Below are 57671 nucleotides of genomic sequence, written 5' to 3'. Positions count from 1 at the left end.
CACATCGCTGCGGAGCGGGCGGCCGATCCTGCTTACTTGTCCGGAGACGGCATCCATCCATTCGCGCCGGGTCACGGGGTGATGGCGCAGTCGCTGCTGCGCACGCTGTTCGGCGTAGCGCCGGAGCGCGCTCGGGCGTTCGTGGCCGCGATGGACGGCTCTGCGTACTTCGATCTGATCCTGCAGCGGCATCGGCTGGTCAGCGCAGCCTGGAAAGAGCACGTCGGGCACACGAACCCGAACAAAGCGGAGGGGGCGCTGCCCCTGGCTGAGGCAAAGATCGCGGCGCAAGCGCTTGAGGTGCGCATCCGGGATCTGGCCGCCGATTCTAATGCTTCGCCTACTTCGTAGCATCCCTTTTTCGTGTTAGATGGGTGCCGAAAGAGGCGTCTGTCAGCGTTACATTGGGCGATTAGCTAGCCCATGTGCTGAAAGAGGCGTCCGACAGCGTTACATTGGCGGTTAGCGAGCTGGTGTGCCGAAGGAGGCGTCCGACAGCGTTACATTGGGCGGTTAGCTAGCCTATGTGCTGAAATAGGCGTCCGACAGCGTTACATTGGGCGGTTAGCGAGCCGATGTGCCGAAGGAGGCGTCCGACAGCGTTACGGACTCGGCCTTCACCCGCGCGGACAACGTGTATTTGTCCCAACTCGTGGATCCCGCGATCGCATGGACGTTGGCCGCGGTGTTGTCGGACAGTCGTGGAAGAAGTGGGAAGATAACCCTAGGAAAATATGTACAGTCAAAACAAGTCATGCTATTATTTCTCGTGGCACTATTTTCCTAACTTATATGCCTAAGGAGAGAAACTGACTTGTTCAAGAAATGGTTCGCCTATGCTGCTTCAGCCCTACTGGCCGCCGCACTTGTCATTCCAGGATTCGCCGCCGCCGCGGACGATATTTCGTTTAAGGACGTGGGGGGGACATTCTGGGCCAAAGATGAGATTAATAGCCTCGTTCAACTGGGTGTCTTAAAGGGCTATCAGGATAATACGTTCAAGCCGCAAGCGCCCGTGACGCGCGAGGAGTTCGCGAAGATCATCACGTCGGCGTTCTATCTGGACCTTCCCGCGTCGGACGCGCCGCAGACCTTCGTCGACGTAGGCAGATCGCGCTGGTCCTTCGCTTCGGTCGAAGCGGCCAAGGACTTCCTGACGGGTTATTACCCGCCAAGCGGCAAAGCATTCTTCGATCCGACCGGCAAAGCCACGCGTGAGGACGTAGCGGTCGCACTCGTGAAGACGCTGGGCTATCAACCGGACGACTTGCAGGACGCGGATATTCTGGATCGCTTCTACGACTCGGAAGACGTCTCGCCGAATCTGGAAACTTATGTCGCCATCGCGGTAGAAAAGAAGCTGCTGACCGGCTACAACGATTACACGCTCAAGCCTGGCAACAGCGTTACGCGCGCGGAAGCCGCATCTCTGCTCTATCGGGTCATTAAAAATTCGGCGGCAGACAGCGGAAGTGCGCTGACCTTGAATGTCGACGCGCCCGAAACGGTCGCCTCCCCGACCTTCTATATCACGGGAGATGTCACCAAGGGAGCCGATGTTACCATTAACAACGAAAAGGTCGAGGTCGTCCAAGGCGCTTTCCGCGTCGGCATCCGTCTCGAGCAAGAAGGAACCTACACTTACACGATCTCTGCAAGACTGGCCGGCGGCAAGACGGAATCCGTCACGAAAAAGGTGACCTTCGAGAAGGGTGCTCCTACCCTCGAGGTCAAAGGCGTGCCGGAGTCGTCGGACAAGCAATCCATCACCGTGTCCTGGACGGTCAAAGACGCGAACGACAGCAGCCCTGACGTTTATCTGAACGGACGCCTGCAGTACGGGAACTCCGCGACCGTCACGCTGGAGGAAGGCGATAACGTCATTACGGTAAGAGCCGAGAACGCAGCCGGCAAAACGGCCGAGGTCACCAAGCATGTGGCGTTTACAAGCGGCGGCCCGGTCCTGACGGTCGCGGACCTTCCGGAGACGACCGACAAAGAGACGATCTCCGTCAGTTGGACGGCAAAGGACAAAAACGATACATCCCCTCGGGTCTACGTCAACGACCGCGAGCAGTATTACGGTTCGACGACCGTAACGTTAAAAGAAGGCGTAAACACGATTGTGGTGAAGGCTACGAACAGTCTCGGCAAGAGTACGACCGTGACGAAGACGATCACCTTCAGCGTGGGCACGTCGACGTTGACCGTCGGCGAGCTGCCGGCTACGACGGACAAAGACTCGGTTAACGTGACATGGTCCGTGAAGGACACGAACGATTCGAGCCCGCGCGTCTATCTGAACGGCAAAGAACAGTACTATTCGAACGCCAGCGTCAATCTCGAGCCGGGTCCGAATACCATCACGGTACGCGCCGTCAACAAGCTCGGCAAAGAAACAACCATGACGAAGACGATCGCGTTCGAACCGCCTGCGCCGACGGTCACGCTGCTTCACGCGCCGGAGACGACCGCTTCCAGCTCGATCTCCATCAGCTGGTCCGCGACCGACAAAAACGATTCCTCGCTTAAAATGTACGTGAACGACAAGCAGACCTACTATACGGACTACACCGCTACATTGCAGCCTGGGGAGAACAAATTCAAGATCACGGCTACGAATAAGTACGGCAAGACGACGGATGTCCTTTATACCGTCACCTACGCACCTGAAGCTTAATCAACCTTCAAGAGCTCGCGCCCCGTGCGCGGGCTCTTGCTGATTTCAGGGAGGCAGTCCCCCTCTATAATCCATCTAGTAACCGCTCTCATTTCATTGTAAAATGGGGCAACCCGCTTCTCGGCGGGTGGACTCGCACGGAAAGGGAGCGCGCGCATGGGGAAATTTCGGTTCAGCCGAAAGTACATTCCGTTTACTTATAAGACAATGCTGCCTTATTTGGTGCTGGTTTTACTGACGGATATTCTGGTGGGCTATATCTCGTACACGATGCTCGTGGAGTCCCGGACCGAGATGGCGGAGACGAACATCCGGACCGCGATGCGGCAGACGAGCAACAATATCGAATACCAGATGGACGAGATCACGCGCATGACGAACTCGCTTTTTCTCAATACGACGTTCCAGAACGCGCTGCAGTTCAAGGGCGATCTCCGGGAAAACATGCTGAAGATGAAAGACGACATCGTGCCGTACATGAAGGCGCCGCTCCAGCTGTACGGGAACAAGCTGCGACTCGTCCTCTACGCAGTGAACGAGACGATGCTGGAGATCGCGGGCGACGACATGACCCAGCCGATCGGCCGCAGCGATTATTACGTGCTGTCCGCGCAGAACGTCGCGCAGGCGGATTGGTTCAAGTCCGTCGCCCCGTCGAGCAGGGACAAGCTGTGGCTGCAGATCGACACGGATAGCGAGCTCGGGAACATCTCCTATTTTCGCAAGCTGTTCGCCGCAAACGGCGCGCAGTCGCTCATTGGCTACATTCGCGTAACGGCGAGGTTCGACGAGCTGCTCGGCAACTTCGATACGTTTCCGATCGAGCAGGGCATCGTCCTCCGGCTGAAGGATAAGGCAACGGCCGCGAATCTGTACGAGCGCGGAACGATGGCGGCGAATGCCGACGCGAGCTCCTACCTGATCATCAGCGAAGATATCCCTGATACCGACTATGCGATCGAGACCTGGGTGCCTCACCGGTACTTGAACAAAGACGCGAGCAAGATGCGAAGGGTGATCGGCGCCGTCTGCGCGTTCAGCTTTGCCGTCATGGCGTTGATCGGCTTTCTCGTCGCCCGGCTGTCCGGCAAGAAGATGAAGCGGATCGTGTCGCTCGTGCGGTCGTTCCAGGAGGGCAACTTCTACAAGCGGATCGGATTCGCCGGCAACGACGAGTTCGTCTACATCGCCGACGCTTTTAATCAGATGGCCCAGAGCATTCAGGAGCTGATCCGCGACGTCTACGAGCAGGGCATGCAGAAAAAGCAGGCGGAGCTGGACGTGCTGCAGGCGCAGATCAGTCCGCATTTCCTGTACAACACGCTCTCTACGATCGGCAGCCTGGCGAATTTGGGCGAGGCCGACAAGGTGACGAAGATGGTGCAGGAGCTTTCCAAATTTTACAGGCTGACGCTGAACGAAGGGCAAGTCTATATTTCTCTTGAAGAAGAAGTGGAGCAGGTCAAGGCGTACCTGGACATCCAGCGGGTCAAGTATGCGGACGCCTTCCAGGTCTACCTCGATATCGACCCTGACATTTTGCATGTGCCGATCATCAAGCTTATCCTGCAGCCTTTCGTGGAAAATATATTCAAGCACGCCTGGTTCGGGGAATCGATCGCGATCCGGATCACGGGCAGGCGGCTCGGCGGCGATCGGATCGAGCTGAAGGTCATCGACAACGGCATCGGCATGCGGCCGGATACGCTGAACCGGATGCGGATGAGCGACACCCGCAGCGGCGGCTATGGCCTTAAAAACGTGGAGGAACGAATCAAGATGAGGTACGGCAGCGACTTCGGCATCCGCATCGGGAGCTACTACGGCGCGGGCACGACGGTCGAGCTCACTTTACCCATGGACAACGCAGAGATTCGGGAAGACAAGGAGCGCGGTGAACAATGACGGACAACGACATTAACGTCCTGCTGGTGGACGACGAAGCGGTCGACCTGGAATGGCTGAGACGCCGGGTGGCCGGACATGAGCAGCTGGCGGGCACCAGCGTGCGTACGGCCTCGAGCGGGTTCGCCGCGCTTAGCCTGATGAAGCAGCAGCGGATCGACATCATCCTGTCCGACATCCGCATGCCGATCATGTCGGGCACCGAATTCGCGCGGCAGGCCAAGGAGATCAACCCGCAGGTGTCCATCGTGTTCATCAGCGGACACGAGGACTTTAACTACGCGAAGCAGGCGATCCAGCTGAACGCGCACGGCTATCTGCTCAAGCCGGTCGAGGACGGCGAGCTGAACGCGACCTTGACGGAGCTGTGCGGCAAGATCGAGCGGGAGAGGAGGCAGCATACGTCGCTGACCGAGACGCTGTCGCTCGTCAACCAGGAGCTGCTGCTGCGCTGGTTCAACGAGTCCACGCCGGGCGATGTCGAGGCGCACGTCCGCAGCTTCCTCGCGCCGATGCTCCTCGGCGGCACCGCGGTCGCCATCGTCGAGATCGACGACATCGCGTGGAAGACGAGTCACTCGACGGCCGAGGAGCGTCGGGCATGGCTTGCCGGCGCCGCCGGGTTCATCCGCCGGTTCACGCAGGAGCGCAACATGGGTCTCGTCATCGACGCCTACGACAGCCGCTTCGTCCTGCTGGCCGCCGTGCCCGAGCCTTCTTTCTCCGCGCTGCTCGAAGAGCTGATCCGCGCTTTTTACGCCGAGTTCGCCTTCTCCGTCACGATCGGGACAGGGATGCACACGACCGCGTTCGACCAGCTGCACGATTCCTACCGGCAGGCCCAGGCCGCGCTCAGCATCAAGTGGATCGTCGGCAAAAACCGGCTCATCAAGGACGCCTCGCAGTGGCGCCCGAAGGAGCGGATCGCCCCGAACCTCGAGGAGATCGTCGACCGGATGCTGAAGGCGATGCTCGAGTACGACCTGACTACGATCGACGATTGCCTGCTGCAGTTGTTCGACGGCGACCATCCGCTCTCGCAGAAAAACGAGATTTACGATCTCATCATCCGGATCACGTCCAAGCTTCACGCGGATCTGCGGCAGCTCAACGAGCATCTGTACGAGATTTTGAATTGGGATGCCCATCAGCCGCTCATCCTGTTTCAATTCGAGACGGTGCACGACATTTTATCGTGGCTCAGACGGCGGTTTTTCGAGCTGTCCGAGCTGCTCTACCTGAAGCGGCAGAGGCAGAAGCGCAAGCTGATCGACGACATCACGGCTTACGTGAAGGACAGGCTGGAGCAGAAAATCACGCTCAACGAAGTGGCCGCGTATTTTAACTTTACGCCGAACTACTTGGGCCAGCTGTTCAAGGCCGAGACCAACAGCCTGTTCAGCGACTTCCTGAACGACCTGCGCATGAAGCGGGTATGCGAGCTGCTGCAGGAGCCGACCAAGAAGGTGTACGAGATCGCGGAGCAGGTCGGCTATAAAAACATCATCTACTTCAACCGTCAGTTCAAGCAGCACATGGGCATGTCCCCCGGCGAATATCGCAAGAAGCACAACATCTGAATCGACGCCCCCTTCACGAGACTCCGGTTCCCGCGGGAACAGGGGCCTCCTTTTTTTCGGACGAATCGGATCCTAAACTTTTTTGCCTGGATCGTTGAATTTGTATTAGGTTTAGTTGTTCCGCTGAATTATGCCGCTTCGCCCCGCCTTCTATAATGAGAGCTACAGAGGAGAGAGGGGGAGCGGATATGCGGCTGCGCAGCTTCTGGCACGATGTGAAAAAATACAAAATGTTCTTGTTGATGCTGACCCCTGCGGTCGTCTTCTACCTTTTGTTCGCTTATATCCCGATGGCGGGCATCGTCATCGCGTTCAAGCGCTACGATTACGCCGGCGGCATTTTCGGCAGCGCGTGGAACGGATTGGACAACTTCCGCTTTTTCTTCGATTCCGGCAACGCCTGGCAGGTGACGCGCAACACGGCGCTGTACAACGTCGCGTTCATCGTCGTGAACAACGCCTTGCAGATTTTCGCCGCGATTCTGCTGTTTGAAGTCGGGGGCAAGTGGTTCCGCAAGATTATTCAGTCGTCGTTGTTCCTCCCGTACTTCATTTCTTGGGTCGTCGTCGGCGCCATCGCCTACAACCTGCTGAACTACGACATCGGTACCGTGAACGCCATGCTCCGAGGACTCGGGCTTGAGCCGGTCGACATTTACAACACGCCCGCCTACTGGCCGTTTCTGCTGGTGCTGGTGTCCGCGTGGAAGGGGCTCGGGTACGGCACGGTCATGTATCTGGCCGCCATCACGAGCATCGACACCGAGATGTACGAGGCGGCGGAGATCGACGGGGCGAACATTTTCCAGCGCATTCTGAAGGTGACGATTCCGAACCTGTATCCGACGATCATCATCTTGGTGCTGCTGGCGGTCGGCAACATTTTCCGCGGGGACTTCGGGATGTTCTACAACATGGTCGGCAACAACGGGATGCTGTTCTCCGCGACGGACGTCATCGACACCTTCGTCTTCCGGTCGCTGATCACGTCCAACGACATCGGCATGTCGGCCGCGGCCGGCGTCTTCCAATCGGTGCTCGGCTTCGCCACGATCATGGCGGTCAACTATGCGGTACGGCGGTACGACAAAGAACGCGCGCTATTCTGAGAGGAGGCTGATGACATGAGCGCAACGGAGCTGAATGCGGACAAGTCGTTCGCCAAAACCTCGGGCGTCAAAAAGACGGATCAGAAAATATTCGCCACCATCGGGTACGTATCGCTGACGATCATGGCGCTGCTCTGCCTGCTGCCGTTCCTGCTGGTCGTGTCGTCGTCGCTGACGAGCGAGAACCGGATCATTACGGCGGGTTATCAATTTATCCCAACGGATTTCTCGGTAGAGGCGTACAGCATTTTGTTCAAATACCCGACCGAGATGATCCAGGCCTACCTGGTGACGATCGGGGTGACGGTCGGCGGCACGCTGCTGGGCTTGTTCCTGACCTCGATGACGTCCTACGCGCTGTCCCGCAGGGACTTCAAGTGGCGCAACGGCTTTTCCTTCTTCTTTTTCTTCACCACCTTGTTCAGCGGCGGGCTCGTCCCGTGGTACCTGCTCATCGTAAACTACCTGCACATGAAGGATACGGTACTCGCGCTGATCGTACCGCTCGTGCTCAACGTTTTTTACATCATCGTGATGAAATCGTTCCTGGGCGGCATCCCGGAAGCGATCGTCGAGTCGGCCAAGATCGACGGCGCAGGCGACTTCCGCATCTACGCGCAGCTGATCCTGCCGCTCTCCAAGCCGGCGCTCGCGACGATCGGGCTGTTCATGGCATTGGCCTATTGGAACGATTGGTACAACGCCCTGCTCTTCGTGTCGGACGAGAAGCTCATGCCGCTGCAGTACTATTTGTACAAAATGCTGGGCAACATGGACGGCATGCGCAAGGCGATGATGGGCGCGGGGGCGGTCGTTACGACGGCCATTCCGACAGAAAGTTTGAAGATGGCGATGACGGTCGTCGCGACCGGCCCGATCTTGCTGGCGTATCCGTTCGTGCAGCGGTACTTCGTCCAGGGCCTCACGATCGGCGCGGTAAAGGGATGAATACGGGGCGACCCGGTTTATCGATAGAGCTTGATACGACTACCATTAGGGGGAAGATGGGCATGTTGAGAAAAAGCAGATGGACGATGTTCACGCTCTTGTTCGCTTTTGTAATGATCATGAGTGCATGCGGCAACAACAATAAGGATTCCGGGTCGTCCGCAAGTTCAAGCGCGGAGCCTTCGAAGAGCGCGTCGGCTACGGCCTCGGCCTCGAGCAGCAGCGCCGCCGCGCCGTCCGAAGGCGCCGTCGACACGTCCAAAGAAGCGAAGCTGAAGATGATCTTCGTCGGGCCGAAGCCGGTGGACTACGATTCGGTATTCGCCGAGATCAACAAGAAGCTTAAAGAGAAGATTAACGCCACGATCGAAGGCGAGTTCCTCGACTGGTCCGACTGGGCGCAGAAGTATCCACTGAAGCTGGCCGCGGACGAGAACTTCGACCTGATCTACTCGGCCAACTGGGCGGGCTACAACGACCAGGCGCTGAAGGGCGGCTTCCTCGAGCTCACAGACGAGATGCTCGCCAAATATATGCCGCAAACGTGGGCGAACATGTCCAAGGTCAGCTGGGACCAGGCGAAGGTCAACGGCAAGCTGTACATGGTGCCGCAGAACCGCGGGGAATCCGTCGAGAAGCTGATCCTGTACCGCGAAGACCTGCGCAAAAAGTACAACCTGCCGGAAATTAACAGTCCGGAAGCGTACGCCACTTATCTGAAGACGATCGCCGAAAAAGAAAAGGGCATCGTGCCATTCACGCCGGAGACGGGCGACTGGAAGTTCCACAACCTCGACCGCGTCCTGCTCAAGCAGCAGAACGAGTGGAACATGTTCGACCTGGATATGCCGTTCGCCTTCAAGCTGACGGACGAGAAGGGGCAAGTATTCAACGTATACAACACGCCGGAATTCAAGGCATTGGCGACGTATTACAAGGATCTCGCGGACCACAACGCCTGGTCGAAAAACGTGCTGAACAGCAAAAACGACCATCAGGCGGACTTCAAGGCGGGCAAGACGGCTTCGATCACGCATAACAACGGCACGCTCGGCGCGCTGATGGCGCTCATGCGCCAAGAAAACTCGCCGTATGAAGTCGCGCTGGCGGACATCAACCAGGGCAAGAAAAAGTCGGTGGCGATCTCGACGCAGAACGGCACGTCGGTGCACGCAACCTCCAAAAACCCGGAGCGCGCGCTGATGGCGATCGACCTGCTGCAGAATGATAAAGAGCTGCACGACCTGATCATGTACGGCATCAACGGCGTCCACTACGAGCCGGTCGGCGACGACAAGTACAAGGCGCTCGATAAAAATCCGAACTACACGGGCTTCTCCAACTGGAGCTTCAACTCGCCGCTCAACCGCGACAACGAAGCGTTCCCGCAGGAAGCGTCCGACCTGGTCAAGAGCTGGGAAGCGAACGTGTACCACTACCCGCTCGAGACGTTCGTGTTCGACAACAGCAAGGTCAAGACGGAGATCGCCAACGTCGGCAACGTCATGCTGCGCTACGGCATTCCGCTCGAGTACGGCCTAGTCAAGGACATCGACAAAGGCCTGGCGGATCTGAACAAGCAGCTGGAGGCGGCGGGCATCGCCAAGATCCAGACCGAGCTGCAATCGCAGATCGACGCGTTTTTGGCGAAGAATTAAAGGCGGCCGAGGCGAAAGCAAAACGGGATGAAGCAGAGATGTTGTCTGCTTCATCCTGTTTGCGTTTGGTGGATGTGCGCATGCGTGGTGCTCGAAGGCAGATTGTGTTTCAGAAACACCGGACCGCATGTGGCGGGCCTTTGAGTCGGATTTGTTTCTACCTAGAAACGCTTCGGCGGACTCGGCGCATCTCGGGTCGTGTTTGTTTCTGAATAGAAACGCCTGAGCATGCTCGGCGCATCTCGGGTCGTGTTTGTTTCTGAATAGAAACGCCTGAGCATGCTCGGTGCATCTCGGGTCGTGTTTGTTTCTGAATAGAAACGCCTGAGCATGCTCGGCGCATCTCGGGTCGTGTTTGTTTCTGTCTAGAAACGCCTGAGCATGCTTGGCGTATCTCCGGTTGCGTTTGTTTCTACCTAGAAACGCCTGAGCGGACTCGGCGCATCCACAGGCGACTGGTCCAAGGTGGACTACGGCGGCACGCTCCGGGCAGACGTGACCCCTCATTCCGATATACAATCGGAAGAAACGGGGGTGGGACCAACTTGAGATTAACTGCATGCACGATCGCGGACATTCGGCACCTCCTCCAGGAGTACCTTCGCGGATTGTCTTCGCCTTTCGATTCGTTTTTAGAGGGCTACATTCTTTCTTCGTCCTTTTATTTGATCCAAGACGGCTCGGAAGATGTCGGTTATTTAGCCGTACACGACAGCGAACGGCTGACGCAGTTTTATATTCGTCCTTCTTATCTGAGGCATGCGCAGAAGCTGTTCCTTGAGGCGCTTGAGCGTTATTCGGTGAAGTCTATTTTCGTCGCGACCTCGGATGAACTCTTAATGAGCCTGGCCCTCGACCAAGATTTCGCGATTCGCAAGCAAGCGTACTTTTTTCAAGACGGCCAAGCGGAGTTTACGGGTAACGGTGGAAATGGGGAAGTAATTCGTCTTGCTGTCCTAACCGACCTAAGCGAGATCGAGCGTGTATGCGGGGATTTCCTCGAAGCGTATGACCGATTGATCGAGCGGGAAGAGATCTTCGTCTATCGCGGAGGCGCCGAGCTGCTCGGCATCGGGCTGATCGAGGCGTCCAAAATGTTCGAGGGACTGGCCAGCGTAGGGATGTTCGTCAACCCGGCCTATCGCATGCAAGGCGTGGGGAAAGCTATCATTCTACATTTGCGAAAATGGTGCAAGGATCGCGGTATCGTACCTGTGGCCGGGTGTTGGTACTATAACGAGGAATCCAAGCGAACGCTGGAGAGCGGGGGCATGGTCACGAAAACGAGGCTGCTGAATATTGAAGTCACGCATAATCGGGGGACGTCCGATATCGACCAGAAATCATGATTCGATCGGGTGACCTTGTCATCCCGCCAACCAGCGCAAAACTGCGCTGGTTGGTTTTTTATCGGGACGTTCAGCGAACGGTCCCTTTCGCTTCGGCTTCGATCGTCTGCTTCATGACCTGCGACCCGCGGTCGACGCGCGCCTGAATCTCGGCAGCCAGGTCGTCCGGCAGAAAGTCCGTCGTCCATACGAGCCGGGCAATGCCGTCCTCATGCGGGAACACTTGGAACGAAGCATGGTGATGCAGCAGCGGGGTTTGGCTCTCGACGACGGCATAAGCCATGCGACGCGCCTGATCGTCGATAGACACGATGTACTCGCGCACCACGTTGCCGCCCAGCATCGTCAATGTCCGTTCATGACCGTTCATTCGCGTATCCTCGGTATACCTGGGAACAAGGCGGCGATGGACGGCTCCGACGTCACGGACGGCGTCCCATACTTGTTCGGGCGAAGCATCAATGAGGATCTCCTTGCGAATCGTTGGCAAATGATCACGCTCCTTGGCCCCCATTATATGGATGAGCGGAGTCGATGGTCAAGCGCCAAATTGATTATTTACAAACCGTCAGTCGGTTTATATAATAAAAGCAAGAATGGATGCCTGAGGGGGGTTATACGGCGATGAAGCAAGAGGAACGCAGGTTGCAAACCATACAGCGGCTGATGGAGGCGACCAAGGCCTTGATTGCGGAGAAGGGGTGCCATGCGATCACGATGCAGGACATCATGAGCAGGTCGGGCATGTCCAAGGGCGCCATCTTCCACTACGTGAAGAGCAAAAACGAAATTTTCGCATGGGTGCTGCAGGAGCGTCTGGAGGAGACCAACGCGAGCTTCATGAATGAAGTCGAGAAGGGACGCCGCACATTCGACGAGCCGATGCAGCGGATCAAGGAAAGCATCGTCGCTTATGAAAATCCGCGGGACATCACGAACAAGGTGCTGCTATACCTGCTCGGCAAAGAAGACGATCCTGCGGTCGCGGCGGCGCTGCGGCAGTATTACGAACGGTCCGTCCTGCTATCCAAAACGTGGATCGAGACGGGTCAGCGGTACGGCGTCATTCATGCGGCCGTGGACGCGGGCAAGACGGGAGACCTGTTCACGCTGATGACGCTCGGACTGCGAATCCGCTCCGGCATTCCGCAGGCGCAGGCGGTCTACAAAGCGGAGGATCTGACGACATTTATACGCGATATTCTGACGAAAGGGTGAGGTACTCATGCACGTATGGCTAGCGCTGCACTTGATCGGCGTCGTATTGATGGTCGGGAATATCGCCACGGCCGCCTTCTGGAAAGTCCGGGCGGACCTGACCGGCAATCCCGCGATCATCCACCATGCCGCCAGAAACGTCATGGCCGCCGATTACTTTTTTACCGTCCCGGGGCTTGCGTTCATTCTGATCTCAGGCATCGTCATGGCGGTGCGGTCCGGCGCTTCGCTGTCGGGTCTGAACTGGCTGACGCTGTCGCTGATTCTGCTCGCGGTCACGGGCCTAATCTGGCTGGGACTACTCATTCCGCTGCAGCGCAAGATGATTCGATCCAGCGCGAGGAGCGCTGGGACCGGCACGACCGGCGAGGACTACCGCCGCGCTTCGCGTCAGTGGGCGATTTACGGCATCGCCGCGACCTTTCTGCCGATCGTCATCCTGTACTTGATGGTCATGAAAGGATTCTAACGCGTTCGTATCGCGAAGATGATCATGATGGAGGGATAGCGATGGAACCCCTGATCGCATTGATAGTCGTTACGCTTGCCGTTCTCCTGGCGGGAGCGGCTGGCCGAGGCGTCTGCGTACCTGGCCTGTCGCGCTTCGCGCAGGCGTTTTCGCCATGTTCATCTTGACGGGCACGGTACATTTTGTATGGATGAGAGAAGAGATGGTCAGCATGGTTCCTTCCGGCATGTCCCAACCCGGCTTGATCGTCTCGATCACCGGCGTATTGGAGCTGATGGGAGCGATCGGCATGCTGTGGCGGCGTACGGCACCCTGGGCGGCCGTTGGACTATCGCTGCTGCTGATCGCTATGTTCCCGGCGAATGTTCACTACGCGCTCTCGGGTCTCGCGACGGCCCCTGAAGACGCCCTCGTCCCTCGCACCCTGATGCAGATCGTGTTCTTGTCCGCCACGCTCGCCATCGCGATCTTTTACTACCGTCATCGGCAGGATGCCGTTCAGCGACCGGCCAAGTATTGATCGAAGTCAACACATTCTGCTTAGGGCTCCGTGTCTCGGTGAAGTACTGACGTAGAGTGGTGCTTGATGTGATCTGGCACCATACCTGCAAAGCACTGCCGCAGAGCAGTACTTAATGCGCTACGGATCCATGCCCCGGCAAAGTACTGCCGTAGAGCAGCACTAGAAGCGCCATGGCACCGCTCCCCGGCCAAGTACTGCCGAGGAGCAGCGCTCGGCACACTGCGCTACCCCCATCAACCAAGGGTTGTCTCCAAAGGTCATATCCCGACCCGCAGAGACAGCCCTATTTTACTTTGACGTATGACCTTCATTTGTATACAATTGTATACATAAAGGAGCGTGTGTATATGCGTGACCACAGAGGAAGAGGCGACGGAGATCGGGAAGGCGGCCATAAGGGCCGGCACCATCACGGCGCGAAGACGTTCCGCCGCGGGCGGGCGCTCGAGTTCTGGCAGATGCTCGACGTCAAGCGCAAGACGCTGAGGCAGCAGCTCGAGGCGCCGGAATATCAAGAGATCAGAACGATCCTACTCGGCGAGCTCAAGGCGATCGAGCAGATTACCGACGAGTACGTTCGGCACTTCGAGCTGCATCTCGCCGAAGAGGAGACGGATTCGGCGGCCGGTCCGGCGGAGAGCGAAGAAGGGGGCGCATAAGGGCGTGTGGGGATTAAGAGCCTATTTTAAACCCTATTGGAAATTCCTCATCCTTGGCCCGCTGTTCATGATTTTCGAAGTGTTTTTCGATTTGCTCCAGCCCAGGCTGGCTGCGCATATCGTGAACTTCGGCATTGTAGACCGCGATCTCGGCGTGATCGAACGGACGGGATGGCTGATGGTCGGGGTGGCGCTTCTGTCGCTCATTACGGGCGTCGGGTGCAACCTTTTCGCGAGCCGCGCCTCGCAGAACTTCGGCGCCGACGTGCGTGAAGCGCTGTTTACCAAGGTGCAGGCGTTTTCGTTCGATAATATGGATGCGTTCAAGTCGGGCACGCTCATCACGCGCATGACAAGCGACGTCGTGCAGGTCCAAAACCTGCTGCAATTAGCGCTGCAAGGCATGGTTCGCGCGCCGAGCCTGCTCGTCGGGAGCGTCGTGATGGCCTTGCTCATGAATCTAAAGCTCGGACTTATCCTGTTAGGCACGCTGATCGTCCTGGTTGCGGCGCTCGTCGTGCTGATCCGCTTTTCCAATCCGCTGTTCGCCGGCGTTCAGGCGAGATTGGATGCCGTGAATACGCGCATTCAAGAAAATCTGGCCGGGATCCGGGTGGTCAAGGCGTTCGTTCGGACCGATTACGAGCTGCGGCGGTTCCGGGACGTCAACGAGGAGTATACGGCGATCTCCATTCGAGCCGCCCGCTTTATCGCGCTGAACGCGCCGATCGTGACGCTCATCATGAACGCCTGCATGGTGACCGTTCTGCTGTACGGCGGCGACCTGGTGTCGATCGGGTCCGTTCAAGCGGGAGATCTGGTGGCCTTCGTCAATTATGTCGTGCAGGTGCTGTCTTCCCTGCTCATGGTGAGCGGGCTGCTGATGAACGTATCGCAGGCGAACGTATCCGCGCGGCGCATCGGCGAGGTGCTGACGACGCAGCCGCATATCGAAGGCAAGGCGCGGGAAGAGGACGCCTCCATCCCCGCCACGCACGTAGAATTTGCAGAAGTTTCTTTTTCCTACAACGGATCGAACGACCCCAAGGATCTGGTTCTGCGCGATATCGATATCGAGGCGAGCCGCGGGGACACGATCGCCATCATCGGGGCCACCGGCGCGGGCAAGTCGACGCTCGTCCAGCTGATTCCCCGGCTGTACGACGTCACGTCGGGCGCCATCCGGATCGACGGCAAGGACATCCGCGAGCTGCCGCTGATCGGGCTTCGCCGCCGGATCGGGATCATCCTTCAGGAGTCCTTCCTGTTCACCGGGACGATTCGCGACAATATCGCCTTCGGCAAGCCCGACGCGACGCAAGCGGAAATCGAGGCGGCCGCGAAGATCGCGCAGGCGCACGACTTTATCGCCAAGCTGCCGGAAGGCTATGACACGCAGCTGGGCCAGAAGGGCGTCAATCTGTCGGGCGGGCAGAAGCAGCGGCTCTCCATCGCGAGGACGCTGCTGGTGAAGCCGCCGATCCTGATCATGGACGACAGCACGAGCGCGCTCGATCTCGGCACGGAGCGCCGGCTCCGCACGGCCCTGCAGGATGTGATGAAGGACACGATCACGTTTTTCATCGCCCAGCGGATCTCGTCCGTGATCGAGGCCCGGCGCATCATCGTACTGGACGATGGCGCGATCGTCGGCAGCGGCACGCATGCGCAGCTGATGGCCGAGTGCGAGGTCTATCGGGATATTTACAGATCTCAATTCGGCAAACGGGAGGTGTCTTGATGTCGGGCAGCAATCCCAATACGTCTAGCGCAAACAAGGCGCCGGCGAATATCGATCAGATGGGCTTCCGTTCGGGACCGGGTCCGCGGCACGGCGAAGTACCGAAGGTAAGGTCGAAGGATACCGCGGGGACGCTACGGAGAATCTGGGGCTATCTGAAGCTTCAGGGCGCGACGCTGATCTGGGTCGTCGCGTGTACCGTGTTGACGACGGTATTTTCCCTGCTCGCCCCTTATCTGATCGGCAAAATGTTCGACGATTATATCGTGAAGCGCCAATACGACGGCATGTTCCGCATGGGCATGATCCTGTTCGGCGTGTACGCGCTGGGCGCGATTTTTACCTGGATCCAGCAGTACATGGCGTCGAGCCTCTCGCAAAATACCGTACGCGATATGCGCCACGATCTGTTCGGGCAATACCAGCGCCTGCCGGTTCCGTTCTTCGACCGCAAGTCGCACGGCGAGCTGATGAGCCGGGCCGTTAACGATATCGCCAATGTGTCGAACACGCTCAACCAGACCGTCGTCCAGCTTATCGCCAGCGTCCTCATGCTCGCGGGCAGCGTCGTCATGATGCTCAGCCTTAGCGTGTGGATGACGCTCATCACGGTGCTTACGGTGCCGCTCATCGTTTTCATCACGAAGAAGGTGACGAAGTACACGCGCCGCTTTTTCACGGAGCAGCAAAAGCAGCTCGGGGAAGTGAACGGCTTCGTTCAGGAGAGCATCTCGGGCTTGAAGGTGGTGAAGACGTTCGGAAACGAAGCCCGGTCGATCGAAAGGTTCCGCGAGATCAACGAGCGGCTGCGGGCGGTCGGCGTGAAGGCGCAGAGCCTGTCCGGCTCGATGGGGCCGATGATGAACACGATGCGCAACCTGACGTTTCTCATCATCGCGGTTTTCGGCGGCATGTTCGCCTACCACGATCTCATCACGATCGGCGTCATCGTCAGCTTCCTGAATTATTCCAACCAGTTCAGCCAGCCGATCAACCAGCTCGCCAATCAGTACAATCTGTTCCAGTCGGCCGTTGCGGGCGCCGAGCGGGTGTTCGAGGTGCTGGATCTCGATCCGGAAACCGCGCAAGCGGCGACAGCCGGCACGAATCGCCCGATCCGGGGCGACGTCGTGTTCGATCATGTGAACTTCGGCTACAAGCCGGAAGCGCCGGTGCTTAAAAACCTGTCCCTGCACGCCGCGCCCGGCCAGACGATCGCGCTCGTCGGTCCGACAGGGGCGGGCAAGACGACGATCATCAACCTGCTCACGCGGTTCTACGATATCCAGTCCGGCCGCATCCTGATCGACGGGCAGGAGATCCGGGAGCTCGACAAAGAGGCGCTTCGATCGCAGATCGGGCTCGTGCTCCAGGATGCGTACGTCTTTTCCGGGACGATCCGTGAAAATATCCGCTACGGCCGCCTGGAGGCTACCGATCAAGAAGTGGAGGCGGCAGCCCGGCATGCCAATGCGGACGCGTTCATCCGCAAGCTGCCCGCCGGCTACGACACCTATCTGAACGCCGAAGGCGGCAATCTGAGCCAAGGGCAGCGTCAGCTGCTGACGATCGCCCGCGCCGTGCTGGCCAATCCCGCGATCCTGATCCTGGACGAGGCGACGAGCAACGTAGACACGCGGACGGAACTCCACATCCAAGAAGCGATGAAGCTGCTGATGCAGGGGAGAACGAGCTTCGTGATCGCCCACCGGCTCAGCACGATTCAGGAGGCGGATGCGATCCTGGTCATCCAGGGCGGCGAGATCGCCGAGCGGGGCACGCATGAGGAGCTGCTGCAGCAGAAAGGGTTCTACGCGGACATGTACGACAATCAGTTCGCGAGCACGCAAGTAAGTTGATCGTATGAAAAAAAGCCGGGCAGCAGCGCTCTCTGTAGAGGAGCTGGCCCAGCTTTTGCTGTGCGTAGGTACTGCGTCTCGCTCAAGCCCCGCCCGTTCCGGCGAAGCCGCTCAACTTTCCGATGGCGGCCTGCGCTTCCGCGACCGTTCGTTTGACGATGTCGGCAGCCGCTTGTTCCGTTGCCAGCCGAAGGCCTTGGCCCGCCCAAAGGGACATAAGAGACGGATCGTCCGCTTGAGCGGCCGCCTGGCGAATGTCTTTCGTCAACGCGTTTTGAATCGGATAGTCGGGGATGGTCCCCGGATAGGCACGCATATCGCGCATAAAATCCGTGCGAATGCCGCGCGCCGCTTTGCCCGAATACGCGACCGTAACCGCCGTGGCATCTTCGGCGGACGACAGGACCAGCCGCTTGTGCGCTGCGTGGGCGCCGCTTTCCGGGCTCGCCAGAAACGCGGTGCCCATCTGCACGGCCGACGCCCCGAGCGCGAGGCAGGCCGCAAGCCCGCGTCCGTCCATGATGCCGCCCGATGCGATGACCGGCACCGATACCCGATCTGCGAGCTGAGGCACGAGCGCCAGGGTCCCGATCAGCGCGTCCGCTGCTTCGCTAAGGAAGGTGCCGCGATGCCCGCCGGCCTCGCTGCCTTGGGCCACGATCGCGTCCGCCCCGGCCGCTTCAAGGCGAATGCCTTCTTCGACGGTCGTCGCCGTGCCGACGATGGCGATCCCTCGCTGCCTCATCGCTTGCATCGCTTCCGGCGATGGGATGCCAAAGGTGAAGCTGAATACCGGCACTTCCTCCTCCAGCAGGACCTGCACCTGATCCTCGAACGACGGGGCAAACGATGAAAAAGCGGGATCCGACGCGATGCGCAGCTTGGCCCGGTAGGCATTCAAATGCGCGTTCATGCCGGCGATCTCGTCATCCGTCGCCTTTACCCCCGTCCGCTCGGGAACGAACAGATTCACGGCGAAAGGGCGATCCGTCCGCCGCCTGACCTCCCGGATCGCGTCCGTAATCTGCGCCGGCGACCAGTAGCCCGCGCCCAAGCTGCCCAGTCCGCCGGCATTGGACACCGCGGCGGCCAATTCGGACGTGGCGGGTCCGCCCGCCATCGGCGCTTGCACGATCGGATAGGCGATGCCGAGTTTGCGCGTGAACGAGGTCTCCATTCTCATATCCCCCTCCGTAGTTCGTTCCCTAGTGCAAGCATTAAAACAAAAAAAACCGGCATCCGCCGGTATATGTACATATTCGATTGCATCGCAAGCGGAGCCGTGGTATGATAAGAAACCACTGACTTTTTTGAAGTAAACTCACAGATATTGCATGTTACCTTCATAATAATCATACCACGTGGGTTTATGGATTGTCAAACGTTCTTTTTCTACCCATCGACGGAAGGGAGCGAGATCGGCTATATGATCAACGAACAGGATTGGAAGCAAGAGCAGGAGCGTCTGGACGAGGTGACGGAAAAGCTGCGGGCGAGGATCGCCGAGCTGGAGCCCGAAGCGGACGGCTTGCGGAACCAGGCGGGAGACCTTCGCAAACGGTTCTGGGAAGAAGTGACGGTGAACACGGCCACCAACGAGGACTTCGAGGAAACCTTCTACAGCATCAAGCAGCAGGAAGCGCTGTTGTCGGAGCGGGAGCGCAGTTATCGTCTGCGCTTGCAGCAGTGGAAAGGGTTGAACCGGCTGCTGCCTTCGCCTTATTTCGGCCGTATCGACTTCAGCGAGGACGGGCTGGGCTTTAGCGAGCAAGTGTACATCGGCGTATCGTCCTTCGTCGAATCGAACGGCATGAATTTTCTAATTTACGATTGGCGCACGCCGATCGCCAGCATGTATTACGACCATTCCCCGGGACCTGCTTTCTATGATACGCCGGGCGGACGCGTGACGGGAACGATGGATCTGAAGCGGCAATACCAGATCCGGGACGGCAAGTTGCTGAACGTGTTCGATACGAGCTTGACGATCGGCGACGAATTGCTGCAGCAGGTGCTGGGCCATGGCGCGGACGCGCAGATGAAGACGATCGTGGCGACGATCCAGAAGGAGCAGAACGCCATCATTCGCGACGACAAGAGCCGGATGCTCATCGTGCAGGGCGCGGCGGGCAGCGGCAAGACGTCGGCGGCGCTGCAGCGGGTCGCGTACCTGCTCTACAGTCATCGCGAGCGGCTCAAGGCCGACCAGATCGTTCTTTTCTCGCCCAATCCGATGTTCAACAGCTACGTGTCCACCGTGCTTCCCGAGCTTGGCGAAGAGAACATGCAGCAGACGACGTTCCAGGAATACCTGGAGATCGGGCTCGGCGCAGGGCTGCGTCCGGAGGATCCGTTCGACCAGATCGAATACGTGCTGTCCGATTCGTCTACCCGCGCGTACGAAGCCCGGCTGGAGGGGATCGCCTACAAGGCGTCCGCTGCGTTTCTTCATGCGCTTCGGGGTTATGCGAACTGGCTGGGGCGGGAAGGCATGCGGTTTGTCGGCATCCGGTTCCGCGATCGCGATCTGATCGCCGCGGAACGCATGGAGGCGCAGTTCTACGGCTACGATCCCGTCATTGGCGTGGCGAACCGCATCGCCTTGCTGCAGGAGTGGCTGCTGAAAGAGCTCGCCGTGCTCGAGCGCGAGGAGCGGGAGGCGCCGTGGGTGGAGGAGGAGCTCGGATACCTCGACAAGGAAGACTATGCCGCCGTGCACGGCGAGCTGCACAAGGAGCGGGGGGTATTCGACTTCGCCGAGCAGTACGAGGAGGCCCGCGAGTTTCTGCAGGGGAAGCGCCGGCGGGACGAGAGCGACTTCGACTATGCGGAGAGAGAGGAAGAACTGCTGCGTATTCGCTTCCTAAAAGAGCAGTTCAAACCGCTGCGGCGAATCGTCAAACGGATGCGGTTCATCGATACGACAGGGCTGTATGCCCAGCTGTTCGGCGGCAGAGAGGCTTATCTCGCCATGACGGGCCAGACGGAGGCGCCGGCGTTGTGGGACGACATCTGCGAGCAGACTCAGGAGAAGCTGGGCAAGCTCGAGCTTTTCTACGAGGATGCGACGCCGTACTTGTATTTGAAGGAGCTCGTCGAGGGCGTTCGGACGAACACGGAGATCCGGCATGTTTTCGTCGACGAGGGGCAGGACTACTCGGTGTTTCAATATGAATTTTTGAAACGGTTGTTTCCGCGGGCCCGGATGACGGTGCTCGGCGACTTCGGGCAGGCGATCTTCACGCAGGCGACCGAGCTGCATGGCGCGGATTCTCCGCTGATCAAGTTATACGGCGAGTCGGACACCAGCCTCATCCGGCTGGTCCGCAGCTACCGGTCGACGCGCGAGATCGTGGCGTTCGCGCGGGAGCTGCTGCCGGACGGCCGGGAGATCGTGCCCTTCGAGCGAAGCGGGCCGAAGCCGCTGCTCGTTCAAACTGCAAGCCGCGAGCAATCCGCGGCGCGGATGGCGGCGGACGTCGCGGCGCTGCAGGCCGAGGGCTTCGGCTCCATCGCCGTCATCGCGAAGACGGCGGCCGAGAGCGCAGAAGCCTGCGAGGCGCTGCGCGCGCTGGGCTGCCCTTCGCTGCGGCTCGTCACCAAGGAGACGCCGACCTTCGAGAAGGGGACGCTGATCCTGCCCGCGTACCTCGCGAAGGGCGTCGAATTCGACGCCGTGTTGATCTACGACGCGTCCGCGGGAACCTACGGCCGAGAGAGCGAGCGCAAGCTGTTCTACACGGCATGCACGCGCGCCATGCATCGGCTGCTGCTCTACGCGGCTGGGGAGTGGACGCCGTTTGTGCAGGCGCTGGATGCCTCGCTGTTTGATACGGCGTCGGAAGAAGCATAAATCAAGACTAGCGGGGGGGCGGCATCTAACCGCCCCTTCTTGCGATTCGGGAGCGAGCAGAAGGGAGAACGATCGCCGCGGTTACACGTGTATCCTGCAAATGTGCACGATACAGCGGCGGAGGACGCGTTCGCGTAAGACTATCCTGCAAAAATGCAGCATACACGGCCCATTTCTGTGGATATGAACATTTTCCGGTATGTATCGTGCAGTTTTGCGCGATAGCCTCTCTCTATGCGCATGCCCGTTCTCTATCCTGTATTTTTGCAGGATGCAGGTCGCGCGCCTGGCGCGAAAGATCGCTTGCCGTTCTGTTTCAGGAAGGAATTGTTCGAAATATACAGCGATGTACAATTCCTACCGTATTCGCCCGCCGGACGTGGTGCTACCGTAAAGATGCACCACCTATCCGAGCGGGCGCGCCCGCTCTAACCCAAAGGAGCGAATTGATATGAAGCAAGCAGGATGGCAGCCGCGCAAGGCGCTCACGACCCTGGCCGTTCTGGGCATGCTGCTCGCCGGCGCGAGCGCCGCGTCGGCGGCTACCGTGAGCGAGAGCGAGAGCAACAACACGGCGGCCACGGCGGATGCGATCAGCATCGGCGACACTGCGGTCGGACAATTGAACGGACCGGGCGGCGGGGCAGACACCGATTACTTCGCGTTCTCGGCTTCGTCCGGCGGCACCGGGACCGTGACGTTCTCGTCCGACGGAGGGACGAGCGAGGCCGTCAGCCAGTTCATCTCGATCATCGACGCGACGACTAGCACGACGCTCGCCACCGGCAGCATCACGCCGGCGAGCCCGACGCGGACGATCTCCTTCAGCAAGACGGCGGGCCATACGTATCACGTCGTGCTCATCAAGCCGACGGGCTCGGCAGCGCTGTACGGCTACCACCTCGCGATCTCCTGATCGCCAGGCAGCCGCATCCAACCAAATGACGGTGCCGGGACAACTCCCGGGCCGTCTTTTTTTTTGCGCGCGAATGCCGATCGGCTGCATGCATTTCCCCTTCCCGATGCGTCAATAGCGTATAAGCGAACGAGTCAGCGCAAAATAATTTTAAAAAAATCCGCCCGTCATGAAAAAAATCCGCCCGCTCGGTTGTATTCAAAGGGAAAGGAGGTGCTGAGGTGTACAATTCATTTGAGCTCAATGAATCTGTGCGACGGGCATTGGATCGCTATTCGCAAAGTCTGATCAAAATCGCCTTCGCCTACTTGAAAAATATGGCCGATGCGGAAGAGGTGGCGCAAGACGTATTCCTCGCCTATCTGCAGAAGCGCCCGGTATTCGAAAATAACGAACACGAAAAAGCGTGGCTCATCCGCACGACGATCAATAAAAGCAAAAACATGCTCAAAGCCGGCTGGTTCAGAAGCCGCAATCCGGTTCCCGAAAACCTGAGCTACCTCCCGCGGGAAGAGAACGAGGTTCTGCAGGCCGTGCTCGCGCTGGACAAGAAGTACCGGATCCCGATTCACCTGCACTATTACGAAGGCTACTCGATCCAGGAGATCGCGGACATTTTGCAGGCCAAGCCCGCTACGGTCGGGACGTGGCTCGCCAGAGGACGGATGCTGTTAAAAGAGAAGATCGGAGGCGCAGAGGATGAAGCGTTCAGTATATAAATCCGCGATGTCTCATTTGAAAACGAGAGAGGACTTTAACGAGGCCACGTATCAAAAGTTAATGCGCGAAATGGAAAAATCGGAGCAGAACGGCCCGGTCGATCAAACACAATATAAGGAGATGGCTAAAATGGAAAAGGCAAAGAAGAAGACGTTGACGGGTTGGACGGTCGGGGTAGCGGCGTGCGCGGTACTCGCGGTAGGTATCTTCGCGATTAACCAGAACGGTGCGACGAAGGATTCGGTCGCTTCCCCGACAGTCTCTCCGTCGGCGACGGCTCAGCCTTCGCAGGTCGTATCCGAGAAGCCTCCGATTATGGGCAAGGTACGGGTCAACATCGACGGCGTCATCACCGAGGTGAGCGCGGACGGCAAGAGCTTCAAGGTCGGCGACCTGTGGGTAGAAATCACGGACCAGACGAAGCTGGGCAGCAATGAACCGACGGCGACCGCGCCTTCCGAAGAGCTGCTGCAGAAGGAGTTCAAGGTCGGCAATATCGTGTCCGGCTTCACCTCCCAGGATGTCGCTTCCGGTCGCGTGACCGCGGACGTCATCTACAACAACATGGCACCGGCAAAGGAGGAAGCGCCGATCAAAGGCAAAGCGATGGTCAACATCGACGGCGTCATCTCCGAAGTGAGCGCGGACGGCAAGAGCTTCAAGGTCGGCGATCTCTGGGTGACCGTCACGCCGGACACCGCCATGGGCATCGACGGCCCGACGGCCGCAGAACCGTCCGACGAGCTGCTGCAGAAGGAATTCAAGGTCGGCAACATCGTGTCGGGCTACACGAGCGAGGACGTCGGCACGGGCAAAGTGAACGCGACGCGCATTTACAACAACATGGCGCCGCAACAGTAAAAATGGACTGAACGATCAGGCGACGCGGCTTAATCCCACGCGAACCAAAAAGGCTTCCGCCGCAAGGCGGAAGCTTTTTGGCATGCATGCATACATGCGCTCGCAATACGCGGGCCATTGACTTTTATTGTGATTTTCAGAGATAATAGGCTATGCTAGTATTTAAGGAGGCCGCCAAGGGATGGATCTCAACGATGGCGCCATAGGCTACTTGTTGTCGAGAGCCTATTTTCTTCATAAAAAGAAAGCGACGCAACTGCTCGAAGCGTTCGGCATCACCCCGGAGCAATACGGCATCCTGCACCAGCTGAACAAGCAGGAGGGGATCACGCAGAAGGCGCTAGCCGAGCTTCATGGCAAAGACCAGACGAGCATCGGCAAGACGCTCGAACGACTAGAGAACAAAAAGCTCGTCATCCGGAAAACCGATCAGGTGGACCGAAGAGCGATCTTGCTGTACCTGTCGTCCGAAGGCAAAGCGCTGTACGAAGAAACGTTTCCCGTCATGCAAGGCTTGAACGGCGATCTGGTGGATCGCATCACGCCGGAGGGGAACGACCAACTCACCGCGCTGCTCCGCAAGCTCAATCAAGCTTTAAACAGCTGACACCGCCAGCTGCATTTTTTTTCGCAAATACATGCATGGCCTATTATCGGCCAGGCTACTAAACTGGAGGAGTACCCGAATGAACGCCGTTATCGCCGCATTTAGAGGCTTTTTTAAATTATTGCCGACCAAGGTCGGACTGACCTTTGCTTTTGTCCTGCCGCTGTTGTTCTCGGTCGTGTGGATGACGGGATATAATGGCGCGACGGAGCGGCTCGGCCAGCTTAAAGTGGGGATCGTCAACGAGGAGGGCGAGGCCGGGGCGGCGATCGAGCAAGCGGTCCGGAATGCGATGCCTTTCGAAATCGCAAGCTACGGCTCGCTTCAAGAGGCGCAGCGGCAGCTGAACGACGGGGACGCGGACATGATCGTGTCGATCCCCGCAACCTTCTCCGCGGACGCGCAATCGGGCCAGGGCGAGTTGACGTTTTATCTGAACAAGACGAGCGCGGAGACCGCGAATGCGATTCTGTCCGCATCGGCTGAGCGAATCTCGTCGAGTTTGGGCCAAAGCCAGTACGGCGACTCGCCTCGCGAACGTATCGCGGCCAACGTAGTCACTTTGAACGACAAATCTAATTTTGCGACGAGCATGCTGCCTATGATCCTGGGATTCATCACCTACGTCGCCGTCATGACGATGAACATCCAGTTCAACATCGCTTCGATGATGCTGGGGCGCTGTCATGGGAAATGGCAAATCTTCTGGGCTAGGCAGCTCATCTATGTACTGGTGGCCGCGCTCGCTTCGCTGCTGACGTCCGGCGTCGCCATGCTGTTCGTGGATCCGGTCGCTTCGTTCGGGCAAATGTGGGGCTTCCATGCGCTTGTCTATGCCGCGGCGATCTGCCTGACGCAGATGACCTTCGCGCTGTTCGGCGGTTTGGCGGCGCTCGTAAATACCGGGCTGATCCCGTTCCAGCTCATGACCGCGGGCAATATCGTTCCCGCAGCCATGCTGGCGCCGGCGTACCGCCATTTGGGCGGATTTCTGCCGGCGTCCAATGGCGTGCAGGGCTTCTTCCGCTTGATCTATAGCGGAGCCTCCGTGGGTCCGATGGCGATCCATTTGATGCTCATTGCCGTCGTGGCCTGGGGCATCACGGTCTCTCGTCTCGCCCTGACCAAACCGAAGCCGCAGCCGGTTGCGCAGCCTGCGCCATCGCACTGAGAGCCTTCAGACGGGTCGGCGGATTAAAAGCCGGGACAAGCGCATGAAGAAGGCAGTCCGCGAGGACTGCCTTCTTCACGATTAGACGGTGTAAACCGCGGCGCTGAGGTTGATCGGTCCAATGACCGTGGCGGTTAAGCCGGCGGTCAACTTCTCGATGGACAGCGTGTAAGCGTGGTGTCCGGGCGTCGCATTGTCGAAGGCTTGGAGCGTGACGACGGCATACTTCTCAAATCCGGACTCGATGCCTTGGCGCGAGTAGTAGATCTCCTGCCCGTCGCGGAAGAGACGGAACAATACGCTACCGGTACCGCTATCGCCGCGAAGGCCGACAGAAGCCACCAGTTGAACCGTGTTCGGGATGGAGGGGACCGTAGCGATGACGGTTGCGAGGCCGACCCCTTGAGGCGTCTGCGGGACGGGGATTTGCACGCCGTCCGCGATAGGCGTGACCGACGTAGCGTTGTAACTGACGACTGACATTGTTGTTCACCCCCTGTGTTAGAGATACAATAAGATATGACAGGCTGTCGGTCTTGGAATGGACAAACTGATCGCTATAAAAGCACCATTTTTCGGATCGCGGAGAATAACGGCCTAGAACGGCGTGCGGCAGGCAAGCGGGAGGTTGGTATGGAATGACGCAAGAGGCATGGGCATGTCGCCCGGTGCAGGCGGAAGATTCGGCTGGCGTAGCCGGACTCGCCTCGGAGATCTGGCACGAATATTACGGGGCTCTGCTGTCCGATGAACAGATTGTCTATATGGTGGAGAAGTTCCAGTCGCCAAGCGCCATCGCGGATCAGATCGCGAAGCAGGGCTACGAATATTATCTGATGCAGGCTGGCGGGGACAACGTCGGTTACTTGGCCGTCAAGGCAGAGGGCGGGAAGCTGTTCCTGAGCAAGCTGTACGTCCTGAAGGCGCAGCGAGGACACGGCTACGCGAGCCGCGCTATGGCTTTTCTGACGCGTCTGTGCCGTGAGCGCGGCCTTGGCGCCATCTGGCTGACCGTCAACCGGCACAACGACGCCTCGATCGCGGTGTACGAAAAGAAAGGCTTCAGAAAAATACGCGAGCAGGTAGCGGATATCGGGCACGGCTACGTGATGGACGACTTTGTCATGGAGAAAGAAATCCGCGAGACGGACGGCTGATGCCGATTCGCGAGCGCTTCCCGGCCCGTCCCGGTCTTGGGGCGGGCTTTTTGCTGAACGCTTCGCAGCTGATGGTCCCGGGGCGATGATGGCGCTATCATCCCGAATCCCCCTCCTTTTAGCCTAGCTATCGGTATACAAATAGGTACTTCGGCCCCGCCAACAAATTGGAAAATTCCACTATAATGAAAGAAACATATTTCGACACGAATCAACATTTATTTAGAAAAGGTGAATTCATCGATGTTTTCTCCCTTCCTTAAAAAGAAGAACGGCGCGGAGCAGCAGTCTTCGCGCGAAGAGATAGGCTTGAGGAAGGATGCGCAGGAGACGCAGGCCGAGGGAACGGCCTCTGCGGCGGGAACCGAGGAGAGCGAAGTGGCGCCGGACGCCGTTCTAGTCCCTAAGAGCCATATGGACAAGAAGTCGCTCGATCTGATTTTCGCCGTCGAACAGATGATCAAGGAAAAGCAGCATGTCGAGATGAGCCACCGGGACTTGCAGGATCGGCTCGGCCATGCCAACGGTCAGACCGACCGGCTGAACCGGGATCTTAGAAATCTGGGCAAGGTCATCGAGGAGCGCGAGAAAAGCATCCAGGAGCTCGAGCAGCGATTGGTCGACAAGAACCTGAAGGTCGATCAGATGATGGAGGATTACCGGGAGCTTCAGGCCGCGCTTACCGGCGAGATCGAGGAGCTCAAGGGCATGATCGAGCTCGAACGCCAGAACTATGCGGGCTTGCTCCAGAAGTACAACGGCACCTCCGCGGAGAAAAACAAAAAGATCGGCGAGCTTGAGGAAAAAAACGAGCGGCTCGAGTCGGAGCTCGCTCAGATGAAGCAGAAGTTCGACGCCCTGCGTCAGGAGAAAACGCATCTGCTGACGATCGTGAATGACTTCACCAGCCGGCTCTCCTCTCCGTTCGCCTCGAACGCGGGGCAGCCGGACGGCGTCTCCGCCGACTAAGGCTGCAGAATCGGGATCGGGAACAGAAGGGCGAAGACGGCATGGAAACCTACAGCATTCAGGTGATGGAGCTGCTGTCGCTCGGGCAGACCGAGGACGGCAGGAACCGGATCGAAGTTGCCGTGTCCCGGGAGGACAGGCAGTATACATACGCGATCGATATCGACGAGCTTACTTATTCGGAGCTGGAAGCCTTGCGGCCGCTCGACGGCGGCAGGGCGAGGCTCTCGCCTTACCCCAAGTGGGATCCGTACCGGCAGACTTATTATAGCGCTTTGACCCGGATGACGAGCGTGTTTCGGGAGACGCTGTATTTCGCGTGCAGCGAAGCGTACCTGGAGCAGATCCGCCGAATCCGGCAGGGCGAGCTTCCGCTCCTCGCGCCCGGCGGGGCAGGGCCGGAGAGCAGGCGAGAGCGGCCTGCCCGGAGCCGGGGGCCGCTGCTGCGCATGCTTGCGCCATACGGTCCGAGGCTGTCGGCGCTGCTCGTCCTGCTGCTGTGCGTGGCGGCGGCCGTTCTCTACGTCTCGGCCGGCGGCAGGGCGGATGCGCTGCCCGGCGGAGAGGTGCACGACGCGGAGGCGAAGACGGTCGGCGTTGCGGAGCCGAGCGCCCCGATCGAGCCGGCCGCCGTGCGGGACAACGTCAAGGAAGCGGCTGTCCATGCGGACGTTCATGCGGGCTTACATGAGGAAGCCGCCGCGGATCCCGTCGTGCAGACGGCGCGGGCGCAAGCCTCGCTTCAGCAGGACGCCAGGGCGACAGGCTACGTCGTCGTCGACATCGAAGCGAAAAAGAAATTTTTCGGACTGCCCAAAGACGAGGTCGCCTTGACCTTCGATGACGGACCTTCCCCGCTCACGAAGAAGATCGTGGATATTTTAACCGAACACAAGATCGCGGCGACGTTCCTGTTCGTCGGGAAAAACGCGGAGCGTCATCCGGAAGGCGTGGTCTACGCGTACGAGCACGGCATGTCGATCGGGAATCACTCTTGGGATCACAGCGTGCTGACCAAATCCTCGGCGAAGGATCAGGGCAAAAATCTGTCCATGACGAGCAGCCTGCTGGATTCCTTGACCCACGACAAGGTGACCCTATTCAGGCCGCCGTACGGCGCCGTCAACGACGCGCTCGTCTCCGCCGCCGCGAAGCAGCGGATGAAGACGCTTCTGTGGAACCGGGACCCGGAGGACTGGAACGCCAAAAGCGCCGAGGATATCATCCGGTACTTCCGAGAGGTCGAGGCGGCCGGCGGCGTGTACGTGATGCACGAGGACCAACACACGGTTGAAGCCTTGCCTGCCATCATCAAGTATCTAAAAGAGAAGGAACTAAAGTTCGTTATTTTTAAATAAGGGCTCGGTTGAAAAGAACGGCTTCCTCGCGGAAGCCGTTCTTTGACGCTCGGCCGCCGCTACCGGAGCGTGATCGTTCCGGTCCGCTGCGGATTCGGGAAGGCCCGCCGGACGACGATTTCCGCGATCGCCGCGAGGATCAGGATCGTGGCATAGACGCTGACGGCATACGCCGTCTCATAGGGCACGCCGAGCGTACGAGTCAGCGCCGTCTCGATCAGTTGGATGGACAGATTCGTAAAGCAGAACGCGTAACTGCGAACCATCCACCGGCGATGCCGGTCGATCTGCCGGCGTCGGATCATGACCAGCGCGGTGAGCGTCGCGGCGAACCAGACCATGTTCAGCAGGTTGAACGCCATCGACACCGCGCGGCCGCCTGTCGCATAGGGCGCCATGTAGCCCGAGGTCACGACGACGGCCAGCACGCTGACGAGATAGACGTACCCGACGACCCGATGCCGGCGCCTGCGCTCGCCGGTCGGTCGGCTCGCGAAGTTCAGCGCGCCCGTCAGCAGCGCCAGGCAAGCGAACGCGATATGGACATCCAATACGCGCAGCCATGCCGCCAGCCGAAGCGGACGCGCGAGATCGGTCTTATGGCCGAGGAAGGCGGCGGCCTGCGGATCCAAGACGAACCGGTTCAGTATCGTCCAGACGACAAAGCCGATCGCCGCGATGATGACGGCGCGCAGCGAGGCCTTAGCGTTCATCGTTGCGTCTGCGGAAGCCGCGTCCTTCGCGCAGCCGCGCGAATCTGAAAGCGACGAAGACGAGCAGGGAGGCTCCGAGCCAAAGATTGGCCGAGAGCAGAAGTTGACTGTGGAATGACATGCCGAACCGCTCCTTTAATGGATATTAGCGAACCTTGCTTTTAAGCATAAACGGATCTTGTCTCGAAGGGGTGGATCCAACCGTCACGGAACCGTCAACGAACCATCACAAACCGTCTGCACGCGGGACGTAAAGCGGATCTAAAGTGCTATACTTACAATAATGAAGAGAAGGCCATAGGCTTCGGCAAGCGAAAAACGGGGGTATCGATCATGCGGCAACGGACGATTCTGGCCGTGGACGACGACGAGAGCATCGTGGAGCTGATGCGGGACTTTCTGGAGAACGATGGATTCCGCGTGCTCACGGCGCGCCACGCCGAGGAGGCGATGGCGCGATTCCAGGCGTCCGACGTGCATCTCATCCTGCTGGACATCATGATGCCGGGACAGGACGGCTTCGAATTTTGCCGCAGAATTCGCGCGGTCAGCGGCGTGCCGATCCTGTTCCTCAGCGCGCGGGACGACGACATGCACAAGATCCGGGGGCTCGGTATCGGCGGCGACGACTATATCGTCAAGACGGCATCCCCTAGCGAGATCGTGGCGCGAGTGAAGGCAGCCCTTCGGCGGGCGGAAGCCCCTCCGATGCACGCCGCGCCGCGGATGCTCGACTTCGGCCGTCTGCGGATGGATCCGGCAAGCCGCGACGTGAAGGTCGACGGCGCCAGCGTGCAGCTGACGCCGAGGGAGTACGACCTGCTCCGGCTGTTGTGCGAGCATCCCGGCCAAGTCATCACCTACGAGCAGCTGCTCCAGCGGTTTTGGGAGGGCATCGGCGACAAGCATACCGTCCGCGTCCATATTGCCCGTCTGCGGGAAAAGATCGAGCTCGATCCGGACCAGCCCGGCTATGTGGCGAACGTATGGGGCGTCGGCTATCGATTCGAGGGCAAGCCACGATGAGGCGCGTGCGTATTCGAAGCTTTCTGGCGCTCTCGCTGTTGGCGGTCCTGACCCTCTCCTGGACGATTTACGTGATCGCCGCGATCGGCGATGCCGGAGCGCTTCATCTCGGAGAGGGGCGGCCGAGCCGAGCCGGCGTCTGGATCGCCGCGCTGGCCGGAGCGCTGCTGGCCGCCGTATTCCTGGGATACGGCCTGCGCCGGTGGATCGCGAGGCCGCTCGAAGCGATGGGGCGGAGCGCCCGGGAGATTGCCGGCGGCGATCTAGACGTCGCCCTGCCCGACTCCCGCATCCGCGAGATCGCGGAGGTGCGGGACGGGTTCGAGGCGATGCTCGCCGGACTCCGGCAATCCCTGGCGGAACGGGAAGCGCTGGAGGAGGAACGGCGGTTTTTCATCGGGGCGATCGCCCACGACTTGCGGACGCCCTTGTTCGCGCTGCGAGGGTATCTAGAAGGGCTCGAGCAAGGGATCGCCGCCTCGCCGGAGCAGGCGAAGAAATACGTTGCCGTATGTCAGGACAAGGCCGGCCAGCTGGATCGCCTGGTATCGGACTTGTTCGCGTTCGTGAAGACGGAGTATCCCCGGACGGCCCGGGCGGGAGAGACGCTGGATCTGGCGGAAGAGGTCCGTCGCGCCGTCGAAGGCGCGCGCGGAGCCGCGCAGGCCAAGGAAATATCGATCGTGGCGGCGCCTCCGGGCGATGAGCCGAACCTCATAAGCGGCGATGCCCACCAGCTCTCGCGCGCCTTCGGCAACATATTAGAAAACGCGGTGAGGCATACTCCGCCAAGAGGCAGCATCGTCGTGCGATGCAGGCCGGAGGGCGACCGCGTCATCGTGATCGTCCGGGACTCGGGTCCGGGATTCGACCCCGAGGACCTTCCCCGGATCTTCGAGCCCCTGTATCGGGGCGAGTCGTCGCGCAGCCGGGACACGGGCGGAGCCGGTCTCGGCCTGGCCATCGCGCGGCGCGTCTTCCGGGCGCATGGCGGCGACCTGACCGCGGCCAACCGGCCGGAGGGCGGAGCGGAGCTGCGCGGCTGGATTCCCGGCTCGCGTGTTTAGGTCGTATGGGACGTTTAAGTCGTCTAGGTCGTGTAGGTCGTGTAGGTCATGTAGGTCATGTAGGTCGTGTAGGTCGTGTAGGTCATGTAGGTCATGTAGGTCGTCTAGGCGTCTAGTGCTATCTTGCAAAAGTGCATCATCCAAGGCTGGTCTGGCGTTATTTTGCGATCTATCGCGCAAAAGTGCACGGTAGCTCATCTCTTTAAGCGAGAACCGGGGTGTTTCGGGTAAAAATCCTGCACTTTTGCATGATAGGCGGAACGACGAACGGGTGCGGCTCTCGATCGTGTACTTTTGCGCGATAGCCCTTGTATGCCTCATCGCTCGATTGAGAACGGTCGGTAAAAATAATTCTTTACTGATCGTTCTCAATATGATAATCTGTATTCAGCGGCAAGAACGAGGAACGACAAGGCATCGTCTTTTGAGAACGATCGTTCCCGTAAAATGAAATCGGCGAAGGAGCTGGACGGTATGCGTTATTTTGAATCGAAGCATGGCAAGGTCTCTTGGGACGACGAACTGCGGAGCGTCATCATCGAGTGGAAGGGATTCGCTTACGGCGAGGAATTCCAGACGATTCTGCTCAAGGGCGCCGACCTGCTGAAGCTGCGGTATGGCAGCAAGGTGTTGATGGATACGCGCGAAGGCTCGGCGATCAAGGCCGAGGACAAGGCGTGGATCGCCGAGTTTTTTATCCGGCGCGCGTACGAGAGCGGCCTTCGCCATCTGGCGATGCTCGAACCCCGCAACCTGATCGCCAAGATGAGCGTCAACCGCACGGTGGACGGCCTGGGCACGCTGCCTTACCGCCAAGAGAGCTTCGAGGATCGGGGCGAAGCCGTGGCATGGCTGTCCGCGCAGGGGCGGGATTTGCGGGCGATCGGCTGACTATCGGACGCCTGAACCGACATTTCGGCGCGTTCATTCTATACCGGTCGTTCTCATAATGATATGATGGGGGCGGGAGGGAGTAACCATGGCCAGAAGCAAAGAGTTCGAAGAAGCCGCCGTCCTGGAAAAAGCGATGAAGCTATTCTGGGAGCAAGGCTACGAGAAGACGTCGCTGAACGATCTCGTCGAGCATATGGGCATCCACCGCAGAAGCCTTTACGATACGTTTACCGACAAGCACACCTTATTCCTCAAGGCGTTGGAGCGGTTCGAGGACCGGATCAGCGGGAGACTGACGGCCGGCGTCAAGCAGTCCCGGTCGGCCGGAGAAGCGCTGCGGTTCGTCTTCGCCTATATCATCCACGGCGAGGAGGACGCGCCAGCCGGCTGCATGCTGGTGAATTCGGCCGCCGAACTGGCGCTGCGGGACGCGGAGGTGGACGCCAAGGCCCGCGAAGCGTTCGCGAACACGGAGCGGCTGCTGGCGGAGATCGTCGCATGGGGGCAGGAAAGCGGGGAATTCGCCAAGCAATACGGCGCCGCGGAGTTGGCCGAATATTTGCAAAACGCGTTGACCGGACTTCGCGTCATGACGCGGACGACGGTCGCGAAGGAGAAGCTCGAACGAACCGCCGAACTGACGATGCGTATTTTGGAGCCTTGAGCGCATCGCCTTTTTTTCAGCATTTGAGAATGATCATTCCCAATGCTTTGATTACAAGGAGCATGACTATGAAAACGTTGAGTGTCGTCGCGCACCCGGATCTGTCGCAGTCCAGAATCAACCGAGCCTGGACCGAACGCTTGAAGCGGCTGCCCGATACGACCGTGCACGAACTGTATCGGACTTATCCCGACAAACCGGTCGAGGTGCTCGCGAACTACGTCGGCGCGCATTACTTGCCGCCCTTTGCGATTCATAACGCAAGGCATGTGACCGACGGACAGCTGGCGGAGAGCCTGTCCGCTTACGTCAATCACCTGGCGACGGTACGTCATGTTCACGCAGCGGATCTCGTCGCAAGCAACGGATAACGAAGCAACGGAACGAACAACGAAGCAACGGAACGAACAACGAAGCAACGGAACGAACGAGGCAACGACCTTTAACGAGGCACCCGAATAAAAGAGAAATCAAACCTAAACGAGGAGGCATTCGATCATGACAATCAACGACAAAATCGCATTAATAACCGGTGCAAGCGGCGGAATCGGACTGGAGGTGGCCCGGCAGTTGGGCCGCCAGGGCATCACCGTGCTGGTGTCGGCGCGCACGATCGGCGCCGCGGAGAAGGCTGCGTCCGAGCTCCGGCAAGAAGGCATTCAGGCGGAGGGCGTCGAGCTCGAGGTGACCAATGCCGCGCATATCTCGGAGCTGGCCTCGTACATCGCGGATGCATACGGCCGATTGGACATTCTGGTCAACAATGCGGGCATCTGGGCGGAAAACGGGGAATATGCGGGCGACGCGTTCAGGGATACGTTCGAGGTGAACACGTTCGCGCCGTTCCTCATCACGGAGACGCTCATGCCGCTGCTGCTGAAGAGCGACGCGGGCCGCATCGTGAATCAGAGCAGCGCGCTCGGCTCGATTCATTTTATCCTGAACAACGAGCTCGCGCAGCGGATCGCCACCCCGGCCTACGCGGCCTCCAAGGCGGCGCTCAACATGCTGACTGCCTACTGGGCGCAGCGGTCGAAGGGTACGAACCTGAAGGTCAACTCGGTCCACCCGGGCCTGGTCAAGACGCGCATGGGCGGCGAAAAGGCGGAGCTGTCGGCGGAAGAGGGCGCGATCACGGCCGTTCGCCTGGCGACGCTGCCCGCGGACGGGCCGACCGGCGGCTTCTACTACATGGACAGCGAGCTTCCTTGGTAACGGAAAACAAAAAACGGCGCTGCAGGTCCTCTCGGACCCGCAGCGCCGTTTCGTTATCCGGTCTTTACGGATTGTCGTAGATCACGACGGATTGGGATACCGGCTCCCACTTGACGGTCGAGTCCAGCGCTTCGCTGACGAAACGCACGGGAACGACGGTGCTGCCTTTCACGACGGTCGCGGTTACGTCCAGTTTAACGGTTTTTCCGTTTACGTACGCCGTCTTGCTGTTCAAGACGAGCTTGACGGATATGCCGTCGCGGGTCACGGTGACCGTGCGGTCGGCGGGGTTATACACGACTTCTGCCTGCAGCGCCTCGGCAATGGCCCGGAAAGGTACTAGCGTACTGCCGTCGCGGATGATCGGCGCTACCGCGGGAATCGTCTCGTCCCCGTTGACGAACAGGTTCACGCCGGTTTTACCCGACTTTTTGTACAGCTTGCCGAGCTTCTGGTAGCCGGCCAGGTTTTTGGCATTGGCTTTGATGGCTTCCTTTTGCACGTACACGGCGTCGACGACGCTGCCCTTTTGATCGAGCAAGTCGGCGATCGCGGACAGGGCCTTGTCTTGTTCTTGAATGGCCTCCAGATCCGCCTTCTGCTGATCCGTTAGCTTCATCTCGTACTTCGTGAGCAGGAGGTTGGCCAGAACGGCGCCGGCGGGCTTGTCCTTGACGTTCTCGATGGCATGGAGCAGGCCTTTGTAGCCGTTCGGTCCTCCGTATGTAGCGGACGTGACGCTTTCCGAATGGCCGTATGTAGCGGATGAAGCGCTTTCCTTTTTATCGTTGCCATTGGATCCGTTCTTCTTCTCTTCGAACTGCGTCTTGACGACGTCCGCGTTGCCGCCTTTGTTGCCGTGCTGCTCGGCCGACTTGGCGAATGCCGCCGTTCCGGACATCAAGCTTGCGGCTAGGACGCAGGAGAGGATCGCCGTCCATTTCAATTTCATCATTTCCGTTAAGCCTCCTTGAAGTATGTACTTGGTTGATCGACGCGGGCTATAACAAGAAGTGAATTGCAAACCCCGCCTTGCGGGCTATGATAACACATGCGCAAAACAAAAATAAATGGGCGGTTTGTCGGATATTGTCGCACGACTAGATAGGTCTTGACAGGCGTCTTATAAAAAATGCCGATCGCAGCATCGGCAGAATCTATAACCGGACGGATTGACGTTTCCAGAAAACGGATGCTAGTATAAATAAATAAAACCAAACAAGTAGGTTTTATAGGAATAACGACGATCGTTCTACCAGATCACTGGAGACCAAGTCCTGCCTAAGGACTGCGGTCTCCTTTTCTTTTGGGACAGGGCGAGATCAGCAGGACGGGAGCGATGGAATATGTCTGAGCCGTGGGAGCGGAGTGGGGAGGAAGGGGGGCGGTTTCCCGGAAAAACCTATGCCGAAGTCGTGCTGGAGCCCGCTTACGAGCAGGCCAAGCGCGAGCTCTTGGACCCGAATGATTGCCGTCAACAAGGCCCATTTTATTATGCTGTGCGAGCAGCGTCTTTTACCGAAGCACGAGGCGGATCTCATCGCCCGGGCGCTGCGGAAGCTGGATCCGGGCGAGCTGCGGGAACGACGCTACACCGGCGAGTTCGAGGATTTGTTCTTCGAGCTGGAGCACGAGCTGCTGCTGGCCGGCGGCGAGGCGACGGGCAATCTGCATCTGGCCCGCAGCCGCAACGATATGGGCATCGCCATCTATCGGATCGTGCTCCGAGGCAAGCTCCTCGGCGCGATTCAGGCCGCTCTCGCGCTGCAGGACCGGCTGATCGCCTTCGCCCGCGGCCATACGGAGACGCTCATGATCGGCTATACGCATACGCAGCAGGCGCAGCCGACGACGGTGGCGCACTATATCGCGGCGGTGTCCGACTCGCTGACCCGCGATATCCGTCGGCTGCGGGCCGCGTACGACAACTGCAACCGCAGCAGCCTGGGGGCGGCCGCGCTCACGACGTCCGGCTATGCGATCAGCAGGGAGCGGACAGCCGAGCTGCTGGGCTTCGAAGGGATCGTGGAAAATGCCTACGACGCGGTCAGCGGCGCGGATTACGTCGGCGAGATCGCGACTGCCGCCGCGCTCGCCGCCGTCGATCTCGGCAGGTTCACGCAGGAGCTGCTGCTGTGGGGCACCCAGGAGTTTTCGGCCGCCCGCGTGTCCGATCCCTATGTTCAGATCAGCTCGATCATGCCGCAGAAGCGCAATCCGGTGTCGGTCGAGCATCTGCGCTCGCTGCTGTCCGCTTGCGCCGGGGACGCCCATACGGTGCTCGCGATGATGCACAACACGCCGTTCGGGGATATCGTCGACACCGAGGACGATCTGCAGCCCTACGCCTGGCGAAGCCTGAAGACGCTGTCTTCGGCGTATCGGCTGCTGGCGCGCATCGTGGAGACGCTGGAGATCCAAGCGGACGTCTTGCGGCAGCGAGCCGAGGCGAGCTTTGCGACGGTGACCGAGCTGGCGGACACGCTCGTGCGCAAGGAAGGTCTTGCCTTCCGCACCGCGCATGCCGTCGTGGCCTCGCTAGTGCGGACGGCGACCGGCGCCGGGTTGACCGTCAAGGCGTTGACGGTCGACATGCTGAACGAAGCGGCGCAGGAAGTCGTCGGGCGGGCGCTGTCGATCTCCGAAGCCGAGCTCGTGCAGGCGCTGGATCCGGCGCACTTCGTGGCGGTCCGCCGGCTGCGGGGCGGCACGAATCCGCGGGAGGTGGAGCGGGCGCTCGCCGCGCAGGAGACGGTACGGCAGGCCTCGCTCGATTGGGCGCAGCGGACGCGCGCGGCGATCGAGGCCAGGCTGGGCGAGCTCGACGCGCTGCTGGACATCCGCATTCGACCGGCGGCCGCCGATCGAACGAATGAAGGAGGAACAGCCAGTGTTTAGAGCCGGCTTTCAAGTATTCGATATTCACGGGCATCTGCCCTACAACTATCCGATCTCGCAGAGTCGGCACGAAAAGATCGTACGTTACGGCAGCGAGCGGGCCGAGCGAATGCGTCTCACTTGGGATCTGCCGGCTTCCGAGCCCGATCCCGATCAGGCGCAGCGTCCGCTGATCGCGCGCTGGAAGGACGAACTGGACCGCTACGGAATCGGCGGACTCAACTTCCTGACCGGCTGGACGAACGACGAGCTTGCCGCGCAAATCGCCACCGCCCCGGACCGGTTCACCGGTTTCGCGTCACATCCGATCGAGCGGCCGGACGCCGCGCGGGAGCTGAAACGCGCGGTAGACGAGCTCGGCCTCAAAGGCTACAAGCTGTTCGGGCCGCTCACGCCGATTCCGTTCGACGACGCATCGCTTGAGCCTGTGTGGAATTTCGCGGCGGAACGCGGCCTGCCGGTGCTCATTCACTTCGGGCTGCTCGGCCACGCGGGAGGCATCGTCCATCATCCGAACATTAATCCGCTGGCCATATTTAACGTCGCCCGCCGCTATCCGGACATTCCTTTCATCATCCCGCACTTCGGGTGCGGCTACTTCCAGGAGCTGCTGCATCTGTGCTGGAGCTGTCCGAACGTATACGTCGACACGTCGGGCTCTAATCAGTGGGTGCGCTGGATGCCCTACGAGCTCACGCTGGAGACGCTGTTCCGCAAGACATACGAGCTGATCGGACCGGAGCGCATCATCTTCGGAACCGACTCGCTCGGATTTCCCAGAGGCTACAACTACCGGTATTTGCAGGACCAGACCCGCGTGACGCGCGACCTACGCTTCTCGGACGACGAGATCGAGGCGATCTTCGGCAACAACGCGAGGAAGCTGCTGAACCTGGCGCCTTCCGTTCCACGATCCGAACTAAAGGAGATTAACCGATGACGACAAAGACGACTTATAAGAAACCTTTATCCGCACTGGCGATCCTGACCCTGCTGTTGACGGCCTGCGGCGGCAACAACGGGAACACTGCCGAAGGGGCCGCGGCTTCGCCTGCGAGCGTGACGGAATCCGCATCCGCTTCCGCGCCGGCGTCGGGCTCCGCATCGCCTGCAGTCGCCGGCGACAGCAGCCAGGAGAAAGTGACGATCGAATACTGGCAGTACGAGTATCCGGCCAAGGTGACGCTCATCGACGAACTGATCAAGCAGTTCCAGGAGCAAAATCCGAATATCACGGTCAAGCAGACCAATTTCCCGTACGACCAGTACAATGAGAAGGTCGCGACGCTCGTGCCGGCCGGCAAAGGACCGGACGTCATCAACCTCTATTACGGCTGGCTGCCTAAATACGTATCCTCCGGCTTCCTCCAGCCGCTGCCCGAGTCGGCCTTCCCGGCCGCCCGGATCGAGAGCGACTACTACCCGCTCGTGAGCGCGGCCAAGATTGACGGCTCGTACTGGGCGATCCCCACGGCGGTCCGCACGCTCGCCTTGTTCTATAACAAGGACCTGTTCGCGAAGGCGAACATCGCGCAGCCGCCGGCCACGTGGGAGGAACTCGTCCAGGACGCGAAGAAGCTGACGGAGAAGGACGGCAAAGGGCAATTCGTCGTCGAGGGCTTCGCCTGGGAGCCGGGCGCGCAGCTGCACCACTGGTACCGCGACGGCCTGCTGCCGCAGGCGGGCGGCCAGGATCTCAGCGACGACCGGCGCCGCATTCTGTGGGCGGATACGCCGGCCGGGCTGGAAGCCTTCCAGTACCTGATCGACTTCGCGGTCAAGCACAAGGTCGGCACGACGGGCGTATTCACCGACGACGCCACCGCCTTCAAGACCGGGCACGCCGCGATCAACATCGACGGCTCGTTCCGCCTCGGCTCCTTGAAGACGGACGCGCCGGACCTTCAGTACGGCATCGCGCCGCTGCCTGCCTACAAGAGCAAGTCGGCGCCGTCCTCGTTCTGGGCGAACGCGATCCCGAAAAACGTATCCGGCGCGAAGCTCGAAGCCGCGACCAAGTTCCTGCAATTCCTGACGAGCAAGGAGGTTCAGGAGAAGTGGGTAGAACAGGTCGGCGAGCTCCCGGCGCAGCGTGCGGTAGCCACGCAGGATAAATACTTGAACGACGAGAAGCTCGGGCCGTTCATTAGCCAGCTGGACAACAGCAAGGCCCACTTCTTCATCGACGAGACCGGAGAGCGCACGCTCTTCGTCGACGCGACGAACGAGGTGCTGCTGAACCACGTGCCGGTCGAGCAGGCGTTCAAGGAGCTCGTCGCCAAGACGCAGAAGCTGTACGACGACTATTGGGCCAAGGCGGACAAGAAGTAAGTTCGCCCGCGGCATCGGACGGATCGGGGCGCCGGCGGATCGGCCAGGGCCCCGATCGTGCGAGGAAGGAGGGAAGCCCCGATGATATCGAGCGCGATCCAGCGCAGCGCCAAGGCGGGACGCAGGCTGCTTGCGATCCGGTTCACCTATCGGACCCAGCGCATTCTTTTTATTTATTTGATGCTCGGCATACCGCTGCTTTATTTCCTGGGAACGAGGCTCGTTCCGATCGTTTATTCCTTCAACATCAGCGTCCGGGAGTGGGACGTCCTGTCCCCGGAGAAGCCGTACGTCGGCTTTGCGAACTTTGCCGCGCTGTTCGCGGACGAGACGTTCCGCCGTTCGCTGGCGAATACGTTCCTGTTCGTCGCGGTGGGCATTCCGGGACAGCTCGCGGCGGGGCTTGCCGTCGCGCTGCTGCTGCAGAGCGCGACGCGGCTGCGGGGATTTTTCCGTACCGTGTATTTTATCCCTTACGTGACCAGCATCGTCGCGATCAGCTGGGTGTTCCGCTGGATGCTCATGCCGAACGGATGGGTCAACGCGCAGCTGCTGAACCTCGGCATTCCGGCTCAGCTGTTCCTGCAGTCGCCGCGCCAAGCTCCGTTCGTCGTAGCCCTGGCGATGATCTGGCAAAGCGTCGGCTTCCAAATGCTCGTTTTCGTCACCGGGCTGGAGGGCATTCCCCGTACGTATTATGAAGCCGCGCAGATCGACGGCGCGAACGCGTGGCGGCGGTTCCGCCATATCACGATCCCGCTGTTGAATCCGGTCATCCTGTTCTCGGCCGTCATCGCGGGCATCTCCTATTTGCAGGCGTTCGGCCATATCGTCAGCATGACGCAGGACGGCGGTCCGCTCAATTCGACGCGTACGCTCGTCTATCATATATACAAGCTGGCGTTCAAGAGCTTCGACATGGGCAGCGCGTCGGCGGCGACGGTCGTGCTGTTCGTCATTCTGCTGGCGTTTACGCTGCTGCAGCTGAAGGTGCTGGACCGGAAGGTCGACTATTGAGGGGGGCAAATCCATTGCAGACGAGAGTCGATAGGGGGCGGACCCGGCCGATCGCGCGAGACGCGCTGGCGGTCATCCGGTATGCGCTGCTGTTCGCGGGCGTCGCCGTCACGATGTTCCCGTTTCTGTGGATGGCGGCGTCCTCGCTCAAGCAGCCGCAGCATTTGTTCGACATGGGGCTTATTCCGTCGCCGGCGACCTGGGGCAATTATGCCGATCTGTTCGACAAGGCGCCGTTCGGCCGCTGGATCGCGAATACGGCCGTCGTCGCCGTCGTCACGACGGTGTCGGTGCTGATCTTCGATACCGCGGTCGGGTACGTGCTGGCCAAGTTCCAGTTCGCCGGGCAAAAAATCATTTTTCTGTTCATTATCAGCACGCTGATGGTTCCGACGGAGATGCTGATCATTCCATGGTATTTGCTGGCGTCCGATCTGCATCTGACCGATACGTACGTCGGGCTACTGCTGCCGGGCCTGATCTCGGCGTTCGGCATTTTCCTCATGCGCCAGTTCATGTCTTCGCTGCCTTCGGAGCTGCTGGACGCCGCGCGCATCGACGGGTTGAACGAATGGCGCGTGTTCGCCTCGATCGCAGTGCCGCTCGTGAAGCCGGCGATGGTCACGCTCGCGATTCTCAGCTTCATCTCGAGCTGGAACCAATTTATCTGGCCGTTCATCGTGCTGCAGACGGAAGGCAATTATACGCTGCCTGTCGGCATGGTCTACTTCTCCAGCGAATTGAAGGACAACAGCGGCTGGATTCTGATCATGACTGGCGCGACCGTGTCCGTACTGCCGCTCATCGTGCTGTTCTTGATTTTCCAGAAGCGCATCATTCAGGGCATCGCGCTTAGCGGGATGAAGTGACCTGCGCCTGACGCAACGAGCTGCCAATCGCTTCTTCAATTAATAAGCCGCCAATCTCCAGGATTGGCGGCTTATGTCTGTTTTCGTTATTTATACTGGCCCTGCATCGCCGGCTGTGCCTGCTGCTCCGATGCCGGCATTTCCGTGTAAGATTTTTGACACATCATATTGGAAATGCGGGGGATGTAAACCATCTCTCCGGCTTGAAGCTGGCTAGGATTGGACAGTTGCGGGTTGGCTTCTTCCAAAATCGCATGAGGGATATTGTACTTGTGGCCTACCGAAGCTAACGTATCGCCATGCTGGGCTTGATGCTGCGCGAACAGCATGTCGTCCGATTGTCCGTCCCTGAAGAAGGGAAAGAAAAACGGAGAAAAGAAGAAAAACGGAAACAAGGCGCGGCCGGGGAAGAAAGGGTGGGGGAAGGGGCGAAAGAAAGGACGACGACCGAACCCGCCGCCAAAACCTCCACCAACGCCGCCGAAACCTCCGCCAACACCGCCACCAACACCGCCGCCGGGGAAAAATCCACGATTCATTAAAAACCCTCCGTTGAAAGTAGTCATTTGTCTATATAGAGTATCGCGTTGGGCGCAAAAGGTGACAGCGTTGGCTAGAAAATGATTCGGTCATGGCCGAATCCGGCCCGCAGCGGAGCTTACGGTCGCGAAAAGCGGATATAGACCGAACGGGACCCGAGAGGTAAACTGTTCTCAAGTTGCATGGCTTGTGCGCCAATTCGAACCCGAGGTGATACGTTTGGAATGGAAAGTGATGACGTTTAATCTGCGAACGAACGTCCCGTCGGACGGGGACAATGCCTGGCCGCGGCGCCCGAAAGCCGTCGCTAAGGCGATATTGCGCCACGATCCGGACGTCGTGTGCGTGCAGGAGGCGCTCTATGCGATGCTGCTGGACCTGGCGCCGTTGCTGCCGGACTATGCATGGGTAGGAGAAGGCCGGCGCGGCGGGCAAGCGGACGAGTTCTGCGCGGTCTGGTACAAGAACAGCAAGGCGAGCGTCGCGGAATACGGCAGTTTCGGACTGTCGGAGACGCCCGAACGGCTCGGAGAGCTGGGCTGGGGCGCGGACTATCCGCGGATGTGCACGTGGGTCAGGCTGAACGGCACTGCGGATGGAGGCGGGGACGGAGGCGGGTTGACGGTGTTCAACACGCATCTCGACCATGTCAGCGAGCCGGCGCAGGTGAACGGGATGCGGCTGATCATGGGTCGGATCGGAGAGCTGCGGGCGCGGACGGGGGCGTCCGTCGTACTGACGGGCGACTTCAATGTCGGTCCGGCGCATGCGGCCGTGCGCGGGCTGGAGCAGGCGGGTTACGTGAACGGTTATTCGGCACTGCCTGGAGGGGCCGCGAAGGCGGGCGCGACGTTCCATGACTTCAGGGGCGGTGAGGCCGGGGAGCCGATTGACTATATCTTCGCCTCGCCCGGCGTCGCCGTGCAACGAATCGAGGTGGACCGGGGCAAGTACGAGGGGCGGTATCCTTCGGACCACTATCCCGTGTGCGCGGTACTGACTACGAAGCCCGATCGCGCAAAAACGGGATGAAGCAGGTGGGTTCCTGCCTCATCCCGTTTGGCGTATTGGTCAATGCCGGTTCGCATGCCGCTAAAGATGGCTGGTGCACATTTTATGTGCACCATGGCGTAGATTGGGCAGAGCGCCGACGAACTTGCCGCGTTGGTGCACAAAATATGTGCACCATGGCGTAGATTGGGCAGAGCGCCGACGAACTTGCCGCGTTGGTGCACAAAATATGTGCACCAACGCGTAGGCCAGGCAGTGCAGCGGCGCTCTTGCCGCGTTCTATTTTAGCGGTACCCAGGCCGCTTAAATCTCCTTGTCTCCGGGAGCGTCCGCGTGATTCGAACGGTCATGCGGAACGGTGATGGGGACGGAGACGGCCGTCTGGTTGCCCGCTGCGTCGGTCGCGGTATAGGTGACGGTGTACGTACGTCCCTGCCCGCTGCCCGATCGCTCGGCGCGTAAGTCGAACGTGTGCGCTTCCGTGCCGATAGCGGCTTGAATGTCGTCATCGCCGCCGTCCTGCTCGCTGCTCGCGATGGACGTCAGCTCAGTGAATGCGATGCCCGAGCCGCTATCGTTCGCCTGCAGCGCGGCGTTCACGGTCACCATCTTGTGATTCGCCGGCCACAGCGTCGTCTTGTCGAGCTGCACGTCGAGCGTAGGCGGCGTCTTGTCGATCTTCACGATCGCGGTACGCTCGGACTCGACGTTGCCCGCTCGGTCCGCGCTCCAATAAACGATCGAATGCACGCCCTCTTCGGTCAGGGTGACCGCGGAGCCGGTCCGAACGTCGCCCCCGTTCACCTTGTAGTACGTCGCGCTGACGCCCGATCCGTCATCGCTCGCGTTCAGCGTGACCGTCGTGTCTTGATTGGTCCAGTCGACCGGCGCTTCGGCGATGGTCAGGGGCGACGTCGTTTCAGGCTTGATGCTGAAGTCGTCGATCCAGTACTCCATGCCCGCGGAGCCGAAGTTTTTGATGCGGAAGCCTGCGGAGCGCAGGTAGTTCAAGCCCGCGTAAGTTCCCCCGAGATCTCGAATGTCCCGGGCGTCGACCTCGATCGTATGCCACTCTCCGTCGTCGATGAGGGTGTAAGCGGCAGTCGGCTGATTCGCGGAAGCGGTCGCCGCGATCGGATACATCTGATTGTCCTGCTCGTCCCGGCCGAGCGGGTAAGCTTCGAGCGCGAGCAGCAGCGGCGTACCCGGGTTCACCTTGTACTTGGCGCTGACGATCGGGAATTGGTCGATGTTCCAGTCCGTCGGATAATAGGCGTACCGAAGCTGCTTGGTCTCGTCGTTACCGCTGTTGTACGGCACGTGGATGACGCCGTTCGTCCCTTCGAACTGGCGCGTGGCGCTCGGTACTTCGTTGCCGCGCTTGCTATAGCGGAACACTTGCGCATACAGGCGATCGTCCGCGTCGAACGAGTGGTACACCATCGGCTGGCTCAGATAATTCGCGGCATTGACGATCACGTACGTCACGCCGGAGACCGTCTTGCCGGTCGCATCGGTCGCCGTGGCGTACACCGTATATTGCCCCGGCTGCGAATAGGCGTGGCTCGGCGCCGCGCCCGTGCCCGTCGAGCCGTCCCCGAAGCGCCAGGCGTAGGAGACGGGCGTGAAGCTGCCGAATACGTCGGCATCGAACGGAACCGAGGTGCCGACGGTGGACTTGAACGTGGCGGTCGTGACTTGCAGGGACGCGGGCGCCGTCGAACCCGTCTCCGCGAGGCCCAGATCCGGCGCGCTGCCGGCATAGGCGATGTTGACCGAAGCGCCGTTCGACCAGGTGAGCGGCGTATCCAGCGTGAGCGTGCCGCCGGTCACGACGCCGGTGGCCGGATCGGCCGTGTACGCGATGTTCGCGATGCGGGCGCGATTGGAAGCGGAACCGACGGAGATGACATCGCCCGTCTCGCCTGCAATGCCCCAGCCGTCGTAGAAGTAGTTCGGGTTGACGACGTTCAGCGTCGTGCTCGCGGTACCGGCGGCCGAGGCCGTCGTCAGATTCGTGCCGGCGTCGACCATCGGACTGCCGAGCTGGAGGGTGAAGTCGTAATCGCCCGGGTCCTTGAACATCGGATTCACGTTCGTGTTGTCGTCGAACTGCGGCACCTGGGAGCCTGAGGCGTCCGACATCGCCTCGACCTCCGCCAGCGTCCACAGCTTATAATCGTTGTCGCTGAATACAAAGTTGTTGTTGGTGCCGAGGATGTAAGGCGTCACGCCCGTACCGTTCCAGAAGTTGTTGTCGATAAACGCGAACGTCTGGGTGCCGTCGGGATTGTTCTTCCGCTCGAAGTATCTCAAATTGCGGTTCGATGCGTTCTGATCGTTGTTATAGAAAATGTTGTTTTTGAAGAAGTTGTTTTTGATCTTGTACACGCCGTTGCCGCCGAACAGGTACGCGAATACTTCGTTCTCGGCGAATACGTTGTTGTAAAAAACGGAGTTCGCGAAGTACAGATCGGTCGATCCGTCATTATAAGGGGCGCTGCTCAACGTGCCCCCGCTGTAGTTGCGGATGAAGCGGTTGTTGCGGAAAATGAGCCGGTCGGCGTGGATGGAATCCCGCGACGATGCGTTGCCCGAGCCGTAGCGCTGCTCGGAGAACACATTGCCTTCGAACAGGATCCGGCTGTTCGGGAACACTTCGAAGTTGCGGCTCCACTGGCTGTTGAACACGTTGCTCCGCACGACGACGTCGTTCACGCTGTTATAGGCGCCGGCATAACCGAACACGACGACAGTATGCCTGGCTTTGCTGAAGTCGTTGCCCTGGATGAGCAGCTTGGAGCTATTGGCGAAGGAGATCAGATCGTCTCCGTCGTACGCCTCGGTCATCGTATTGTTCAGCAGCTTCAACTGCTCGGTATAGTTGACGGAGAAGGGCGCGCGCGGCCCCCAGCCGCCCGTGGCATAGCTGAACACGTTGTCCGAGATCGTGATGTTGGTGTTCTTCGTCCCGGTCGCGGTGCCGTTGCTGCTGTCGAGGAGCAGCCATTTCCCGTAATTCAGATTGCCCTTCACCTTGAAGCCGCTGATCGTCAGGTACGATTTTCCTTTGATCTTAATGACCATGTGATTGTCCATCGGATTCGTCGTCACCGTGTAGGTCAGCGTCGCTTGACCCGGATTCAGCGCCTTGTAGGTGATCGGATTGCCCGCCGTGCCGCTGTTCAGCGGGACGAGCTGTTCGGTATAGACGCCGTTCATGAACAGTACGGTGTCGCCTGCCGTCACCGTGGCGGCCGCCTTGGTCAACGTCCATGGCGAGCCGGTCGTGAGGCCGGTGTTGGTCGCGCTGCCGGTCGGACTGACGTAGTAGGTCGTACCCGTGGCCTGGGCGATGCCTGCGGGGAGTGCCGGCCAGAGTCCCAACAACGAGGCGATCATGCTGAATGCGGTCAAGAACGCGAGGATGCTTTTCTTTTTCACTGCAACTTCATCTCCTTTTTTAAATGGGATAGCTGCTCGTGCTTGGCGGGGCATCATACAGCGGGAATCGGTTGGCGGGCATCACTCCCTTCAAGCTGGAACTGGCCGAGCTCTTTTTATGAAAACGTTTACATACATGGGCGCGACTGCAGGAAGGGGCATGCGGCCATGACGGCCTATGCCCGTTCCATCGCGTTCATGATTTACGAGGCGTTTCCGAACCCTTTCGCCGGGGGAATCCGTATCTCCGCGGTGGTGCCTTCGCCCGGCCGGCTCTCGTAGCGCAGGCCGTACGGCGAGCCGAAGGACAATTTCAACCGCTCATGAATATTGTAGACGCCGAAGCCATGGTACTCGTCCCGCGAGGGCCGCTCAAGCATGCCGGACAATGCCGCCTCGCTCATGCCGACGCCGTCGTCCCGCACCAGGAGCACGATGTCGCCGTCTTCGAGCTTCCCGCTCACGGTCACCGTCCCGCGCTTGTCCGGCTTCATCTGAATGCCGTGCATGATGCTGTTTTCGACCAGCGGCTGCAGGGTGATCTTCGGGATCTCGCAGGCCAGGATGCCGGGATCGACGTCCACGACCAATCGGATGCTGTCCTCGAACCGGTGATTCTGAATATCGACGTACGTTCGCAGATGCTGCAGCTCGTCTTCGATCGAGACGATGTCGCGGCCCTTCCTGAGACTCAGCTTGTAGAAGCTCGAGAGGGAGCCGATGAGCGATTCGATATCCGGGCAATCGTGCTTGATGGCCATCCAATTGATCAGATCGAGCGTGTTGTACAAAAAGTGGGGATTGATCTGCGACTGCAGCGCCTTGAGCTCCGCTTGGACCAGCTTCAGTTCCGTATTTTTCATCGCTTGCCCGGTCTTGAACTGGTCCTCGATCAGCACTTCGATTTTTTTGATCATGAAATTATAGGAATCCGCCAGCTCGCCGATCTCGTCCCTGCCGAAATTCTGGTGGATGACGGACAGATGGCCGCTTTGCACCTGCCGCATCTTGAAGATGAGGCGGTAGATCCGCCGCGTGCTGGAGATCGAGCTGATATAGGCAAGCCCGTAGGCCGCGACGGTCATGGCGATCATGACGAGAATGAGCACGTTCCGCTGATGCGCGCTGGCGGCCAGGATGTCCTCGAGCGGGATGACGCTCACCATCCGCCAGTCGGAGCCTGCGATCGTCCGGTATCCGACGATTGCCTCCTTGCCGTTCACCTTCGCGCGCTGCCATGGCTCCGCCGGATCGTCCGCGATGCGCCAGCGCGCCGTCTGCGCCGCGTCCGCGGACGACTGAACGATCTCGCCGTCGGCGTCCGCGAGATAGACGACGCCGGAATTCGTGATACGGGCGGCCTGTTCTAGCATCGACCGAACGTCGCTTTGCAGGATGTCCACGCTGAGCACGCCCATGTTTCTCGCGTAGTCGTTCGGATTTTTGACCAGGCGCAGGGTGGACAAGACCGGGTGCTGCGAGATCGCGCCCGTCGTCTCGGTATATTGCGTCTTCGTCGGCGTCAGCAGCAATTTGCCGTTGCTGCTCAGCAGCCGCCCGTACCAGGACGCGTCGCGGACGCCGCTCAGGCCGTAAATCGACTGGCCGTCGCCTGCGAATACGAGCTCGTCCGGCACGAACAGGCGAATGAGGAAAATATCCTGGTTGCGCAGCAGGTATCGGAACATCCGCAGCAGATACGCGCCGTCTTTGACCTGCGCCGGAATGGCGTAGGAGGCGGCGTCCATCCGGCCGAAGATCCGGCTCGCTTCTTCGTCGAGAATGATATAGTCGGAGATCAGCGACGCGCTGCGGATCCTGGACTCGAGGGAGGAAGCCGCCTGCTCGAACGACTGGCTGGCCGAATAAACCGTGTTTTTCTGAATCGTCTGGGCGGCCTGCCTATAGGAGAGCAGCGTGAAGGCGCCCAACGGCAAGATCATCAGAAAAAAGAAAATCAAGATGAGCTTGTGCTGGATCTTGAGATCCTGCACGTACGACCACAGCTTGCGCACCGGCGCGCCGAGCATCGTCATTGCCTTTCCTTGAATTCGGAGGGATTCAGTCCCGTCATCTTCTTGAACAGCTTGGTGAAGTGGTTGGCGCTCTGATAGCCGACCCGGCTCGAGACGTCGGACAGCTTCACCCGGCCGTCCTTCAGGTATTCCTTGGCCTTCTCGATCCGAACCTCCGTGATATGCCGATTGATCGTTTTGCCCGTTTTTTCTTTGAAAATCCGGCACAGATAGGTCGGCGTAAGGTACAGATGCTCGGCCATCCGGTTAATCGACAGACCGTCCTCGTGATAATGCTCCCGGATATACTGCATGATGGCGTACACGTGCTGTCCGTTGTTGTTTTTCGCTTGAACGCGGCTCAACGCGGCCTCGATCCTGCGCAGCAGCTCGGATCGGATGGCGGCCAGGTCGGGCAGCCGGAAAAAGGCATCTCGCGCGTAAGCAAGTTCATTCGGCTCGGCTAAGGGGACGCTGTGCTTCGCGGCAAAGGCGTCCAGTTCCAGGAGCATGCCGTAGAAGAACGTCCTGACCCGGCCGACAGGCAGATCGGGACGCAGCCGGATCTCGTCGTGAAGGCGGACGAGATGGCGCAGCGCTTGATCCGTATCGAACGCATGCAGGCTGGATATAAAGGGCAGGAGGCGCGAGTCGTCCAGCGGATAGGGCGGCGTGTCCGCGGCCGGCTCCTCGTAGATCGCGACCTGGTTCGGGCCGGTGAAAAACCGCCGCTGAAGCGCCGATTCGGCATGTTCGTAGGAGGCTCGAACCTCCGAAATGCGGTCCGTCGATCCGCCGACGCCCATGAACAAGTCGACTTCCGCGCCGATCGCTGCTTCGATCATGGCCTTTAGCCTGCCCAGCGCCGCGGGCGGGAGGCTGCGGCTCGTGATGCCGATGCCGCAGAAGTGAATGACGACGTGCCGGTTGTCGATGAACCCGACGATGTGACGGTAGAGCGGACTGCCGAACGCCTCATCGATCGCGCGGCGGATCGGCTCTCTGTAATTGCGGTCGATACCATGGCGGTCGATGTCCGCCGCCCCGTCCGTCTGGATGTCGATTCGAAGGATGCTCGCGACGTAGCGGCCACCGGGCTGCGGCTCCCCGAACGCATACTTGATCTGCTGCGCGAGGCCGGCCGGATCGGTATGCTCCCGGATCAAATCCAGCGCAAGCTTCTCCCGGATGATCGCGTCGCTCTCCGCCGCCGTGATCCGCTCGAGGGCGAGGGCGTCCACGGTCTCGCGAACGGCGCGTATCAACTCCGGGCGATTGATCGGCTTCTCCAGATAGTGGACGGCGCGCAGCCGGATCGCCGACTTCAGGTACTCCTTGTCCGCGTAGCCGCTCAAGAAGATGATCTTGCAGTCCGGCAGTACGAGCCGGAGCCGGGTGGCGAACTCGATGCCGTTCATGCCGGGCATCCGAATATCGGACAGCAAGATGTCGGGCCGCATCCGCGCGGCCGCCGCGAGCGCCTCCGGTCCCGATCCCGCGCTCTCCACCTCGTCGATGCCGAGGCTGTTCCACGGAATGTATTGGACCAGGCCCTCTCTCGTCGATTTTTCGTCGTCTACGATAATCAGCTTCGCCATATTCTCGATTCTCCCGGGGCCAGACTGTGAACCGTTCCTGCGATGATGCGCCTTTTGGAAAATCATAGCATAGGTGCCTAAAAGGGCTCCAGCAGCAAATTGACCGCTAAAGCCCTCCGGGCAGACGGGAAATCCAAATTTATTTGGCCTTCATATACGCGTCGATTTGCGCCTGCGCGGCCTCTTTGTAGCGTTCGATACCGGCCTTCTTCATTTGATCCTTGTACTCCTGGATGCCGGCGTCCACGTCGTTCGTGAAGCCCATGTACAGCGGTCCGGCATATTGGGTGAACAGGTTGCTCAAGTTGGTGGTGACGTCGCTGATCTCCTTGGCGTCGATCGAGAAATCGACCAGCGGGTTCGGCTCATACCGCGATTTAGCATCCGCGAGCAGCTCGGCATAGTTCGGGAAGGAGCCGTCGAATACCTTCGTGTACGTCTCGTTCGTCCAGCCCCACGTGCCGGCCGCGTTCGGCGGGTACTTGCTGTCCGCGGGGAAGACGATGTCGCCTTTATCGTTAATCGTGTAGTGCGTGCCTTTGAAACCATACTGCGTCAGCATGTTGTAATCTTCGTTATACCGCAGCAGATCAAGCAGCATGAGCGCGCGCTCGGCGTTCTCGGACTTCGCGCCGATCGCCATGCCGCCGGCCATGTAGGAGTAACGGTCGATCGAGCCTTGGAAGGCGGGATAGATCCGCAGATCCCACTCCGGGTGCGATTTGTTCAATTCGTTATAGATATTGTTCGCGCCAGGTATGCTGGTGATCAGCGCCGCGTTTTTGCCGTTTTTAAAGGAGTCGTTCAGGGTGACCGTGTTCGACAGCGCGTTTTTGGACCAGTAGCCGGCGTCCTTCCATTGCTTCATCTTCTTGATGAATGCCGTCGTCTCGGGCAGATCGAACGTGTACACCAGCTGGAGAGAAGGATCGTCCTTCTTGAGGGCGATCGGGCTCGTGCAGTTCGGCGTGCCCGGCGCCATCAGGTTGTTGTTGCCGAAGTACAGGGCGCAGAGCGTCCAGGCGTCGTTCTTGCCCATGTTGTAAGGGATCATGCTTTTCTCGTTCTTGGCGACCGCGTCCAGATAGACGCCGAAGTCGTCGATCGTCTTGATGTCCGGCACGTTGTACTTTTTCATCAGGTCGCCGCGGACGACGTAGGTGCTGTAGTTGAAGCTTGCCGACAAGGTCGGGATCGCGAACATCTTGCCGCCGACGTAGCCGCCGGCCAGCTTATCCTTGTCCTCCTTCGCGGTCATCGGGGCGTACGCGCTCAGCATCTCCGGCGTGATCTCCTTGAAGGCGCCTCTTCTGGCGTTGTCCGCATAGTTCATGTAGTTGGCGGCGAAGATCAGATCGAATTTCTCGCCGGAGGACAGCATCAGGTTGTAAGCGTCGTTGGACAGGAACGTGATCTTGACCGTGGCGTTGATGTCGCGCTCGGTCATCTTGTTCAGTTCCTCGTGGATCAGCTTGGCGTCGGGCGCGCCGTCCGACGGCAGGTACATGCTGAGCTCGACCTTCTTGGAGATGTCCGGTCCGGATGGCGCCGCGGCCGACGGCGAAGCGCTTTGCGTCCCCGAAGCCTCGGCGGACGGGCTCGCCGAAGCAGAAGCGCTGGGGCTCGCGTTCGAGCCGCTCCCCGCGTCGTTCGAGCAGCCGGTGAAGATCATCATGGCGGCGAGCAGCGAGGATAAGATGAAGCCTGATTTGAATCGTTTTCTTTGCATGTCGTGTCCCCCTCGAATATATGGTGAACTGGAAAGTTCCAGCTTTACCCTTTAACCGCGCCTACGGTCATGCCCTTGACGAAGTATTTCTGAACGAACGGATACACCAGAATGATCGGCCCCGTGACGACGACGGTCATGGCGAGCTTGAACGTCTCCGTCGGCAGCTGGGCGACCGGCATTCCGGTCTTCTGCGCGACGATCTGGGCAGCTTGCATCGAATTGAACACCTTGTAGAGATGGTATTGGAGCGGCATCAGGTTCGGCTTGGTGATGAACAGCATCGCCTGATACCAGTCATTCCAATAGGTTAAGGCGATGAACAGGCCGATCGTGGACAGCGCGGGCAGCGAGATGGGCAGATAGAGCCTCAGGAAGATGGTGAAGTCGCCGGCGCCGTCGATCTTGGCGGATTCGCCGAGACTCTCGGGTATGGTCGTAAAAAACGTCCGCATGATGATGATATGGAACACGGCGAACAGGTGGGGGAGCAGCAGCGCCAGGAAACTGTTTTTCATCCCCAGATTGATCATCACGAGATACCATGGCACGAGTCCCCCGCTGAACAGCGTCGTGAAGAAAAAGAAGAAGGAAAACTTGTTGCGGTATTTGAAATCCTTGCGGTGCAGCACGTAGGACGTCATCGCGGTGAGGAACAGGCCAAGCGCGGTGCCCGATACGACGAGCAGGACCGTCACTGTATAGGCGCCCGTGATGACCTCCGGCGTACGGAAGATCAGCTTGTAGGCTTCAAGCGAGTACATCTTCGGGATCAGCCGGTACCCGTACTCGAAGAGCGACGAATCCTTCGTGACCGATCCCGACACGGTGAGCAGGAACGGGACCAGGCACAGGATGGAGATGAGCCCCACGAAGATATAGCCGATGATGTTGAAGGCGAGCGTATCGGCCTTTCTGATTCGGTTTTCCGCCATGAGACCACTCCTAGAATAGCGCATAATCGGGATTGACCTTCTTGATGATGTAGTTCAGCGAGATGATGATGACGAAGCCCACCGCCGATTGGTACAAGCCAGCCGCGGCCGGCAGCCCCAGATCGAGCCCCTGTTGGTACAGCGCGCGGAACACGAACGTGTCGATGACGTCGGTCTTGTTGAACAGGAGCCCGTTGTTCCCGACGAGCTGGTAGAACATGTCCAGATTGCCTCGCAGGATGCCGCCGACCTGGAGCAGGACCATGATGACGATCGTGATCTTAAGCAGCGGAAGCGTGATATAGCGGATGCGCTGGAAAATATTCGCCCCGTCCAGCTCTGCCGACTCGTACAGCTCGGGGTTGATGCCCATGATCGCGGCCAGGTAGACGATGCTGCCGTAGCCGATGAGCTTCCACAGGTAAAAGCCGACGATGATGAAAAACCAGGCGGAGGGATTGCCGTAGACGTCGACCGGATCCATCCCGAGCGACTTGAGCAGCGTATTGAGGCTGCCGAACTCGTAGTTGAAAATGCCGTACACGAACGAGCCGACGACGACCCATGAGATGAAGTACGGCAGGAGCATCGAGGACTGCATGACTTTTTTGAGCCATTTGCCCTTGAGCTCGGAGAAGATGATCGCGACGCCGACCTGGAACGCCATGCCGACCAGGATGAAGGCCAGGTTGTAAAGGATCGTGTTACTGGTCAGAAGCCACGCCTGGCCGGACCGGAAGAAGAAGGAGAAGTTTCTTAGACCGACCCAGGGGCTGTGGAAGATGCCCTTGTCGAACTCGAAGTACTTGAAGGCGACGATGACGCCGCCCATCGGCACGTAGTTGAACAAGATAAAGTAGACGACCGCGGGGGACAACATGAGAAACAGCATTTTGTTTTTTTTGAGCTCCGCGATGAAGCCTTGCGATTTGTGCATGCGCTTACCCCGTTTGCTGTTGAAATGTTCAGGCTTTAGGTTTGCGTTTGGCTTTAGGCTAACTATATCAGCGCTTTCATTTTGCCGTAAGCGCGCAATCCTGCACTGATGAGCGATATTTTCTACTGTTGGGCCGCTTCGGGCTACAGGCTGCGGACTTCGGACTTCGGGGTTCGGACGTCGGGCTTCGGGCTAGATCGTTAAGTCGCCGTACGTGCCCGGGCGCCGCTCCCGGCGGAACAGCGAGCGGGCTTCGCCGTCGGCGTCGCCGACCGATAGCCAGTTCTTGTAGTAAGGCTTGCCCAGGTCGATCTCTGCGATCGCGACGCCGTGTGCCTCCTCGGATAGCTCCGCGATCACGTGGCCCCGGGGGTCGACGATCCGGCTGGGCATCTCCTCCCACATGCCGGCGACCACGACATGAACGCCGTTGTCGACCGCTCTCGCGAGCGACTGGATGCGCGCGTTGCCCTGCGTCGGCACGAAGAGCACCTCCGCGCCCTTGAGCGAGAGCAGTCGCGCGGGCTCGGGAAAGTAGCTGTCCCAGCAGATCAGGATGCCGATCCGGCCGAAGTCGGCGTCGAACACCGGGTATTCGCTGCCCGGCGTCACGCCCATCTCGGCTTCGAAGAGCGGCAGATGCGTTTTGCGGTATTTTCCCGCGATGCTGCCGTCCCGGTCGATCAGGACGGCGGCGTTGTAGAGCATGTCTCCGTCGGTCTCAAAGAGGCTCGCGATGACGTAATACCTGTGCTTCCGCGCATGGCTTGCCAGGAAATTCGTGAAGGCCCCGGGAATCGGCTCGCCGAATCGGCCGTAGCCCCGCCCGCCGACGCCTTGTTCGTAGACGCCCTCGCTCAGACATACGATATCCGCCTGCTGCGCGCCGGCTTGGTCCAGCACGTCGCTCATATCCTTCAAATTGTCCGCGCGGCTGCCGGCGAACTTGTTGATCAGCGTCGTGGCGACGCGAACCGTTCTGATAGGCGGCTGCGCGGTCTCTGCGGCCTCCGCGACCGATGGCCTTCGCCAGGCGACTTCGCCGCCGGCCGACCATCTGAACGCGAGCTCCAATTCGACGGACGCGGCGCCTGCGGGCGCCGTCATCGTTCTTCGGAGGCCGATCCAGCCGCCCTCGAGCGGCTCGCGGGTTTGATCCACGTAGTCGCGAGTAAGCAGCTTACCCTCCGCGTCGGACCAGGTGAGCAGCGCGTACACGTCCGCGCGAGTCGCATCTATGCCGATCGGGAGATAATCGGCGCCGACGTCGTAGGTCTTTCCCCCTGCGATGTCCGCCGCCTTGCATGTCCATTTTCCGTAGGCGTTCGGCGAGCCCGTCGCCCGAATGATCAAGACGGGCTCGCCGTCCCGCCCGGCTTTGCCGAATTCCGGCGCCAGCGCTTCGTGCGGCGTCCAGGTCCGCCAATCCTCCGCATCCGTCGGCGGCATTCGATTCGTCATCGTGATTCCCCTCTTTCCGTCGTTTCCGTTCGCGTTAATCGGCATTATAGCACCGGCTAAGCGGCAAGGACGACGGCGGAAAGCTATCGTTTTCGGCGGTATCCTGCACGGTTAAACACGCGACTACCCCGCCGCTCGCATAGTTATGCCTTTGCAGGCAACAATAACCAGAGCGAGCCTGGGCGCTGGCGTTTGTAGCCGCGGCTGCGATTGTCGTCGGCGGCGAGTATGCGCGGTCCCGCAGTCGGCGAATCGGATCGGAGGTCGAACAAGCATGTCGGAGGAGTCCCTGCTCGGCGAAATGGAGGATGTCCATCGGAAGCTGACTGAGCTCAGACAAGAATATTGGCTGAACTACGATCTTTTTTCACCTCAATGGTGGTTGATGCTGGCGGCTCTCATCCTGCCATGGATCGTCTGGTGGAAGCTCGTCGATAAAGCGAGACTGAAGGATATTTTGTTATTCGGCGTCTCGATCGGGTACCTCGTTTTCTTGTTGGATCATATCGGCTACGAGCTGAATTTATGGATATATCCGCATAAGCTATTTCGATTCATTCCCGAGCTGTCGGCGGTCGACTTCGCGATGTTGCCCGTCCTGCATATGCTGGTCTACCAATACTTCACCAAATGGCGTTCGTTTTTGATCGCGGAAACGATCATGGGAGCGGTGTTTGCGTTCGTTCTGGAGCCCCTTAGCGTATGGATCGATCTGTACGAGATGCTCAATTGGCGCCACGTCTACTCGTTCCCGATCTATGTCGTCAAATCCGCGCTGGTCAAATTCGCGCTGGAGGGACTGCTCCGCAGGGAGGCCCGATCGTCTGCAAACTCCCGAAGAACGGCGAGCTAACGCATCAACCGCGAGTAAAAGGCGTGAGCGGCCGCGTAATACCCATGCGGCATCGCATGTCCCATAAACGGATGGACCTCGATCGATTTGTTCGCGGAGGCGATCCGGTTGTAGGCGGCAAAGATCGTCTCGGGCAGGCAGGTCGTGTCTTTCAGCCCGACCGTGACGTGTACGGGCAGCGTGATGCGATGCGCCAGATTCAAGATGTCGAAGTAGCCGAGCGTTCGGAGCACGTCATCCAGGCGGTCCGGGAATCGTGCCGCGAAGTCCGCCGCCTCCGAGATCGAGCCGATCGACTGCATCATGCCGAGATCCATATGGCATAGGTTCGGTACGTGCGCGATCGCCGCCCGCAGCCCGGGAGCGAAGGCGGCCGCGAGCAGCGCCAGTCCGCCGCCCTGGCTGCCGCCGAAGGCGAATACCAGCGCGGGGTCGATGTCGGGGAGGGCCATCGCGCACCGAACGGCTCGCAAGGCGTCGATCGCGATCGCCCGGAAGTAAGAGCGCTCCGGATCGAGGATGCCCTGCGTAATCCATCCTTTGGCCATGCCGTGCGACTGGGGCAGCCCGTTGCCCGTATCGCCGCCTTGGCCGCGCACGTCGTGGGCGAGCACGGCATAGCCCATGAGCAGCCAAGCCGCATGTTCCTCGGGCAAGCCCTTGGAGAGGGAGTAACCGTGAAAGACGACGACGCAGGGCGCAGGCCGTCGCAGCGGTTCCGGCGGCAGCAGGAGCCAGGCGTGGACAGGCGTGTCGGCCGCTCCGGAATAGATTACTTTGAACACTTTGGCTCGCTGAAAAGGGGAGTCGGCGGGCTCGATGTCGGTATAGGGGGCCGATGCTTCGGCCTCCCGGCATGCGCGCGCCCAGAAGGGATCAAGATCGTTCGGCGCCGTCAGCGTAGGCGCGTATTGCCGCAGCGCTTCGATTCGCGCTTGGATGGCGTTCATGGCAGGCATCGCTCCTTTTGCGGCGGGGCATGGCATTCATCCCTCAAGCCTAAGGGATACGCCGGCGGCCGAACAGTCGCAATGCTGCACATGTTGCGCGGGATCTTAGCCTGTTGGGGAGAGGGGCGTCCACTTAAACGCCGGAGCCGCGCGGTCGCGCCGAAGTACTGCTCTACGACAGTACTTGAACGCCG

General features: G+C 59.7%; 50 protein-coding genes and 1 pseudogene (1 of these 51 only partly in view). 36 read left to right on the top strand and 15 right to left on the bottom strand.

The window, feature by feature from the left end; genetic code table 11:
* From BM235_RS23470 to BM235_RS23435, 8 genes are all read left to right on the top strand, one after another.
* On the top strand, positions 1 to 351 hold the 3' end of the coding sequence (locus BM235_RS23470; protein WP_090116688.1) for an SGNH/GDSL hydrolase family protein. Its footprint begins 600 nt before the window's first position; 351 of the gene's 951 nt are visible here — the last part of the coding sequence; its start codon lies beyond the left edge, outside the window; it ends in the stop codon at positions 349 to 351.
* A 463-nt stretch (positions 352 to 814) separates the two neighbouring features.
* The gene (locus BM235_RS23465) at positions 815 to 2680 is read left to right on the top strand and encodes an S-layer homology domain-containing protein (RefSeq protein ID WP_090116687.1); all 1866 of its coding nucleotides are present in this window, start codon (positions 815 to 817) and stop codon (positions 2678 to 2680) included.
* A gap of 156 nt (positions 2681 to 2836) precedes the next feature.
* Positions 2837 to 4585, top strand: coding sequence for a sensor histidine kinase (locus BM235_RS23460; protein ID WP_090116686.1), 1749 nt, complete (start codon positions 2837 to 2839; stop codon positions 4583 to 4585).
* Positions 4582 to 6165 (top strand): response regulator, encoded by a 1584-nt coding sequence (locus tag BM235_RS23455; protein ID WP_090116685.1) that lies wholly within the window; start codon positions 4582 to 4584, stop codon positions 6163 to 6165. Before BM235_RS23460 ends, BM235_RS23455 begins: the two co-directional genes overlap by 4 nt.
* A 188-nt stretch (positions 6166 to 6353) precedes the next feature.
* Complete coding sequence (locus tag BM235_RS23450; RefSeq protein WP_090116684.1) at positions 6354 to 7274, top strand: ABC transporter permease; 921 nt, start codon at positions 6354 to 6356, stop codon at positions 7272 to 7274.
* Positions 7275 to 7289: 15 nt separating this feature from the next.
* Positions 7290 to 8222, top strand: a complete 933-nt coding sequence (locus tag BM235_RS23445; protein WP_090116683.1) for a carbohydrate ABC transporter permease — start codon at positions 7290 to 7292, stop codon at positions 8220 to 8222.
* A gap of 62 nt (positions 8223 to 8284) precedes the next feature.
* On the top strand, positions 8285 to 9880 hold the full coding sequence (locus BM235_RS23440) for an ABC transporter substrate-binding protein (protein WP_255374551.1): 1596 nt from the start codon (positions 8285 to 8287) through the stop codon (positions 9878 to 9880).
* A gap of 545 nt (positions 9881 to 10425) precedes the next feature.
* Positions 10426 to 11229 (top strand): GNAT family N-acetyltransferase, encoded by an 804-nt coding sequence (locus tag BM235_RS23435; RefSeq protein WP_090116682.1) that lies wholly within the window; start codon positions 10426 to 10428, stop codon positions 11227 to 11229.
* 70 nt (positions 11230 to 11299) lie between these two features.
* On the opposite strand, the gene BM235_RS23430 is transcribed toward BM235_RS23435, so the two are convergent.
* Positions 11300 to 11719, bottom strand: coding sequence for an SRPBCC family protein (locus BM235_RS23430; protein WP_090116681.1), 420 nt, complete (start codon positions 11717 to 11719; stop codon positions 11300 to 11302).
* Between the two features lie 134 nt (positions 11720 to 11853).
* On the opposite strand from BM235_RS23430, the gene BM235_RS23425 reads away from it, so the two are divergent.
* The 6 genes from BM235_RS23425 (at position 11854) to BM235_RS23400 (ending at position 17698) form a co-directional block, all read left to right on the top strand.
* Positions 11854 to 12447 carry a TetR/AcrR family transcriptional regulator gene (locus BM235_RS23425; protein ID WP_090116680.1) on the top strand — a complete coding sequence of 198 codons (594 nt, stop codon included), beginning with the start codon at positions 11854 to 11856 and terminating at the stop codon, positions 12445 to 12447.
* Positions 12448 to 12454: 7 nt separating this feature from the next.
* Positions 12455 to 12916 (top strand): DUF2269 family protein, encoded by a 462-nt coding sequence (locus BM235_RS23420; RefSeq protein ID WP_090116679.1) that lies wholly within the window; start codon positions 12455 to 12457, stop codon positions 12914 to 12916.
* A gap of 154 nt (positions 12917 to 13070) precedes the next feature.
* A complete protein-coding gene (locus BM235_RS23415) occupies positions 13071 to 13436 on the top strand; it encodes a DoxX family protein (RefSeq protein ID WP_255374550.1) in 366 nt (121 codons plus the stop codon).
* Between the two features lie 350 nt (positions 13437 to 13786).
* Complete coding sequence (locus BM235_RS23410) at positions 13787 to 14098, top strand: hypothetical protein (protein WP_090116678.1); 312 nt, start codon at positions 13787 to 13789, stop codon at positions 14096 to 14098.
* Positions 14099 to 14102: 4 nt separating this feature from the next.
* Positions 14103 to 15839 carry an ABC transporter ATP-binding protein gene (locus BM235_RS23405; RefSeq protein WP_090116677.1) on the top strand — a complete coding sequence of 579 codons (1737 nt, stop codon included), beginning with the start codon at positions 14103 to 14105 and terminating at the stop codon, positions 15837 to 15839.
* Entirely contained in the window at positions 15839 to 17698 is a 1860-nt protein-coding gene (locus BM235_RS23400) for an ABC transporter ATP-binding protein (protein ID WP_090116676.1), read from the top strand. The genes BM235_RS23405 and BM235_RS23400 overlap by 1 nt, the downstream gene beginning before the upstream one ends.
* An 82-nt stretch (positions 17699 to 17780) precedes the next feature.
* Here BM235_RS23400 and BM235_RS23395 read toward each other — a convergent pair whose 3' ends face one another.
* Positions 17781 to 18881, bottom strand: a complete 1101-nt coding sequence (locus tag BM235_RS23395) for an NAD(P)H-dependent flavin oxidoreductase (RefSeq protein ID WP_255374549.1) — start codon at positions 18879 to 18881, stop codon at positions 17781 to 17783.
* Between the two features lie 243 nt (positions 18882 to 19124).
* On the opposite strand from BM235_RS23395, the gene helD reads away from it, so the two are divergent.
* From helD to BM235_RS23365, 6 genes are all read left to right on the top strand, one after another.
* Positions 19125 to 21551, top strand: a complete 2427-nt coding sequence (gene helD / locus BM235_RS23390) for an RNA polymerase recycling motor HelD (RefSeq protein WP_090116674.1) — start codon at positions 19125 to 19127, stop codon at positions 21549 to 21551.
* Between the two features lie 451 nt (positions 21552 to 22002).
* Complete coding sequence (locus tag BM235_RS23385) at positions 22003 to 22467, top strand: hypothetical protein (RefSeq protein WP_090116673.1); 465 nt, start codon at positions 22003 to 22005, stop codon at positions 22465 to 22467.
* Positions 22468 to 22688: 221 nt separating this feature from the next.
* Positions 22689 to 23186, top strand: coding sequence for an RNA polymerase sigma factor (locus tag BM235_RS23380; RefSeq protein ID WP_090116672.1), 498 nt, complete (start codon positions 22689 to 22691; stop codon positions 23184 to 23186).
* 130 nt (positions 23187 to 23316) lie between these two features.
* Positions 23317 to 24048, top strand: a complete 732-nt coding sequence (locus BM235_RS23375; RefSeq protein ID WP_143106724.1) for a DUF5666 domain-containing protein — start codon at positions 23317 to 23319, stop codon at positions 24046 to 24048.
* Between the two features lie 181 nt (positions 24049 to 24229).
* A complete protein-coding gene (locus BM235_RS23370; RefSeq protein ID WP_090116670.1) occupies positions 24230 to 24655 on the top strand; it encodes a MarR family winged helix-turn-helix transcriptional regulator in 426 nt (141 codons plus the stop codon).
* A 79-nt stretch (positions 24656 to 24734) separates the two neighbouring features.
* Positions 24735 to 25826 (top strand): YhgE/Pip domain-containing protein, encoded by a 1092-nt coding sequence (locus tag BM235_RS23365; RefSeq protein WP_090116669.1) that lies wholly within the window; start codon positions 24735 to 24737, stop codon positions 25824 to 25826.
* 81 nt (positions 25827 to 25907) lie between these two features.
* Here the strand turns inward: BM235_RS23365 and BM235_RS23360 are convergent, their stop codons facing one another.
* Positions 25908 to 26309 (bottom strand): hypothetical protein, encoded by a 402-nt coding sequence (locus tag BM235_RS23360; protein WP_090116668.1) that lies wholly within the window; start codon positions 26307 to 26309, stop codon positions 25908 to 25910.
* A gap of 155 nt (positions 26310 to 26464) precedes the next feature.
* On the opposite strand from BM235_RS23360, the gene BM235_RS23355 reads away from it, so the two are divergent.
* The 3 genes from BM235_RS23355 (at position 26465) to BM235_RS23345 (ending at position 29310) form a co-directional block, all read left to right on the top strand.
* Complete coding sequence (locus BM235_RS23355) at positions 26465 to 26983, top strand: GNAT family N-acetyltransferase (RefSeq protein WP_090116667.1); 519 nt, start codon at positions 26465 to 26467, stop codon at positions 26981 to 26983.
* 243 nt (positions 26984 to 27226) lie between these two features.
* Positions 27227 to 27952 (top strand): hypothetical protein, encoded by a 726-nt coding sequence (locus BM235_RS23350; RefSeq protein WP_090116666.1) that lies wholly within the window; start codon positions 27227 to 27229, stop codon positions 27950 to 27952.
* Positions 27953 to 27993: 41 nt separating this feature from the next.
* Positions 27994 to 29310: a polysaccharide deacetylase family protein gene (locus tag BM235_RS23345; protein WP_090116665.1), complete on the top strand. Its 1317-nt coding sequence runs from the start codon at positions 27994 to 27996 to the stop codon at positions 29308 to 29310.
* A gap of 59 nt (positions 29311 to 29369) precedes the next feature.
* Here the strand turns inward: BM235_RS23345 and BM235_RS23340 are convergent, their stop codons facing one another.
* The gene (locus BM235_RS23340; protein WP_090116664.1) at positions 29370 to 30023 is read right to left on the bottom strand and encodes a DUF2306 domain-containing protein; all 654 of its coding nucleotides are present in this window, start codon (positions 30021 to 30023) and stop codon (positions 29370 to 29372) included.
* Positions 30013 to 30144 carry a hypothetical protein gene (locus tag BM235_RS32695; RefSeq protein WP_255374547.1) on the bottom strand — a complete coding sequence of 44 codons (132 nt, stop codon included), beginning with the start codon at positions 30142 to 30144 and terminating at the stop codon, positions 30013 to 30015. The genes BM235_RS23340 and BM235_RS32695 overlap by 11 nt, the downstream gene beginning before the upstream one ends.
* A gap of 212 nt (positions 30145 to 30356) precedes the next feature.
* Between BM235_RS32695 and BM235_RS23335 the strand changes: the two genes are divergently transcribed.
* From BM235_RS23335 to BM235_RS23310, 6 genes are all read left to right on the top strand, one after another.
* Entirely contained in the window at positions 30357 to 31049 is a 693-nt protein-coding gene (locus BM235_RS23335; RefSeq protein ID WP_090116663.1) for a response regulator transcription factor, read from the top strand.
* On the top strand, positions 31046 to 32116 hold the full coding sequence (locus BM235_RS23330) for a sensor histidine kinase (RefSeq protein ID WP_090116662.1): 1071 nt from the start codon (positions 31046 to 31048) through the stop codon (positions 32114 to 32116). Before BM235_RS23335 ends, BM235_RS23330 begins: the two co-directional genes overlap by 4 nt.
* A gap of 474 nt (positions 32117 to 32590) precedes the next feature.
* Positions 32591 to 33007 (top strand): hypothetical protein, encoded by a 417-nt coding sequence (locus BM235_RS23325; RefSeq protein ID WP_143106723.1) that lies wholly within the window; start codon positions 32591 to 32593, stop codon positions 33005 to 33007.
* An 88-nt stretch (positions 33008 to 33095) separates the two neighbouring features.
* Positions 33096 to 33674, top strand: coding sequence for a TetR/AcrR family transcriptional regulator (locus BM235_RS23320; protein WP_090116660.1), 579 nt, complete (start codon positions 33096 to 33098; stop codon positions 33672 to 33674).
* 68 nt (positions 33675 to 33742) lie between these two features.
* Positions 33743 to 34045, top strand: coding sequence for an NAD(P)H-dependent oxidoreductase (locus tag BM235_RS23315; RefSeq protein WP_090116659.1), 303 nt, complete (start codon positions 33743 to 33745; stop codon positions 34043 to 34045).
* A 133-nt stretch (positions 34046 to 34178) separates the two neighbouring features.
* A complete protein-coding gene (locus tag BM235_RS23310) occupies positions 34179 to 34889 on the top strand; it encodes an SDR family oxidoreductase (protein ID WP_090116876.1) in 711 nt (236 codons plus the stop codon).
* 64 nt (positions 34890 to 34953) lie between these two features.
* Here BM235_RS23310 and BM235_RS23305 read toward each other — a convergent pair whose 3' ends face one another.
* Positions 34954 to 35844, bottom strand: a complete 891-nt coding sequence (locus BM235_RS23305) for a copper amine oxidase N-terminal domain-containing protein (protein WP_090116658.1) — start codon at positions 35842 to 35844, stop codon at positions 34954 to 34956.
* Between the two features lie 391 nt (positions 35845 to 36235).
* Between BM235_RS23305 and argH the strand changes: the two are divergent.
* The 5 genes and pseudogenes from argH to BM235_RS23280 all read left to right on the top strand — a co-directional run bounded on the left by argH (position 36236) and on the right by BM235_RS23280 (position 42004).
* A pseudogene (argH, locus tag BM235_RS23300) lies at positions 36236 to 37787 on the top strand (argininosuccinate lyase).
* On the top strand, positions 37780 to 38727 hold the full coding sequence (locus BM235_RS23295; protein WP_090116657.1) for an amidohydrolase family protein: 948 nt from the start codon (positions 37780 to 37782) through the stop codon (positions 38725 to 38727). Before argH ends, BM235_RS23295 begins: the two are co-directional and overlap by 8 nt.
* The gene (locus tag BM235_RS23290; protein WP_177244275.1) at positions 38724 to 40118 is read left to right on the top strand and encodes an extracellular solute-binding protein; all 1395 of its coding nucleotides are present in this window, start codon (positions 38724 to 38726) and stop codon (positions 40116 to 40118) included. The genes BM235_RS23295 and BM235_RS23290 overlap by 4 nt, the downstream gene beginning before the upstream one ends.
* A gap of 81 nt (positions 40119 to 40199) precedes the next feature.
* On the top strand, positions 40200 to 41135 hold the full coding sequence (locus BM235_RS23285) for a carbohydrate ABC transporter permease (protein WP_090116656.1): 936 nt from the start codon (positions 40200 to 40202) through the stop codon (positions 41133 to 41135).
* Positions 41136 to 41149: 14 nt separating this feature from the next.
* Entirely contained in the window at positions 41150 to 42004 is an 855-nt protein-coding gene (locus tag BM235_RS23280; RefSeq protein WP_255374545.1) for a carbohydrate ABC transporter permease, read from the top strand.
* An 86-nt stretch (positions 42005 to 42090) separates the two neighbouring features.
* Here BM235_RS23280 and BM235_RS23275 read toward each other — a convergent pair whose 3' ends face one another.
* Entirely contained in the window at positions 42091 to 42543 is a 453-nt protein-coding gene (locus tag BM235_RS23275) for a LysM peptidoglycan-binding domain-containing protein (protein WP_090116655.1), read from the bottom strand.
* 220 nt (positions 42544 to 42763) lie between these two features.
* Between BM235_RS23275 and BM235_RS23270 the strand changes: the two genes are divergently transcribed.
* Positions 42764 to 43576, top strand: a complete 813-nt coding sequence (locus tag BM235_RS23270) for an endonuclease/exonuclease/phosphatase family protein (protein WP_090116654.1) — start codon at positions 42764 to 42766, stop codon at positions 43574 to 43576.
* Positions 43577 to 43858: 282 nt separating this feature from the next.
* On the opposite strand, the gene BM235_RS23265 is transcribed toward BM235_RS23270, so the two are convergent.
* The 7 genes from BM235_RS23265 to BM235_RS23235 all read right to left on the bottom strand — a co-directional run bounded on the left by BM235_RS23265 (position 43859) and on the right by BM235_RS23235 (position 55674).
* A complete protein-coding gene (locus tag BM235_RS23265; RefSeq protein WP_158544072.1) occupies positions 43859 to 46999 on the bottom strand; it encodes an OmpL47-type beta-barrel domain-containing protein in 3141 nt (1046 codons plus the stop codon).
* A 203-nt stretch (positions 47000 to 47202) separates the two neighbouring features.
* Positions 47203 to 49035, bottom strand: coding sequence for a cache domain-containing sensor histidine kinase (locus BM235_RS23260; protein WP_090116652.1), 1833 nt, complete (start codon positions 49033 to 49035; stop codon positions 47203 to 47205).
* The gene (locus BM235_RS23255; protein WP_158544075.1) at positions 49032 to 50612 is read right to left on the bottom strand and encodes a response regulator; all 1581 of its coding nucleotides are present in this window, start codon (positions 50610 to 50612) and stop codon (positions 49032 to 49034) included. The genes BM235_RS23260 and BM235_RS23255 overlap by 4 nt, the downstream gene beginning before the upstream one ends.
* 139 nt (positions 50613 to 50751) lie before the next feature.
* Positions 50752 to 52341, bottom strand: a complete 1590-nt coding sequence (locus BM235_RS23250) for a DUF3502 domain-containing protein (RefSeq protein ID WP_090116650.1) — start codon at positions 52339 to 52341, stop codon at positions 50752 to 50754.
* Between the two features lie 44 nt (positions 52342 to 52385).
* On the bottom strand, positions 52386 to 53276 hold the full coding sequence (locus BM235_RS23245; RefSeq protein ID WP_090116649.1) for a carbohydrate ABC transporter permease: 891 nt from the start codon (positions 53274 to 53276) through the stop codon (positions 52386 to 52388).
* Between the two features lie 10 nt (positions 53277 to 53286).
* Positions 53287 to 54213 (bottom strand): ABC transporter permease, encoded by a 927-nt coding sequence (locus BM235_RS23240; RefSeq protein WP_090116648.1) that lies wholly within the window; start codon positions 54211 to 54213, stop codon positions 53287 to 53289.
* Between the two features lie 192 nt (positions 54214 to 54405).
* Positions 54406 to 55674, bottom strand: a complete 1269-nt coding sequence (locus tag BM235_RS23235; RefSeq protein ID WP_158544077.1) for a carbon-nitrogen hydrolase family protein — start codon at positions 55672 to 55674, stop codon at positions 54406 to 54408.
* Between the two features lie 274 nt (positions 55675 to 55948).
* Between BM235_RS23235 and BM235_RS23230 the strand changes: the two genes are divergently transcribed.
* Positions 55949 to 56527 (top strand): CBO0543 family protein, encoded by a 579-nt coding sequence (locus BM235_RS23230; RefSeq protein ID WP_090116646.1) that lies wholly within the window; start codon positions 55949 to 55951, stop codon positions 56525 to 56527.
* On the opposite strand, the gene BM235_RS23225 is transcribed toward BM235_RS23230, so the two are convergent.
* A complete protein-coding gene (locus BM235_RS23225) occupies positions 56524 to 57477 on the bottom strand; it encodes an acetylxylan esterase (RefSeq protein WP_090116645.1) in 954 nt (317 codons plus the stop codon). The genes BM235_RS23230 and BM235_RS23225 overlap by 4 nt on opposite strands.
* Positions 57478 to 57671 lie beyond the last annotated feature (194 nt).

Origin of the sequence: Cohnella sp. OV330 (assembly GCF_900112065.1) — a bacterium.
In the GTDB taxonomy this organism is placed as follows: domain Bacteria; phylum Bacillota; class Bacilli; order Paenibacillales; family Paenibacillaceae; genus Cohnella.
Note: the sequence above shows the minus strand (reverse complement) of the source record. Positions and strands in the feature narration are given on the sequence as shown.

What these genes read in the sequence shown, in the direction of transcription:
- BM235_RS23415 (WP_255374550.1), top strand. Translation starts at nt 13,071, where the DNA reads ATGTTCATCTTGACGGGCACGGTACATTTTGTATGGATGAGAGAAGAG.
- BM235_RS23455 (WP_090116685.1), top strand. Translation starts at nt 4,582, where the DNA reads ATGACGGACAACGACATTAACGTCCTGCTGGTGGACGACGAAGCGGTC.
- BM235_RS23395 (WP_255374549.1), bottom strand. Translation starts at nt 18,881, where the DNA reads ATGAGAATGGAGACCTCGTTCACGCGCAAACTCGGCATCGCCTATCCG.
- BM235_RS23305 (WP_090116658.1), bottom strand. Translation starts at nt 35,844, where the DNA reads ATGATGAAATTGAAATGGACGGCGATCCTCTCCTGCGTCCTAGCCGCA.
- BM235_RS23360 (WP_090116668.1), bottom strand. Translation starts at nt 26,309, where the DNA reads ATGTCAGTCGTCAGTTACAACGCTACGTCGGTCACGCCTATCGCGGAC.
- BM235_RS23385 (WP_090116673.1), top strand. Translation starts at nt 22,003, where the DNA reads ATGAAGCAAGCAGGATGGCAGCCGCGCAAGGCGCTCACGACCCTGGCC.
- BM235_RS23235 (WP_158544077.1), bottom strand. Translation starts at nt 55,674, where the DNA reads ATGACGAATCGAATGCCGCCGACGGATGCGGAGGATTGGCGGACCTGG.
- BM235_RS23370 (WP_090116670.1), top strand. Translation starts at nt 24,230, where the DNA reads ATGGATCTCAACGATGGCGCCATAGGCTACTTGTTGTCGAGAGCCTAT.
- BM235_RS23400 (WP_090116676.1), top strand. Translation starts at nt 15,839, where the DNA reads ATGTCGGGCAGCAATCCCAATACGTCTAGCGCAAACAAGGCGCCGGCG.
- BM235_RS23275 (WP_090116655.1), bottom strand. Translation starts at nt 42,543, where the DNA reads ATGAATCGTGGATTTTTCCCCGGCGGCGGTGTTGGTGGCGGTGTTGGC.
- BM235_RS23255 (WP_158544075.1), bottom strand. Translation starts at nt 50,612, where the DNA reads ATGGCGAAGCTGATTATCGTAGACGACGAAAAATCGACGAGAGAGGGC.
- BM235_RS23330 (WP_090116662.1), top strand. Translation starts at nt 31,046, where the DNA reads ATGAGGCGCGTGCGTATTCGAAGCTTTCTGGCGCTCTCGCTGTTGGCG.
- BM235_RS23320 (WP_090116660.1), top strand. Translation starts at nt 33,096, where the DNA reads ATGGCCAGAAGCAAAGAGTTCGAAGAAGCCGCCGTCCTGGAAAAAGCG.
- BM235_RS23345 (WP_090116665.1), top strand. Translation starts at nt 27,994, where the DNA reads ATGGAAACCTACAGCATTCAGGTGATGGAGCTGCTGTCGCTCGGGCAG.
- BM235_RS23225 (WP_090116645.1), bottom strand. Translation starts at nt 57,477, where the DNA reads ATGAACGCCATCCAAGCGCGAATCGAAGCGCTGCGGCAATACGCGCCT.
- BM235_RS23325 (WP_143106723.1), top strand. Translation starts at nt 32,591, where the DNA reads ATGCGTTATTTTGAATCGAAGCATGGCAAGGTCTCTTGGGACGACGAA.
- BM235_RS23355 (WP_090116667.1), top strand. Translation starts at nt 26,465, where the DNA reads ATGACGCAAGAGGCATGGGCATGTCGCCCGGTGCAGGCGGAAGATTCG.
- BM235_RS23375 (WP_143106724.1), top strand. Translation starts at nt 23,317, where the DNA reads ATGGAAAAGGCAAAGAAGAAGACGTTGACGGGTTGGACGGTCGGGGTA.
- BM235_RS23440 (WP_255374551.1), top strand. Translation starts at nt 8,285, where the DNA reads ATGTTGAGAAAAAGCAGATGGACGATGTTCACGCTCTTGTTCGCTTTT.
- BM235_RS23240 (WP_090116648.1), bottom strand. Translation starts at nt 54,213, where the DNA reads ATGCACAAATCGCAAGGCTTCATCGCGGAGCTCAAAAAAAACAAAATG.
- BM235_RS23350 (WP_090116666.1), top strand. Translation starts at nt 27,227, where the DNA reads ATGTTTTCTCCCTTCCTTAAAAAGAAGAACGGCGCGGAGCAGCAGTCT.
- BM235_RS32695 (WP_255374547.1), bottom strand. Translation starts at nt 30,144, where the DNA reads ATGTCATTCCACAGTCAACTTCTGCTCTCGGCCAATCTTTGGCTCGGA.
- BM235_RS23420 (WP_090116679.1), top strand. Translation starts at nt 12,455, where the DNA reads ATGCACGTATGGCTAGCGCTGCACTTGATCGGCGTCGTATTGATGGTC.
- BM235_RS23260 (WP_090116652.1), bottom strand. Translation starts at nt 49,035, where the DNA reads ATGACGATGCTCGGCGCGCCGGTGCGCAAGCTGTGGTCGTACGTGCAG.
- BM235_RS23335 (WP_090116663.1), top strand. Translation starts at nt 30,357, where the DNA reads ATGCGGCAACGGACGATTCTGGCCGTGGACGACGACGAGAGCATCGTG.
- BM235_RS23290 (WP_177244275.1), top strand. Translation starts at nt 38,724, where the DNA reads ATGACGACAAAGACGACTTATAAGAAACCTTTATCCGCACTGGCGATC.
- BM235_RS23230 (WP_090116646.1), top strand. Translation starts at nt 55,949, where the DNA reads ATGTCGGAGGAGTCCCTGCTCGGCGAAATGGAGGATGTCCATCGGAAG.
- BM235_RS23250 (WP_090116650.1), bottom strand. Translation starts at nt 52,341, where the DNA reads ATGCAAAGAAAACGATTCAAATCAGGCTTCATCTTATCCTCGCTGCTC.
- BM235_RS23450 (WP_090116684.1), top strand. Translation starts at nt 6,354, where the DNA reads ATGCGGCTGCGCAGCTTCTGGCACGATGTGAAAAAATACAAAATGTTC.
- BM235_RS23315 (WP_090116659.1), top strand. Translation starts at nt 33,743, where the DNA reads ATGAAAACGTTGAGTGTCGTCGCGCACCCGGATCTGTCGCAGTCCAGA.
- BM235_RS23340 (WP_090116664.1), bottom strand. Translation starts at nt 30,023, where the DNA reads ATGAACGCTAAGGCCTCGCTGCGCGCCGTCATCATCGCGGCGATCGGC.
- BM235_RS23445 (WP_090116683.1), top strand. Translation starts at nt 7,290, where the DNA reads ATGAGCGCAACGGAGCTGAATGCGGACAAGTCGTTCGCCAAAACCTCG.
- BM235_RS23425 (WP_090116680.1), top strand. Translation starts at nt 11,854, where the DNA reads ATGAAGCAAGAGGAACGCAGGTTGCAAACCATACAGCGGCTGATGGAG.
- BM235_RS23365 (WP_090116669.1), top strand. Translation starts at nt 24,735, where the DNA reads ATGAACGCCGTTATCGCCGCATTTAGAGGCTTTTTTAAATTATTGCCG.
- BM235_RS23285 (WP_090116656.1), top strand. Translation starts at nt 40,200, where the DNA reads ATGATATCGAGCGCGATCCAGCGCAGCGCCAAGGCGGGACGCAGGCTG.
- helD (WP_090116674.1), top strand. Translation starts at nt 19,125, where the DNA reads ATGATCAACGAACAGGATTGGAAGCAAGAGCAGGAGCGTCTGGACGAG.
- BM235_RS23460 (WP_090116686.1), top strand. Translation starts at nt 2,837, where the DNA reads ATGGGGAAATTTCGGTTCAGCCGAAAGTACATTCCGTTTACTTATAAG.
- BM235_RS23410 (WP_090116678.1), top strand. Translation starts at nt 13,787, where the DNA reads ATGCGTGACCACAGAGGAAGAGGCGACGGAGATCGGGAAGGCGGCCAT.
- BM235_RS23245 (WP_090116649.1), bottom strand. Translation starts at nt 53,276, where the DNA reads ATGGCGGAAAACCGAATCAGAAAGGCCGATACGCTCGCCTTCAACATC.